The sequence below is a fragment of the Clostridium gallinarum genome (assembly GCF_014836325.1).
Taxonomy (GTDB): Bacteria; Bacillota; Clostridia; order Clostridiales; family Clostridiaceae; genus Clostridium; species Clostridium gallinarum.
Map to the genome: position 1 here is coordinate 1 of NZ_JACSQZ010000009.1, position 57,671 is coordinate 57,671.

Below are 57,671 nucleotides of genomic sequence, written 5' to 3' on the forward strand. Positions count from 1 at the left end.
TGTAAAAAATAATATATTTAAATTATATTAGATAATTATATAAAATTAAAGACTGCTGACACTTTGTCAGCAGTCTGAAAAAAGCCGCATTTATAGTATGCGGCTTTTTATATTTTAATTATTCTTGTTCTAATATTATTTTCTTAGCTGTTAATATTGATGTAGCACTCATTGAGAATTCATCTAAACCATATTCAACTAATGTTGGTATAGCAGCTTCATCTCCTGCCATTTCTCCACACATTCCAACCCACTTACCGTGCTTGTGAGCTCCATCTATAGTCATCTTTATTAATCTTAATACAGCTGGATGCATTGGGTTGTAAAGGTATGATACCTTTTCACTCATTCTATCTGCAGCTAATGTGTATTGAATTAAGTCGTTTGTTCCAATTGAGAAGAAGTCTACATGTTTAGCTAATTCATCAGCATATACAGCAGCTGCTGGTATTTCTACCATTATACCCCATTGGATTTTTTCTGAGTATTCTTTTCCTTCTGCTCTTAATTCTGCTTTACATTCTTCAACAAATTCTTTTGCAGCTTGGAATTCTTCTAAGCCTGAAATCATTGGGAACATAACTGCAAGATTTCCATATACAGAAGCTCTAAGTAATGCTCTTATTTGAACTCTAAATATATCTTTTCTATCTAAGCATAATCTGATTGCTCTGTATCCTAAGAAAGGATTCATTTCTTCTGGTAATGGTAAGTATGGAAGTGTTTTATCTCCACCGATATCTAGTGTTCTAATAACAACTTGTTTTCCATCCATTACTTCAAGAACTTTCTTATATGCTTCGAATTGTTCTTCTTCTGTTGGAGCTGAGTCTCTATCCATGTATAAGAATTCTGTTCTGAATAATCCAACACCATCTCCACCATTTGCAACTACTGCTTCAGCATCTGCAGGTGATCCTATGTTTCCACAAACTTCAACTCTTCTTCCTGATTTAGTAACTGTTTTTACAGTTATTAATTTCTTTAATTCTTCTTGCTCTGCTAAGAATTTTTCTCTCTTTGCAGTATATTCGTCTATAACTGATTGTTCTGGGTTTATTATACATATACCTTCGATACCATCAACTATAACCATATCTCCGTTTTTAACTGATGTAGTTATATCCTTTAATCCAACTATTGCAGGAATTTCTAAAGTTCTAGCCATAATAGCTGAGTGAGAAGTTCTTCCTCCAATGTTAGTTAAAAAACCAACTACTTTACTTCTATCTAATTGTGCTGTATCTGATGGAGTTAAATCATGAGCTACAACTATAGTGTTTGCTTCTGAAATTGCAAAAGCATCTCCACCTTTTCCTGCTAAGTTAGAAATAATTCTCTTTGAAACGTCTTTTATATCAGCTGCTCTTTCTTTCATATATTCATCTTCCATTGAATCGAAGATCATTACGAAAGTATTAGTAACATTTTCAACTGCTTTCATTGCATTTATGCTATTTGTTTCAATTTCTAATAACATTCCACCTGTGAATTCTGGGTCATCTAATAAGGTTAGGTGCGCTTCAAAAACTTGAGCTTCATGTTCTCCTATTTCCTTTAAAGCTTTATCTCTTATTGCAGATAATTGAACTTTTGATTGCTCTAAAGCTTTATTTAGAACTTCTTTTTCAGCTTCTACATCAGAAACCTTTGCATCTGTTATTACTACTTCTTCATGTTCTTGTAAAAATACTTTTCCTATTGCATATCCTTTAGATGCAGCTATACCTTTTTTCATTATTGAGATTCCTCCTTAAATAATAGCTATAAATTCAAATTATATATGAATTTTATAGATTGTACTAATCTATTAAATTAATTACAACTACATTTTATTATAACATATTTTTTATTTATGTTAATAATAATGTAAACATTTTTTGTTATTTTCCCTATTTAAGTTATCTGATAATATATTTTATTTACATATTTTCTATATAAGTATAATTTACGAAAAAATATTTCCTTAATTTTGAAATTAATATATTTATTATAAATCATCAATTAATGCTCCAGCTTTTGCATAAGCAGTAGATTTAGCTTCAAAGAAATCCGTTTTAACAGAATTTGCATCTGCAAGTATATCTACCCAAGCAGCTGGATTATTTTTATGTTCATCATATATTTCATCAAATCCAATAGCTCTCATTCTTATATTACCTAAATATTTAATATAATCATTAATTAAAGTTTTATTTATTCCTTGTATGTTATCTCCAATTACATAATGTCCCCATGAAATTTCATGATTAACTGCTGTTTTCATCATTTCTTTCAATTCATCTTTTAACTCTTTAGTAAATATTTCAGGTTCTTCTAATTGTAATTCTTTTAATATATTTCTAAATAACCATAAATGAGTATTTTCATCCCTATTTATATATCTAATTTCTTGAGCTGATCCTGGCATCTTACCATTTCTTTCAAGATTATAGAAAAACATAAATCCTGAATAAAAATAAATTCCTTCTAAAATATAATTAGCCATTACAGTTTTAACTAAGTTTTCTTGAGTTGGATTTTCTAAGAAGTTATTATATAAATCTCCTATAAATTTGTTTCTTTCTAATAATACTTTATCGTCTTTCCATTGATATAATATTTCATTTCTCTTTTCTGGAGAACAAATTGTATCTAGCATATAACTATAGCTTTGCGAATGAACTGCCTCTTGAAAAGCTTGAATAGTTAAGCATAGGTTTACTTCACTAGCAGTTATGTAGCTATTGATATTTGATAAATTTGCAGTTTGGATTGAATCTAAAAATATTAAAAACGAAAGTATTTTATCATAAGCTGTTCTTTCTTCTTTTGTTAGCTTATTATAATCTTTTAAGTCTTGAGAAAGATTTATTTCCTCTGGTATCCAGAAATTATTCATTGCTTGCCTATACCAATCTGAAACCCACTTATATTTCATATTATTAAAATCATTTAAATTAGTTGTATTTCCGTTTATCATCCTCTTTTTTGATGTTTCTATATCCCCGAGCTCATTAAAAAGAGGTTTTTTATTAATGAACATATCTTACCTCCCAAGTTTATTAAAATTATGCTGAACAGCTTTCACAATCTCCAACTGTTAGTGATTTTGATCTTACATAGTAAATTGATTTTACTCCAACTTTACATGCTTCAATATATAAATTCATAATTTGTCTCATAGTATAATCTGTTGTTATATATAAGTTAAATGATTGACCTTGATCAATATGTCTTTGTCTTATACCATTAATTTGTACACACCACTTTTGATCTATGTTATAAGCAGAATTATAATACCAATAATTTTCTTCACTTAAATTAGGCGCAGTCTTTGGTACAATACTACCTTTCTTCTCTTCAAGCCAGAATCTTGCCATTACAGGATCTACACCCTCTGAAGTTCCAGCAATAGTTGCTGTGGATCCATTTGGAGCTACTGCTATTAAGTAACCATTTCTCAGGCCATTAACTGCTACCTCTTCTCTTAGGTTATTCCATTTTTCTGAATTATATCCTCTAAGATTAAAGTAATCACCATTTTGCCAATCAGATCCTTCAAAACAAGAGTATCTTCCTTTTTCTTTAGCAATATTCATACTAGCTTTTATAGCATGATAATTTATTCTTTCATAAACATCATCAGCAAAATCCTTATGCTCATCAGCAGTCCAATGAACTAAATTATTTACAAGCATGTGATGATAACCACTAGTTCCAAGCCCTATAGCTCTATATTTTTTATTAGTTACTTCTGCAAATGGTACTGAATAGTAATTTAAATCTATTACATTATCCATAGCCCTTATTTGTGTTTCTACTACATATCCAAGCTCTTCATCATTTTTAACATCAACATTACCTAAAACCACTGAAGATAAATTACAAACTACAAAATCCCCTGCCTTAGTTTTCTCAACTATAATAGTATCTCCATTTTCATCAGTAATTTCTGATTTTTCTATTTCCATATAACTCATATTTTGCATTATTTCAGTACATAAATTAGATGAGTATATCATTCCTTCATGTTTATTTGGATTCATTTTATTTGCTGTATCTCTATAAAAAGCAAAAGGTGTACCTGTTTCTGCTGCACTTTTTATTATTAATCTAACTATATCCTTAACCGGCATAACTCTTTTGCTTATATTTTCATCTTCTACACATTCATAATATTTCTTTTCCCATTCTTCTCCATAGAAATCTTCTAATGAATATCCCTTTGCTAATCTTATTTCATGTGGACACATCATATACCAATTAGCATCTATATCATTTTCAGCAAGCTTCCAGAATAAATCTGGATAACATATCCCTGGGAATACATCATGTGCTTTCTTTCTATCATCCCCATTGTTAGTTCTTAGTTGTAGGAACTCTGGAATATCTTTATGCCATGCATCTAACCATATAGCAACTGATCCATTTCTTACTCCTAATTGATCTACTGCTATTGCGGTATCATTAAATAGCTTAATCCAAGGTATTACTCCTCCTGAAGCTCCTTTAAATCCTCTTATAGGTGATTCTAAGGCTCTTACTTTTCCAATATAAATACCCATTCCACCGCCAAACTTAGATACCTCTGCAAAATTATCTAAAGATTTATATATTCCTTTTAAGCTATCATCTACTGTGTCTATAAAACAAGAACTTAATTGATAAAACGGTTTTCTAGCATTAGACATAGTTGGAGTAGCCATAGTTGCCTTTAAGGAACTTAAAACATTATAAAATCTTTTTGCCCAAATTACTTTATTTTCTTTCTTTTCTGGTACTGCAAGATGCATAGCTATTCCCATAAACATTTGTTGGGGTAATTCTAATCTACTTCTATCATAGTCTTGAATTAAATATCTCTTTGCTAAAAGATTTATACCACTATATGTAAATAAGAAGTCTCTTTCAGGTTTAATTTCTTTTTCTAATTCCATTATTTCTTCTTTAGTATAATTCTCTAATATATATTTTCCATATAGACCCTTGTTAGTTAGCTCTTTAATAAAGTCATATAAATTTCCATATAAATTATCGTCTGTTTTTAAGTTTCTATTTTTTCTTACTTCATCATATAATTTATATACATATAATCTTTCAGAAGCTTTTTGCCATTCCGGCTCCATGTCTGTAGTAAGTTCTAATGATACTTGAATAAGCGAATCTCTTATTTCTTCATCACTCATATTAGGTCTTACTATATGGTTTAAAGCATCTAAAAGTCTCTCCCCTGTATAAATTCCCTTACATTTATCTATACCAATTAACGCACTTTCGCAAATATCTAATAAATTCATAACTTTCCCCTTCCACTACATATAGTATATATCCGCTATATCTATAGAGAAATATACAAGATATAGATACATTATAAATTCCTTTTTTGATAAAGTAAAACTTAGGATTTTAAAAATACTAATGAAAAAAGAAGATATCTCTTCTAATATCTCCTTTTTTCATCTTCTCACAATGATATTTATTATTTATTAGTATTAAGAATTTTAAAAGATTTATTATTTTAGATTTTCATTCCACTCTTCTTCTTTAAAACCTACTAAAACCGTGTTTTCCTTTATAACTATTGGTCTTTTAACTAACATCCCATTGCTAGCTAATATATCTAATAATTCATCTTCTGGTAATTCTTTAACCTTATCTTTTAATTGCATTTCTCTATAAAGAACTCCTGATGTATTAAAAAACTTCTTTATTGGTAAACCACTTTTATTTAACCATTCTTTTAATTCATCCTTACTTGGATTTTCTTCTACTATATGTCTGTCAACAAAATCAATTTTATTTTCTTCTAAATATTTTTTTGCTTTTCTACAGGTAGTACATCTTGGATATTCTATAAATAAAACTGACATAACACCACTCCTTAATTATAATTATTATTTAACTTTCTCTATTATAACATATTATTTCTTAGGTATAACTAGATAAATTTTAAACATATCTCCTTCTACCTCAATTTTTATCTTTCCATTATGAAGTTCTATTATACTTTTTGTTATTGCTAATCCCATTCCAGATCCCTCCACCGAGGAATTTCTAGATTTATCCGCTCTTGTAAATCTCTCAAAAATATCTTCTGTATTAAAATCCATTTCATAATTAGATATATTTTTAAATGAAATTTCAACATTATTTTCTTTAGATTGTATATCTATATAAACTCTTGTATTTTCTAAAGAATATTTCAAAGAATTAACTATTAAATTTTCAAAAACTCTAGACATTAGTTTTCCATCTAAATCTAAAATTATTTCATCTTCATTTGAACTTACTTTAAATTCTATATTTTTTTCTTCATAAAGATTAGAATACTCACCAACACCTTGATATACTAATGAAACTATATCTAGCTTTTGTTTCTCTATTTTCATTTTTCCACTATTTAATTTTGATGCTTCAAATAAATCCTCTATTAAAGTTTTGAGCCTTTTAGAATTTTTATCTAATATCATTAAATAATCTTTTCTTTCCTCTTCTGTTATACTTGGTTCATTTAGTATATTAACATAGTTAATTATAGAAGTTAGTGGAGTTTTTAAATCATGTGAAACATTAGATATTAATTCAGTTTTTAATTTTTCATTTCTTACTTGTTCATTTAATGCTATTTTATATCCTTCTTTAATTTGATTTATATTCTCAACTAATTCCTTTACTTCTCTCTCTCCTGTATTATTTAGTGTATATTCTAAATCTCCTGAATTGATTTTTCTTAATCCATCATTAATTATTGAAATATCTAAACTCTTCTTTAATGAATATAATACACAGACTAAAGGAATTAATACTAAAATTAATGTTCCTTTAAATGGATACCTCGTTAAAAATGTTACTAAAAGATTTTGATTTCTTATTCCTGCAACTAAATACAGATATATTAATATTACTCCAATAGCTCCACCAACTGAAAAAATTATCTTATTTCTTGTATTCCTATATTTATAACCATATCTTAATACAAAAATTAATCTTTTTAATACTTTTATTTCTAAATGTATATTATTTCTATTGAATATTGAATTAAAAATAATTTTAATAAACAAAATTGCTGCTATTACTGTCGTTACAATCATTGTTTTAGCAGATAAAGATTCTGTTTTTATTAAATATGAATATGCTATTGGATTTTTATAATATATTTCAATATACTTATCTATATTTTTCATATTAATCTTATCACTTAAGCTCATAACATAATAATTATATTTTTCTTTATTATCTAGCCTTATTGAATAAAATCCACTTTCCTTTAAATATGAATTTATATTATCTTCTAATAATGCTACATTATCTGAATAAGTTTCTACTGATCTATATAAATTAACATCATTAGTTGTAAAATCTCCTGTTTCTTTATTTATTAAAACATAAAAAATTTCGTCATAGTAATGTAAATTATCTGATAAATATTCATTTTCATATTTTATGGCACTTATATCTTCTAAATCATTACTATTTGAATATATATATTGTGAAATATCCTTACTTTCATAATATATCATAGATTGAATATATTTTTCTTTGTTAAATAGTGCATCAAAAGTAGCAGCTACTTGCTCTTCTGATCCAGCATTAAAAGCTTGATAATATCCTATAATTAAAGTTACTAATAATATAAATAAAGTTAATATTTCTATTCCCCATACACCTGTTACATAATTTTTAATTTTCTCTCTCAATTTTATATCCTACCCCCCATACTACTTTTATATATTCTGGGTCTTTTGTATTTAATTCGATTTTTTCTCTTATTCTTCTTATATGAACAGTTACAGTATTCTCACTTCTATAGAATGGCTCTTCCCATACTTTTTCATATATTTCTTTTATTGAAAAAACTTTTCCTAAATTTGAAGCCAAAAGTTGAAGTATTTTAAATTCTGTTGCTGTAACTTTTATTTCTTCACCTCTAAGATATATAGTTTTTTCTTTATTATTTATAACTAAATCTTTGACTTCTATTATATCTGGACTTTCTCCTTCAAGTTCTAATGGTTTTTGATATCTTCTTAACTGAGATTTTACTCTTGCAACTAATTCTAAATGATTAAATGGTTTTGCAATATAATCGTCAGCCCCTACATTCAAACCTAATATTTTATCACTATCCTCTCCCTTAGCTGATAACATTATTATAGGTAAATTTCTTTTTTCTCTAATTTTTAAACATGTTTTTATACCATCTAATCTTGGCATCATTATATCTAATACTATTAAATGTATTTTTTCTCTATCTAAAACTTCTAAAGCTTCTATTCCATCTTGAGCTTTAAATACTTTCATGCCTTCTCCTCTTAAATATATGTCAATGGCATCTCTAATTTCTTTCTCGTCGTCAACAACTAAAACATTAAACATCTTATAAAACACCCCTTGATTTATTGTATATTATAATTATAATATCTTATATTATCCTATTTTACTAATTATAAAAATTACATTTTTATTAAAATGACTATTATAAAAATTATATTTAACATATACTATCATTTGATATATAATCTATTTGTATATTTACTTATTTATTTTAAGGAGTTTAATAATGTTTCATAACGTTTCAATTAACAAGTACATGATCTTAGATTTTATTCTTATTTTTATTGGATGTATAATAGCATCCCTTGGTGTTAACTTATTCTTAGTTAATGCTCAATTACTAAGTGGAGGAGCAACTGGAGTTGCACTTATTCTTCAATATATGTATAATGTGCCTTCAGGAATTACTGTATTTTTAATTAATATTCCTTTATTCTTTATAAGCTATAAAATGTTAAATAAAAAATTCACCTTATATACTGCTGTTGGAATGGTTTCTTTATCAATTTCATTAATAATAACTAAGCCTTTATCAAGTTTAGTTAGAGTAGATGATTTATTACTTTACTGCATATATGGTGGAGTATTGTGTGGATTAGGCTACGGACTAGTCTTTTCTAGAAATGGATCCACAGGTGGAACTGATATTATAACAATGGTTCTTAGAAAAAAGTTTTCTAACTTAGAAATTGGTAAGCTTAGCTTTGGTATTAATTGTATCATAGTATTTATTGGAGCATTGATATTTGGACTTCCTAAAGCCCTATATACATTAATATCAATGTTTGTTCAAGGTGTTATAGTTGATAAAGTTATTAATGGTTTTAATAGTAAAAAGCTATTACTTATACTAACAGAAAAAGAGCAAGATATTATTCAATACGTAATTAAAGATATGAATAGAGGCGTTACTTCCCTTGTAGCTGAAGGAGAATATACACATGAGCTAAAGAAAATGTTATACATAGCAGTTACATCAGGGCAAATGATTAGATTAAAAAATAAAATTTTGAGAATAGATCCTAAAGCATTTATAACAATAATAGATGTTTCGGAAGTAAACGGAAAAGGTTTCTACAAAATTTAAATATAATATATTAAATTTATAACTTAATCTTATAATACTTCAAATAACTGTATATTAAATTAAAGGCTAGAATTATAAATTGTATAATTCTAGCCTTTAAAAATATTATTTGTTATATTTCCTCGGAAATTAAGCTTAATTTTTTTTTATTTCTTCAAAATATTTTTCTATTCCTATAAAAATACCATTAACCAATTCATTTTGATGTTCTTCAGTTTGTAATTTCTTTTCTTCTTCCATGTTAGACAAAAAACCACACTCTACTAAAACTGATGCACCTTTATAATCATCTCTTAAAATTAAATAAGCATCCCCTGCTGGCTTTGAAACTCTTTTATTATCATCATTTACGCTTTCTTTTATAGAATTTTGTATACTATCTGCTAATATCTTACTAACACTATTAGACCCATGCCATACTTGCGCTCCATAACATTTCTCTTGTGGAAACATATTTTGATGAATAGAAATAAAAACATCACAATTAGTTTCTTTTTTCATTTCTCTTCTTTTTTTCAAATCTATTCTTTTCTTTTCTTTAATAGTGCCTCCACTATTATCTAGAGCCTCATCGCTTTCTCTTGTTAAATATACCTTATATCCCTTTTCTTCTAAAACCGTCTTAAGCTTCATGCTTATTTTTAGATTTATATCTTTTTCTATTATACCATTTTTTGATTTTGCGCCTCCGTCAAAACCACCATGTCCTGGATCTATTAATATTACTTTTTCATTATCTGCAGCCATTACTTTTATTGGAATACATATAATCATAAATAAAAGTATTATTAGAGAAGTAATTTTAAGTTTTTTCATTTGTTTTCCTCCATATTAACTCTAATTATTTATAGAATTATTATGTCCAAAAACTATATTTACATCCTAATATATTAAAATTAAATTATATATTAGGATAAAAAAGTGTTAAAGTTATCCATAGATTTAACTTTGTTATAATTTGTGATAAAAAAGAGATAAACATATATTCATTGCTCCGTCGCATACGCTCCAAGTCGCCATCATACAATGTTTATCTCTTTAAAAACTGAAGGAAGGAAATTATAAAAGCTCTAATTCTTACACTACGAATTTTACTACTATCATAAAATTATCCTCAATTTGTCCATAAATATAATTTACTAAATAATAAAAAAATAAGAAACCACTTAAAGTAGCTTCTTATTTTAAATATAATTTATAAAATATTTATTATGTTTTAATTAAATATTTCAACTAACTATTTTCTATAATGCTTTCTGCAATATTTAATGAGTGATCACTAACTCTTTCTAAATTACTTAATAAATCTAGATATATTGCTCCTGCATAAGCATTACAAGTTCCATCATAAAGTCTTTTTATATGAAGATCTCTATATTTTCTTTGAAGTTTATCAACTTCAGCTTCAATATTATTAACTTGTTTTGCTTTATCTATATCTTTTCTAGCATAGCTATCAATTGCTGTTTCTAAAGCTTCTGTGGTCTTATTGTACATAACTTTAATTTGCTCTATAGCTTCTTCACTATATTCTAATTTTTTGTTTATTTTTTGTAGTGTTATATCTGCAATATTTTCAGCATGATCTCCAATTCTTTCTATATCATTTATAACATGGAATGTTGCTGCAACTATGCTTGATTCCTCATCTGATAATTCACGCTTTGAAAGCTTAACTAAATAATCGGTAATTGATTCATTTAAAATATTTATTATATTTTCGTTATCATAAACTTTTTGAATTAATTTCTCATCATTTTTTTCAAAAGCTTCTAAGGCTATTGATAAACCTTTTTTAGCTTTATTAGCCATTCTTAAGGTTTCTTTAGCTACTTGACCAGCTGCAATAACTGGTGTTTCTAATAATCTATCATCTATGTATTTTGGTCCTAATTTTTCTTCTTCATCATCACCAGGTATAATCATATTAACAATTTTAATTAATAGGCCTGTCAAAGGTAACATTATAGCAGTGTTTACAAGATTGAATACTGTATGTGCATTTGCTATTTGTCTACTTACATCATCAGGACTTAAATGTGATACTATATTTCCTAAAACTCCACTTATTAATACTGGAATAAATATTAGTGTACCACCTAAATTAAATATTAAGTGAAGTATAGCAGCTTTATGAGCTGTTTTTGTAGTTCCTACTGAAGCTAACATTGCTGTAATACAAGTACCTATATTACAACCAAACACTATTGGAAGAGCTTGTGTAATATCTATTGCACCTGCTGTTGCTAATGCTACTAATATACCTGTAGTTGCTGATGAGCTTTGAAGTACTGCTGTTATAATAGCTCCTGCTATTATTCCTAAATACCACTGTCCTCCTACTGTAGTTAAAATTTCATTAAATATAGGTAATGATGTCAATGGCTTCATAGCTGAACTCATTTGACCCATTCCAACAAATAATATACCAAAACCTAATACAATATTACCAATATCTTTTCTCTTTTTCTTTTTACAGAACATAACCATAAATGCTCCAAAAAACACAAAAAGAGGTGCTATATGATCTAATTTAAATGCAACAAGCTGAGCTGTTATAGTAGTTCCTATATTAGCTCCCATTATGATTCCAGCTGCTTGTGCTAAATTCATTAATCCAGCATTAACAAACCCTACTACCATTACTGTTGTAGCACTACTACTTTGAATTACTGCTGTAACTATAGCTCCAACTATTACTGCTATAATTGGATTTCTAGTAACTTTTTCAAGAATAGATTTTAATCCATCTCCTGCAGCATTTTCAAGACCATCACCCATGATCTTCATTCCATAAATAAATAGTCCTAAGCCACCAAGTAACTTTATAATAACCATTAATGATTCCAAAGTTATTCTCCTTTTCAACATTATTTTTACATACTTAGTTTACATTATTCTTTAACATTTGTTAAGTAACTAAATCTATTTTTAACACTATTTTAATATAGGAATATTTCTTTGTATTATTTTGTAAATATTTATAATTATTATATTGTAAATTTAAATCTTATTATAACTTTAAATTTACATTATAAAAATCAACAAAATTTACTCTCTTTTTGTTAATTTTTATTTCATTAATAAATCTTTATATAAATAAAATTATTTAATTCATTCCCTAATTTAATCTTTTGTCTCTAAAAAAGTATTAAAAGTGACTAATATAAATTATAAAAGTATATTTATTTTATAATTTTCTATAAAAAAATATTAAAATATTTAAGAATTTGACTTTATTATAATTTTCTAAATAAAATAAGAGATAAACATTATATTCCTTGCTCCGTCGCATGCGCTCTAAGGCAACCTCATACAATGTTTATCTCTTTGCAAACTGAAGGAAGGAAATTATAAAAGCTCTATTTCTTACACTACGAATTTTACTACTCTAATAAAATTATCCACAACTTGTCCATAGATATAATTTCCTAACTAATAAAAAAACCTCGAAACCATAAGTTTCGAGGTTTGTAAGTCTCCAAATACTATCTCTTTGAGAATTGTGGAGCTCTTCTTGCTTTCTTAAGACCGTATTTCTTTCTTTCTTTCATTCTTGGGTCTCTAGTTACAAATCCAGCTTTCTTTAATTCTGGCTTTAAGTTTTCGTCAGATTTAATTAAAGCTCTAGTTATTCCGTGTCTTATTGCTCCAGCTTGACCTGTGAATCCGCCACCGTGAACGTTAACTAAAACATCAAATCTATCTTTAGTTCCAGTTAAAACTAATGGTTGATTAACGATCATTCTTAAAGTTTCTAAACCGAAATAGTTTTCGATTTCTCTGTTATTTATAACAACTTTACCACTTCCAGGTACAAGTCTAACTCTTGCTATTGATTTTTTTCTTCTTCCAGTTCCCATGTATTGAACTTTTGCCATTTTTTATTCCTCCTCCCGAGCATGTATTAGTACTTTAATTCAAGTACTTCTGGCTTTTGAGCATCATGTCCGTGCTCAGCACCTCTGTATACTTTTAGCTTCTTAAGCATTTTTCTTCCTAAAACACCTGTTGGAAGCATTCTTCTAACAGCTTCTTCGAAAGCGAATTCAGGCTTCTTAGCTAATACTTCTCTGTATGGAGTTTCCTTTAATCCACCTGGATATAAGCTGTGCTTTCTCATTAATTTTTGATCTAACTTCTTACCAGTTAAAACAACTTTTTCAGCATTGATTACGATAACGAAATCTCCGCAGTCAACATTTGGTGTAAATGTTGGCTTATTTTTACCTCTTAAAATTGAAGCAACTTGGCTAGCAACTCTTCCTAGTGGCTTACCAGCAGCATCAACAACATACCATTTTCTTTCAACTTCTTGCGCCTTAGCGATGTATGATTTCATGTTTTTCCCTCCCTGAACTTACATTTGTGCTTTACTTTTTTTAAGTACTGCTTTTATGTCAAGACCCGGGGCTAGTGGATCTTATATACATAAATTATTCTAACAAACAAACTTATTATAATACACGCTTACGGGTGTGTCAATATATTTTATTCTATTATTTAAATTAATTTTTATTTTTAATAATAAACTTTTTCTAAGACTAATCCATTAGGAGGTACACATATACCTGCATTATCTCTATTTTTACTCTCTATTATGTTTTTTATTTCTTCTGGCTTAATTTTATTATTTCCAACCATTATTAATGTACCTACTATTATTCTAACCATATTATATAAAAATCCATCACCTGTAACAAAAATTTTTATAATATCATCATTTTTTTGTATATATAATTCACTTATAGTTCTAATACTGCTCTTAACTGAGCTTCCACTAGTTTTAAAAGCTGAGAAATCATAAGTACCTATAAAATACTTGCAAGCCTCTTCCATAGAATTTAAATCTAACTCTTTCTTTATATGATATACGTAATTTCTATCTATTGCTGATTTTACATCTCTATTTAATATAGAATAGGAATAAGTTTTCCCCTTTGCATTATATCTTGAATGAAAATCCTCTTCTACTTCTTCTGATTTTAATATCACTATATCATCTGGTAATTTATGATTTATAGCTTCTCTAAATTTATCTGCTGGTATTTTGCTATTAGTCTTAAAATTGGCTATAAATCCTTTTGCGTGTACTCCAGCATCCGTTCTAGAACTTCCAATACTATCTATCTCCTCATTAGTTAAGCTTCTTATAGCCTCTTCTAATGTCCCTTGTATAGTTTTTCCTATCCTTTGCTTTTGCCAACCTAAATAATTGGTTCCATCATATTCTAAAATAAGTTTAATATTTCTCATATTATACACCTTCATATCTTTACTACAACGAAAATCTAATTATAAAACTTCCTATAAATAATATTGAAAATATCGCAAAAGCTACTATATCTTTATTAGAAAATTTTAATTCTTTCATTCTAGTTCTACCATTTCCCCCTCTATACGCTCTAGATTCCATTGCCATAGCAAGTTCATCTGCTCTTCTAAAAGAACTTATAAATAAAGGAATTAATAATGGGATTAAGCTTTTTGCCTTTTGAACTAATCCACCACTTTCAAAATCAGCTCCTCTTGCTTTTTGAGCCATCATAATTTTATCAGTTTCATCCATAAGTGTTGGTATAAATCTTAAAGCTATTGTCATCATCATAGCAAGCTCATGAGCCATCTCTTTTCCTATTAGTCTAAGTAGTCTTTCTATTCCATCCGTTAACTCTATTGGAGATGTTGTTAATGTAAGAACTGATGTACCCATTATTAAAAATATAAGTCTTAAAGCCATAAATGCTGCTGTTCTTACACCTTCGCTATATACTTTAATAAATCCAAATTCAAAGATTAAAGTATCATATGTTCCCTTTATCATAAATATGTTTAAAATTGCAGTGAAAATTATAAGAAAAAATACCGGTTTTAGTCCCTTGTATAAATATCTTGGTGGTAATTTAGCTACATATACTGTTAACCCTAAAAATCCAACTATTAATATATAGCCAATAAACTTATCTACAATAAATAAAGAAACAATAAATAAGATTGATAGTATTATTTTTGTTCTAGGATCTAATTTATGAACAAAGGTTTCGCCTGGTATATATTGACCTATAGTTATATCTTTTATCATTTTGGATCCCCCTATTTTTTTATTTCCTTTAATATTCTTAGTAATTCTTCTTTACCTTGAGTAATTGTATAAATCTCATCAGAAACATTAAAGCCCTTTTCTTTTAATGCCCTCATAAGATATGTTATTTGAGGTACTGCTAGCCCCATCTCTTCTAATTTATCAACTTCTCTAAAAACTTTAGCTGGTTCTCCTTCTAAAGCAACTTCTCCTCTATTCATAACTATAATTTTTTCAGCAAGTTTACCTACATCCTCCATACTATGACTAACCAATATTATCGTCATCTTATATTCTTGATGCAGTACCTTTATTTGTTCTAAAATATCATCTCTACCCTTTGGATCTAAACCTGCTGTTGGTTCATCTAGTATAAGTATCTTTGGTTCCATAGCTATAACTCCAGCTATAGCTACTCTTCTTTTCTGTCCACCACTTAAATCAAATGGTGATTTATTTCTATATTCATCATAATCTAAGCCAACCATTTTCATGGATTTTTTAACTCTTCTTGTAATTTCTTCTTGATCAAGGCCTAAATTTCTTGGTCCATATTCAATATCTTTTTCTATAGTTTCTTCAAATAATTGATACTCAGGATATTGAAAAACTAATCCTACTTTTTTTCTTATATCAGTTAGTTTTATATTGCTTTTAGTAATATCTTCTCCATCTACTATTATTTTTCCTGATGTTGGCTTAAGCAATCCATTCATATGTTGAATTAAAGTTGATTTACCTGAGCCAGTATGACCTATTAAAGCAACAAATTCTCCCTCATTTATTTCTAAGTTAACATTATTTAATGCTACTTTTTCAAAAGGAGATTTAGGCATATAAACGTGTTTTAATTTTTCTATCTTAATTGACATATCGCATTCACCATCTCATCTACATTTAAAATATTTGTATCTATATCTATGCCACTATTCTTTAATTCATAGCATAGCTCCGTTACTTGTGGAACATCTAACCCAATTTCTTTCATTTTTCTTACATTAGAAAATACATCTCTTGGTTTTCCTTCTAATATTATTTTACCATTATCCATAACTATTACTCTGTCTGCTTGAGCTGCTTCATCCATATAATGAGTTATAAGAACTATAGTTATTCCATACTTTTTATTAATCTCTTTTATATTGTTTAAAACTTCTTTTCTACCCGATGGATCTAACATTGCAGTAGGTTCATCAAATATAATACATTCTGGCTTCATTGCTAAGATTCCAGCAATAGCAATTCTTTGTTTTTGTCCTCCTGAAAGCAAGTGTGGTGCATGCCTTTTATACTCATACATACCTACTTTCTTTAAGCTTTCATCAACTCTTTTTCTTATCTCTTCCGGTGGTACTCCTAAGTTTTCTGGTCCAAAAGCTACATCTTCTTCTACTATGGTAGCGACTAGTTGATTATCTGGATTTTGAAAAACCATACCTGCTTTAGCTCTTATATCCCATAAATTATTAGGATCAGATGTATCTAACTTATCTACTATTACAGTTCCATCTGTTGGTAGTAAAAGAGCATTCATATGTTTAGCAATAGTTGATTTTCCAGATCCATTATGGCCTAAAACAACTAGAAATTCTCCTTTTTCAACTTGAAAGCTTACACCATTAACTGCATATCTTTCTTCTTCGCCCTCATTTACTCTATATTTAAAAGATACATTATCACATTTAATCATTGCTTCTTTCATAATATAGCCCTCCTTAAATTGCTTAACTCGAATTAAGTATTATATAAAAACTTAATAAGTGTATATACATTAACATAAGAATATTATAATATACATTATCTTATTTACAATTACTTTAATTATAAATTTTAAATTCTTATATAATATTTAATAAAAAAATAAATTTATTTTTTTATATGCAAAAATGGGGACTAAGTTATATCACTTAATCCCCTATATGTTATACTAATTCAAGTATAACAACTTCAGCTCCGTCCCCTCTTCTTGGGCCTTTTTTGTACATTCTAGTGTATCCACCATTTCTTTCAGCGTACTTTGGAGCAATACTGTCAAATAGGTTTTGAACTACTTCTTCTTCGTGAACAAAAGCTAAAACTTGTCTTCTAGCGTGAAGGTCACCTCTTTTTGCTAAAGTGATCATCTTTTCAGCTAATTTTCTAGTTTCTTTTGCTCTAGTTTCAGTTGTTTCTATTTTACCATGCTTTAAAAAGCTTGTAACAAGGCTTCTTAACATAGCTCTTCTTTGGTCAGTAGGACGACCTAATTTACGATAACCTGCCATATGGATTTACCTCCTTACTCATCGTTTAGTCTTAATCCTAAGCCTAATTCCTTAAGCTTTCTTTCGACTTCCTCTAAAGATTTCTTTCCTAGATTTCTTACCTTCATCATATCATCCATTGATTTTCCAGCAAGTTCTTGAACTGTATTTATACCAGCTCTCTTTAAACAGTTATATGATCTAACTGATAAATCTAGCTCTTCTACAGTCATTTCTAGTACTTTTTCTTTTTTATCTTCTTCTTTTTCTATCATAATTTCTACATCATTAGTGCTATCTCCTAATGACATAAATAATTTAAAATGCTCTATAAGTATTTTTGCAGATAAGCTTATTGCTTCATCTATTTTAATAGTTCCATTAGTCCAGATTTCCAATGTTAACTTATCATAGTCAGTAATTTGACCTACTCTTGTATTATCAACAGTAAAGTTAACTCTCTTAACTGGAGTATAGATTGAATCTACAGCAATAGCTGATAATGGAAGATCTTCACTCTTATTTTTATTTTGAGTAACATATCCTCTACCTCTATTAACTGTAATCTCCATGTATAACTTACCATTATCATCTAATGTAGCTATATGAAGATCTTTACTTACAACTTCTATATCTCCATCAGTTTTAATATCTGCACCTGTAACTACTCCAGGTCCTTGAGCATCTATATATATAGTCTTTGGACCTTCACCATTCATTATTAAAGCTAAGGATTTAATGTTTAATATTATTTCTGTAACATCTTCCTTAACTCCTTGTACAGTTGAAAATTCATGTAGTACTCCATCAATTTTTACTGATGTTGGAGCTGCACCTGGAAGTGATGATAAAAGTATTCTTCTTAGAGCATTTCCAAGAGTTATACCATATCCTCTTTCTAATGGTTCAACTACATATTTACCATAAGTACCATTTTCATTTGCTTCTATACATTCAATAATTGGCTTTTCTATTTCTAACATGTACAAACCCTCCTTATATTTTAAATGGCAACTTTATTCTGAGGGCAACTGTTTATATATTTGTATTGTAAGATAAATCTTAACAATACAAATATTAAACTATTACTTACTGTATAACTCAACGATAAGAGTTTCATTAACTGGAACGTCAATATCTTCTCTTGCTGGCTCAGCTATAACTTTTCCTGAATAATTTTCAACATTTGCTTCTAACCATTTTGGTAAAGTTTTTGGATTTTCAATAAATGTCTTGAATTTTTCAGTTCCTCTGCTCTTTTCTGCTACTGTTATTTCATCATTCACAGAAACTTTGTATGAAGGAATATCTACTTTCTTACCATTTACTAAGAAATGTCCATGATTAACTAATTGTCTAGCTTCAGCTCTTGAAGCACCATAACCTAATCTGTAAACAACGTTATCTAATCTCATTTCTAATAATTTAAGTAAGTTTTCACCAGTGATACCTCTCATATTATCAGCCTTTTCATAGTAAGTTCTGAATTGGCCTTCTAATACTCCGTATATTCTTCTAGCTTTTTGTTTTTCTCTTAATTGTACGCCATAGTTAGATAATTTCTTCTTAGCTGCTCCATGTTGTCCTGGTGCATAACTTCTTCTAACAAAAGCACATTTATCTGTATAACATCTATCCCCTTTAAGGAATAATTTCATACCTTCTCTTCTACATAATCTACATGTAGCTCCAGTATATCTTGCCATTAATTACACCTCCTATATGAATACTAGACTCTTCTTCTCTTTGGTGGTCTACATCCGTTGTGTGGAATTGGAGTAACATCTTTAATTAGAGTTACTTCTAATCCAGCTGCTTGTAAAGATCTGATAGCTGCTTCTCTACCAGCTCCAGGTCCCTTTACATATACTTCTATACTTTTTAATCCATGTTCCATAGCTGCTTTAGCTGCTGTTTCAGCTGCCATTTGAGCTGCGAATGGAGTACTCTTTCTTGATCCTCTGAAGCCTAAAGCTCCTGCACTTGACCATGATAAAGCATTTCCTACTGCATCAGTTAAAGTAACTATTGAGTTATTGAAAGTTGACTTGATGTGTGCAGCACCATGCTCAACGTTCTTTCTTTCTTTTCTTCTTCTAGTCTTTTTAACTTTTTGAGCCATCGAATTCCCTCCTCACTACTTCTTCTTATTTGCGATAGTTTTCTTTGGACCTTTTCTAGTTCTAGCGTTAGTCTTAGTTTTTTGTCCTCTAACTGGAAGACCTTTTCTATGTCTAATTCCTCTATAACATCCAATTTCTACTAATCTCTTGATATTTAAAGCAACTTCTCTTCTTAAGTCACCTTCAATTGTTAAAGTTTTTACATACTCTCTTATCTTTGTTACTTCTTCTTCAGTAAGATCCTTAACTCTTGTATCAGGATTAACTCCTGTTTCTGCTAAAATCTTGTGTGAAGTAGAAAGTCCTATTCCGTATATATATGTTAGACCTATCTCAACTCTTTTTTCTCTTGGTAGATCTACGCCTGAAATTCTTGCCATTAAAACTTACACCTCCTGATATTGAAATGCATACAATTTTGATTATATGTGTGTATTTATATAATAAAATCCTAGGTCAATAGATGCATTTTCTACTGTCAGCCGCACCTAAAATTTATATGCTTATTTGAACGCCTATATAATCATATTTGACTTTAACTGAAAAGTCAATATGATATACATAGTAAAATTATACTTTTTCTGCCTATACTTTGATTGTATTAGCCTTGTTTTTGCTTGTGCTTAGGATTTTCACAGATAACCATTACTTTTCCTTTTCTTCTTATAATCTTGCACTTTTCGCAAATAGGCTTAACTGATGGTCTTACTTTCATCGCTAACCCTCCTTGTAATACTTAGTGGTTTTACCACTTTTTATTTTGCTCTCCATGTAATTCTACCTCTTGTTAGATCATATGGAGAAAGTTCTATTGTAACCTTATCTCCTGGTAGAATTCTTATGAAGTTCATTCTTAATTTTCCTGAAATATGTGCTAGAATCTTGTGACCACTCTCTAGTTCAACTTGGAACATAGCATTTGGTAAAGCTTCTAGTACAGTACCTTGCATTTCTATTACATCATCTTTTGACATAAGGTAATCAACCCTCCTTAACAATGCCTTTAAGTTTTAGAAATCTTTTTATTTTTAAATCAGTACCTCTATCTTTTGACATGATAGATTCTTTAATCTCATCATCTACATCATCTAAAACATTTATATGCTTTAAATTCTTCTGTTTAGGCATCTGAACTGTTTTAGTGCTCCCATTACTAAGAATTACATAACCATCACTTAAATGCCCTATTACAACATATAAATGATTTTTATCTCTTCCTTTTTTTGAAAGAACCACTTTCCCAATTAAGTCATTGTCTTGCAAACTTTTCACCTCAATGATTACCTTAGCCATAAATCTACAAGCCACCTTTTGGTATCATGCGAATTTATAACTAAGCAACACTTATTTAATCAGTGTTAATATTTCGGGTCCATCTGGTAAAATTACAATTGTGTTTTCGTAGTGTGCAGATAGACTTCCATCACTAGTTACTACAGTCCAGTTATCTTTTAATGTTTTAACTTTATAGCTGCCTACATTAACCATAGGTTCAATGGCTAAAGCCATTCCCTCTACCAATTTGGGTCCTCTTCCAGGTTGCCCATAATTCGGTACTTCTGGATCTTCGTGTACAACTCTACCTATACCGTGTCCTACGAAATCTCTTACTACAGAAAAGCCTGAAGCTTCAACGTAGCTTTGTATTCCATGTGATATATCAGTAAGTCTGTTTCCAACCTTAGCATATTCAATACCCTTAAAGAAACTTTCCTTAGTTACATTAATTAACTGTTTAGCTTCATCAGTTATATTTCCTACACCAAAGGTTCTTGCAGCATCTCCGTGAAATCCATTCATATGTACTCCACAGTCCACACTAATTATATCGCCATCTTTTAATACATAACCTCCTGGGATCCCATGAACTACTTGCTCGTTAACAGATATACATAGTGAAGCTGGAAAACCATATAGCCCTTTAAATGAAGGCTTTGCTCCATGCTTAGTTATAAATTCTTCTGCTATCCTGTCTAATTCAGCAGTAGTTATTCCTGGTCTTACTTTTTCTTCAACTAGTAGTAATGTTTCTGCTACTATTTTACCTGCTGATCTCATTCGGGCTATTTCCTTGTTGTTTTTAATGATTATCATTATTTCAACGCTCCCAAGATATTACAGATACCTTCGAATACTTCATTAATAGCTTTTGTTCCATCTACAATTGAAAGTAAGTTTCTTTCCTTATAAAAATCAATCAGTGGTTGTGTTTGTCTCTCATACACATCAAGTCTTTCAGATACAGTTTCTTCTGTATCATCTTTTCTTTGGATTATATCACTTCCACAAACATCGCATTTTCCTGCTGTTGTTGGTGGGTTAAATTTTATATGATAGCTAGCTCCACATGATGGACATACTCTTCTACCTGTCATTCTTTCCAAAATGAATTCAGTTGGTACTTCAATTAATAGAGCAGTGTCAAGAGATTCATTTCTTTCTTTAAGAAAATCTTGAAGAGCTTCTGCTTGATTAACAGTCCTCGGAAAACCATCTAATAAATATCCATTTTTACAGTCATCTTCTTGTAACCTATCTTTTACCATATTAATAGTAACTTCATCTGGTACTAACTGTCCTTTATCGATGTGCTTCTTAGCTTCTATTCCTAAAGGAGTATTTTCTGAAATATTCTTTCTAAATATATCTCCTGTTGAAATATGTGGTATCGAGTATCTATTACTAATTGATTTTGCCTGTGTTCCCTTACCTGCTCCAGGAGGACCTAATAATACTATCTTCACGGGCATCATCTCCATTATTAATCTATTTTAAGAATCCTTGATAATGTCTCATTACTAATTGTGAATCTAATTGTCTTGAAAAATCAAGTCCAACTCCAACCATAATTAATAATGATGTTCCACCAAATTGAATTCCTTGTAACTGTGTATTTGAAATTAATATTGGTAGTATTGCTAGTAAAGCAGCAAATACTCCTCCAATTAAAGATACTTTTGTAAGTACCTTTTCAAAATATTTTTCTGTTGCTTCTCCTGGTCTTACTCCCGGCACAAATCCAGCTGATTTATGTAGATTTTCTGACATTTCATCTGGCTTAAATGTGATTTGTGTATAGAACCAAGTAAAGAATATAGTTAATATTGCATAAACTACTGGATACATCCATGTTGATTCATTAAATATACTATACGGATTACTTGTTATCCATATTGCCCAGTCATAATTTGGGAAGAATTCTGCAATTGTCTTTGGAAACATCATAACTGACATAGCAAATATTATTGCTATAACAGCTGATCCTATAATACTTAAAGGAATATGAGTACTTTGACCTCTCATAACCTTTCCTCCAATAGCCTTACCAGCATATTGAACAGGTATTCTTCTCTCTGCTAATGAGAAAAATATTACTATTCCTAATAATATAATTGCAGCAGCAACAAATAATAAAATTTCTATTATAGAAATTTCACCTTTATCCTTTAATGTAAATAATGACATTAAAGTTATAGGTAACTGAGATACTATATTTATAAATATCAATATCGATATCCCATTTCCAAATCCTTTAGCTGTAATCTGATCTCCTAACCACATACAGAAAGTTGAACCTGCTACTAAAGCTATTAATACAACAATAATTTCTGTCCATGGCATTACACCTGTTGCTCCTTTAGCTGCAACCATACTATAAGTTCCAAAAGCAAGAATGAATCCTATAACAATAGATAATATTCTCGTTATCTTTTGAATTTTCTTCCTTCCATCTTCACCTTCTTTTGAAAGTTGCTCTAATGAAGGAATTGCTATAGTTAATAATTGAACTATAATAGAAGCATTAATATATGGTGTTACACTTAAAGCAAATATACTAAACTGTCTAAATGCTCCTCCTGATATAAGATCATAGAAACCAAAAATAGTTCCACTAGTTGCTAAATTCTTTAAAACATCTGTGCTAATTCCAGGAACAGGAATATGTGTTCCTATCCTGAAAATTGCAACTAAAAATATAGTCCATAAAAATCTCTTTTTTAATTCGGGAACCTTCCAGGCATTACGTAGGGTTGATAGCATACTAAATCACCTCAACTTTTCCTCCAGCTGCTTCTATCTTTTCAGCCGCTGATTTTGAGAACTTACATCCTTTAACAGTTAGGCTCTTCTCTAATGTTCCGTTTCCTAAAATCTTAACGCCATCTTTTACTTTACTTATAACTCTTCTTTCAAGTAAAACTTCTGGTGTTATTTCAGTTCCATTTTCAAATATATTTAATCTATCAACGTTAATGCTAACGTATTGTTTAGCAAATATGTTTGTGAATCCTCTCTTAGGAAGTCTTCTATATAATGGCATTTGACCACCTTCAAAACCTGGTCTTACTCCGCCACCTGATCTAGCCTTTTGGCCTTTTTCACCTTTTCCAGCATTTCTACCTAAACCTGAACCAGTACCTCTACCAACTCTTTTAGGAGCTTTTCTACTTCCAACTGCTGGTTTTAATTCATGAAGTTTCATTACTCAATGCACCTCCTCTTATTAAACTTCTTCTACTTTTAGTAGATAGTCAACTTTGTTAATCATTCCTCTGATTTGAGGAGTTTCTTCATGTTCTACTGTCTTACCAATCTTTTTTAGTCCAAGGGCATGTGCAGTAGCAATGTGGTCTTTTTTTCTTCCAATTAAACTCTTAACTAGAGTAACTTTAATCTTTGCCATTGCTTTCCCTCCTAACCTAAAATTTCTTCAACAGTTTTGCCTCTTAATTTAGCTATATCTTCAGCTGTTCTTAAGTTTGCTAAACCGTTAATTGTAGCATTTACCATGTTTTTAGGATTGTTTGAACCTAATGACTTAGCTCTAACATCCTTTAATCCTGCTAATTCTAATACAGATCTTGCTGGACCTCCAGCGATAACTCCTGTACCTTCTTTAGCTGGCATTATAAGAACTTTACCAGTTCCAAATTTTCCATATATTTCGTGAGGAACAGTAGTTCCAACTATCGCAACACTTACTAAGTGTTTCTTAGCGTCTTCTATTCCTTTTTTAATTGCTTCTGGGATTTCTATTGACTTACCCATTCCAACGCCTACGTGTCCGTTTTCGTCACCTACAACTACTAAAGCGCTGAATCTGAAGTTTCTACCACCCTTAACAACCTTAGTTACTCTGTTTATGTTAACAACCTTTTCCTTAAGGTCTAGTGTGCTAGGATCGATTCTCATGTATTTCCCTCCTTGTTTATTAGAATTTTAAGCCTGCTTCTCTTGCTGCTTCAGCTAAAGTTTGAACTCTTCCGTGATATACGTATCCACCTCTATCGAATACAACTTCTGAAATTCCTTTTTCTAAAGCTTTTTTAGCTATTAATTCACCAACTAATTTAGCTGCTTCTTTATTTCCGCCTACTTTAACATCTACTGCTTTATCTAAGCTTGAAGCTGAAACTAATGTTACTGCATTAACATCATCTATAATTTGAGCATATATATTCTTTTCACTTCTATATACTGAAAGTCTTGGTCTTTCAGGAGTACCAGAAATTTTCTTACGTACTCTTAGGTGACGTCTTTCTCTACTAGCTTTTCTGTCTACCTTCTTAAACATAAAGGTTTCACTCCTTTCTATTATTTCTTACCAGTCTTACCTTCTTTACGTCTGATTACTTCGTTATCGTACTTAATTCCTTTACCCTTGTATGGTTCAGGTTTTCTCCATGATCTGATATCAGCCGCTGCAGCTCCAACTTTTTCCTTGTCTATTCCTTTAACAACTACTTTTGTTGCAGCTGGAGTTTCGAAAGTAATACCGTCCATAGGTTCTATTTCAACTGGATGTGAATATCCTAAGTTCATTACAAGTTTCTTTCCTTGTAATTGAGCTCTGTAACCAACACCGATTAATTCTAAATTCTTTTCGAATCCTTTTTCTACTCCGATTATCATGTTGTTGATTAATGCTCTAGTTAATCCGTGAAGAGCTCTGTGCTCTTTTTGATCACTAGGTCTAGTAACAACAACTTGGTTATTTTCAACTGCTATATTCATGTCTTTGTCCATAGCTTTAACAAGTTCGCCCTTTGGACCCTTAACTGAAACAACGTTATCTGCTGAAACAGCTACAGTTACGCCTGCAGGTATAGTTATAGGTAATCTACCTACTCTTGACATAATCGCACCTCCTGTTTTACTTGTTCTTATATATGTTAATCTAGTTACTTTCTAATTTGTAATTACCAAACGTAGCAAAGTACTTCTCCGCCTAATCCAGCTTTTCTTGCTTCTCTATCAACTAATAATCCAGTTGATGTTGAGATTATAGCAATACCAAGTCCGCTTAGTACCTTTGGAATTTCATCTTTCTTGCAGTAAACTCTAAGTCCTGGTTTAGAGATTCTCTTTATACCAGTTATAACTCTTTCTTTATCTGCACCATACTTAAGAGATATTCTTAACATTGGAACAACACCATCGTTATATTCCTCTAATTCTTTTATATATCCCTCTTGTAATAATATATTTGCAATAGCCTTCTTCACGTTTGATGAAGGAACTTCTACTACTTCATGTTTAACAGCATTTGCGTTTCTTATACGAGTTAGCAAATCTGCGATAGGATCTGTCATAACCATTTAATGTGCCTCCTTTCACTATATCAGTTTTTTACCAACTTGCTTTCTTACAACCAGGGATTTGGCCCTTGTAAGCAAGTTCTCTAAAACATATACGGCATATACCAAACTTCTTTAATACTGAATGTGGTCTTCCACATATTCTGCATCTTGTATAAGCTCTTGTTTTATATTTTGGTTCTTTTTTCCATTTTTCTATAATAGCTTTACGTGCCACGGTTTCCCCTCCTTATTATTGAGCGAATGGCATTCCAAGGAATCTTAGTAATTCTCTTGCTTCTTCGTCAGTGTTAGCTGTTGTTACGAAGATGATATCCATTCCTCTCACCTTGTCTATTTTATCATACTCGATTTCTGGGAATATTAATTGCTCTTTAACTCCTAATGAGTAGTTTCCTCTACCATCAAAAGCTTTGCTTGAAACTCCTCTGAAGTCTCTAACTCTTGGAAGAGCAATTGTCATTAACTTATCAGCAAATTCGTACATCTTTGCTTTTCTTAATGTAACCTTACATCCTAAAGCCATATTTTCTCTAATCTTAAAGTTAGCAACTGATTTCTTAGCTCTTGTTAAGATTGGCTTTTGACCTGCAATTATGCTTAAATCATTAACTGCTGCTTCTAATATTTTTTGATTATCCTTAGCTTCTCCAACACCCATGTTGATAACTATCTTTTCAAGCTTTGGAACTTCCATTATATTTTTATATCCGAACTTTTCAATCATAGCTGGAATTACTTCTTTTTGATATTTTTCTTGAAGTCTTGTTGTCATAATTTAGTACCTCCTTTCAGATTTTAGAATGTTTCTCCGCACTTCTTACAAACTCTAACTTTAGTACCATCTTCTAATATTTTGTTACTAATTCTTGTAGCATTTTTGCACTTTGTGCAGTATAACATAACTTTTGAGCTGTATATAGCTCCTTCTCTTTCAACTATTCCGCCTTGCATATTAGTTCTGCTTGGCTTTTGGTGCTTTTTAACTATATTAACTCCTTGAACAATAACTTTACCTGTCTTAGGATATACTTTTAAAACTTCACCAGTTTTTCCTTTATCTTTACCAGAAACAACTACAACTGTGTCGTTTTTTCTAACATGTACCTTCAAATAAGACACCTCCTCCATTATAGAACTTCAGGTGCTAATGATAAAATCTTGTTAAATTCGTTATCTCTTAGCTCCCTAGCAACTGGTCCGAAGATACGAGTTCCTCTTGGTTGCTTATCATCCTTTATAATAACAGCTGCATTTTCATCAAATTTAATATATGAACCATCAGCTCTTCTTAATCCTCTTACTGATCTAACTATAACAGCCTTTACAACGTCTCCCTTTTTAACAACTCCGCCTGGTGTTGCACTTTTAACGCTAGCAACTATTACATCTCCAATGTTACCGAACTTTCTCTTAGATCCGCCTAAAACTCTTATGCACATGATTTCCTTTGCACCTGAGTTATCTGCTACTTTTAGTAAGGTTTGTTGTTGTATCATTGAATTACCCTCCTTTCAGACTTAAAGCCTATTTAGCTTTTTCAACTATTTCAACAAGTCTCCATCTCTTATCTTTAGATAATGGTCTAGTTTCCATAATTAAAACTCTATCATTAATTTTAGCTTCATTGTTTTCATCATGAGCCTTAAACTTAGTTGTTCTATTAACTGTCTTACCATATAATGGGTGTCTAACCTTAGTTTCAACAGCAACAACTATTGTTTTATCCATTTTATCTGAAACAACTCTACCTATTCTTTTCTTTCTTAGTCCTCTTTCCATTAAGAGTTACCTCCTTTCAGATTTACTGCTCGAAAGCCCTGATCTCTTCTTCTCTAATGATGGTTTTGATTTGGGCTATAGATTTTTTTACTTCTCTTATTCTCATAGGATTTTCTAATTGACCTGTAGCTAATTGGAATCTTAAGTTGAATAATTCAGCTTTAAGGTCATTTAATTTAACCTTTAAATCTTGAGGATTATTTGCTCTTAATTCTTTTAATTCTCTAGCCTTCATTATTCTTCACCACCCATTTCCTCAAAATCTCTTCTTGTAACGAACTTACACTTTACAGGAAGTTTGTGTGATGCAAGTCTCATTGCTTCTCTTGCAACTTCTTCATTAACTCCTGATAATTCAAATAAAACTCTACCAGGTTTAACTACTGCTACCCAGTATTCTGGTGAACCCTTACCTGAACCCATTCTTGTTTCAGCTGGCTTTTCAGTTACTGGCTTATCTGGGAAAATCTTTATCCAAAGTTTTCCTCCTCTTCTTATATATCTGTTTATAGCAATTCTGGCAGATTCAATTTGATTACTAGTTATCCAACCACATGTTGTAGCTTGAATACCAAAATCTCCGTATGCAAGGAAATTCCCTCTTGTAGCTTTTCCTTTCATTCTACCACGTTGTACCTTACGATGCTTAACTCTTTTAGGCATTAACATGACTAATTCCTCCTTTCTTATGCGTTAACTTCTTCCTTCTTTTCAACTTTTTTAGTTGGAAGAACTTCTCCATTATAAACCCAAACTTTTACGCCAATTTTTCCATATGTTGTATCAGCTTCTGCAAATCCATAATCGATGTCTGCTCTTAAAGTTTGTAGTGGAATTGTTCCTTCATGATATTGTTCTGTTCTAGCTATTTCAGCTCCGCCTAATCTACCTGAACAAGCTGTCTTAACACCTTTAGCTCCAAGTTTCATAGCTCTTTGGATGCTTTGTTTCATAGCTCTTCTGAATGATACTCTTTTTTCTAATTGAGCAGCTATATTTTCTGCCATTAATTGAGCATTTGCTTCAGCGTTCTTAACTTCAACTATGTTGATTAATAAGTTTTTGTTGTCAGCAACTTTAGCTAACTTAGCTTTTAAAGCTTCAATTCCTGCTCCACCTTTTCCAATTATAACACCTGGTTTAGCAGTATATATATTTAACTTAACTCTCTTAGCTGCTCTTTCAATTTCAATCTTTGAAATACCAGCTGAGAAAAGTTCCTTCTTTACGAATTCTCTTATTTTGTTATCTTCTATTAGATTGTCTGCAAAGTTCTTCTTTGAAGCATACCACTTAGCATCCCAATCTTTGATAACTCCTACTCTAAGTCCATGAGGATGTACTTTTTGACCCACTTGATTTCCCTCCTTCTTTCTAAGCTCTTTCTTTAACTACAAGTGTAATGTTACTTGTTCTTTTGTTAATTCTAAATGCTTTACCGTGATCCATTGGTCTGAATCTCTTAAGTGTTGGACCTGCACCAACGAACGCTTCTGCTACATATAATCTTTCTACATCCATTTCGTGATTATTTTCTGCATTAGCAACAGCTGATTTTAAAACTTTGTTTATAACAACAGCTGCATCTTTTGGAGTATATTGTAAAATAGCGAAAGCCTCTTGAATATTTTTTCCTCTTATTAAATCAAGAACTACTCCTACTTTTGTTGGAGACATTCTAACATATTTAGCTATAGCTCTAGCTTCCATTTATGTTCCTCCTTTCCGGGATTACTTTCTTTTTCTTGCTGCTTTTTCGTCATAATCGTGTCCTCTGTAAGTTCTAGTTAATGCGAACTCACCAAGCTTGTGTCCAACCATATCTTCGCTTACGAAAACTGGAACATGCTTTCTTCCATCGTGAACAGCTATTGTATGACCGATCATTTGTGGGAATATTGTAGAACTTCTTGACCAAGTTTTAACAACCTTCTTATCTCCACTAGCATTCATTTCTTCAATTTTCTTTAAAAGTCCTTCATGTACAAAAGGTCCTTTTTTTGTTGATCTACTCACTATAATTTGCCTCCCTTCATAATCTCTAGGCTGACAAGCCATGAAGAGAATTTTCATTTCTCTTCATACTACTTATCGTTTCTTCTCTTTATTATGAATTTGTCAGAATACTTCTTATTCTTTCTTGTCTTGTATCCAAGTGCTGGTTTACCCCATGGAGTAACTGGACTTGGTCTACCGATAGGTGATCTACCTTCACCACCACCGTGAGGGTGATCGCAAGGGTTCATTACAGAACCTCTAACTGTAGGTCTCCATCCCATATGTCTCTTTCTACCTGCTTTACCAATATTAATTATATCATTAGTAGTATTTGAAACAGTTCCGATTGTAGCTCTACATTCGATTCTAACATATCTCATTTCACCTGAAGGTAATCTTAGTGTAGCATAGTTACCTTCTTTAGCCATTAATTGAGCTGAAGTACCAGCTGATCTTACCATTTGGCCACCTTTACCAATTTGTAATTCAATATTGTGTACAAAAGTACCTACTGGTATATTCTTTAATGGAAGAGCGTTACCAACTTTGATATCAGCATCTGCTCCTGAAACTATAACATCTCCAACTTTTAATCCAACTGGAGCAATTATATATCTCTTTTCACCATCAGCATATACAACTAAAGCTATGTATGCTGTTCTGTTTGGATCGTATTCTATTGTTGCAACCTTTGCTGGAATACCATCCTTATTTCTTTTGAAATCAATTATTCTATATTTTCTCTTAGCTCCACCACCGTGGTGTCTAACAGTTATTTTACCTTGTGCATTTCTACCGCCAGTTTTGTTTAATGAAACAAGAAGTGATTTTTCTGGTGTACTTGTTGTAATTTCTTCAAAAGTAGCCATTGTCATTTGTCTTCTTGATGGGGTAGTTGGTCTAAACTTCTTAACTGCCATGTAAATTCCCTCCTTACTTTAAGCTTCTCTGGTATTAAAATACCAATAATACGCTTTATTCGCGTTATTGCATTCCTTCGAAGAATTCAATGCTCTTACTATCTTCTGTTAAAGTAACAACAGCTTTCTTGAAGTCTGCTCTCTTTCCTACATGTACGCCCATTCTCTTTGTTTTTCCCATAGTTCTTAAAGTTTGAACTTTTTCAACCTTAACGCCGAAGATTTCTTCTACAGCCTTCTTGATTTGAACTTTGTTTGCATTTATTTGAACTATGAAAGTGTACTTCTTTTCTGCCATAGCATTCATGCTTTTTTCAGTGATAACAGGCTTTCTTATGATATCATAGCTTGTCATTATGCGTACACCTCCTCAATTTTTGATACAGCATCCTTAGTTATGATTAATTTTTCAAATTTTAATAAATCATAAACATTGATGTTGTTAACTGGCATAATTTGTACATCAGCAATATTTCTAGCTGATTTGTAAAGTACTTCATTAGATTCTCCAGTTACTATTAAAGTTTTCTTAGCATCAAATGCTTTTAAAACTTCAACCATTTGCTTAGTCTTTGGTGCTTCTAAAGCTAATGCTTCAAGTACTACCATTTGGTTTTCTTGAACCTTAGTAGTTAAAGCAGACTTCATAGCTACTCTTCTCATGCTCTTTGGAACTGAAACTCTGTAGTCTCTTGGTTTTGGTGCAAAAACAATACCACCTTTTATCCATTGTGGTGCTCTTATAGAACCTTGTCTTGCTCTACCAGTTCCTTTTTGTCTCCAAGGCTTAATTCCGCCTCCTCTAACCTCAGCTCTTGTCTTAGCTGATTGAGTTCCTTGTCTTTTGTTTGCTAATAAAGCAACAACAACTTGATGCATAGCATCAGTGTTAACTTCAACTCCGAACACATTTTCATTTAATTGGATATCTCCAACTTGTTTTCCTTCTTGATTAAATAATCCTACTGTAGGCATCCTGTTTCCTCCTTTCTACAGAAATTAAGCTTTAACTGCGTTTCTTATTACTACTGTACCTTTGTTAGGTCCTGGGATACCACCCTTGATTAGTATTAAGTTCTTTTCAGCTATTACCTTAACTACTTCTAAGTTTAATACTGTTGTATTAACAGCTCCCATATGCCCTGGCATATTCTTGTTTTTGAAAGTTCTTGATGGATCTGATGAAGCTCCCATAGAACCTACTGCTCTGTGGAATTTAGAACCGTGACTCATTGGTCCTCTATTAGCATTCCATCTCTTGATAACCCCTTGGAATCCCTTACCTTTAGAAACTCCTGATACATCAACTTTTTCTCCAACTTCAAATAAATCAGCCTTTATTTCTTGGCCAACTTCATAAGCTGAACAATCTTCTAATCTAAATTCTTTTAATCTTCTTTTTAATGAAACTCCTGCTTTAGCATAGTGTCCCTTCTTTGGTTTGTTAACTAGTTTTTCTCTTATGTCTCCAAAACCTACTTGTATTGCTTCATAACCATCCTTTTCGATAGTTTTCTTTTGAACAACAACACATGGGCCAGCTTCTACTACTGTTACAGGAACAACTTTTCCGTTAGCATCAAAGATTTGAGTCATTCCAACTTTTCTTCCTAATATAGCTTTTTTCATGTATCTACACCTCCTAAACATATTAGCGGATTGCTTTACAATCATAATAGTTCAAACTGTTTATTTAATAAGTATTGACTATAGCTTTATTTCGATATCTACACCAGCTGGTAAGTTTAATCTCATTAACGCATCAACTGTCTTTGGTGATGGATTAACTATATCGATTAATCTTTTGTGTGTTCTGATTTCGAATTGCTCTCTTGAATCTTTGTATTTGTGAACAGCTCTTAATATAGTAACAACATCTTTTTCAGTAGGTAGTGGTACTGGACCTGCAACCTTAGCTCCTGTTGACTTTGCTGTTTCAACAATTTTTTCAGCTGATTGATCTAAAATATTGTGATCAAATGCTTTTAATCTGATTCTTATTTTTTGTTTTGACATCTTGGTTTCCCTCCTTTTCATGTACGCTTTACTTCTAACGCACAACAGCCAATGTTCTATAAACTGTTCCACGTGTTTCATACTTTAACACATAGAATTATAAAACCCCTGTCGTCGGATTCTAGATCCTAACATACTCATCAGGAATTAACCCGGAAGTCCGGCAACCTCCTGATTCATCGCTGTTTGCTATACAACTCCTATATTATACTATGATTAAATAGGCTTTTCAAGAGTTTTTTAGCGTTTTTTATTAAATTTTAAAACTATATAATATCTATAATTACTTCGGCAAATATATTTTATATTCTATCCTTTCATTTAGCAACATATTTTTTAATGTAATTTTTATCCACATATATATTCTCTTTATTATTTTTTACTATTTATAATATATTAATCATTTACATATAAATATTTTTTTCATTTTCTTTTTTGTGAGCTTCTTTATTTAAAATCTCAAAATAAAAGAGAGTAAAGGCGTCCCCTTACTCTCTGAATGTGATCACAATTTTATATTAAACTATATATATCACTAATAATCAAATTTAATATTAGTCGATTATGCTTGTAACAACTCCTGAACCTACAGTTCTTCCACCTTCTCTGATCGCGAATCTTAATCCTTCGTCCATTGCTACTCTAGTGATTAATTCAACGTTCATATCGATGTGGTCTCCTGGCATAACCATTTCCATTCCTTCTGGTAATTTGATTGATCCAGTAACGTCTGTTGTTCTGAAGTAGAATTGTGGTCTATATCCATCAAAGAATGGAGTATGTCTTCCACCTTCTTCTTTCTTAAGAACGTAAACTTGACCTACGAATTTTTGGTGTGGCTTAACTGAACCAACTTTTGATAATACTTGACCTCTTTCGATATCTGTTCTTTGAACACCTCTTAATAAAGCTCCGATATTATCTCCAGCTTGCGCTTCGTCTAGTAACTTTCTGAACATTTCTATTCCTGTTACTACTACTTTTCTGCTTTCTTCTTGTAATCCAACGATTTCTACTTCGTCTCCTACGTGAAGAACTCCTCTTTCAACTCTTCCTGTTGCAACTGTTCCTCTACCAGTGATTGTGAATACATCTTCTACTGGCATTAAGAATGGCTTATCTGTTGCTCTTTCTGGAGTTGGAATGTAGCTATCTACTGCTTCCATTAACTCAAGGATTGGAGCGATTGATTTTTCATCTGTTGGGTTTTCTAATGCTACTAAAGCTGAACCCTTAACTATTGGAATATCATCACCTGGGAAGTTGTATTCTGATAATAATTCTCTAACTTCCATTTCTACTAATTCTAATAATTCTTCATCATCTACCATATCTGCTTTGTTTAAGAATACTACTATGTAGTCAACTCCAACTCTTGATGCTAGTAGGATGTGCTCTCTTGTTTGAGGCATTGGACCATCTGCTGCTGAAACAACTAGTATTGCTCCATCCATTTGTGCTGCTCCTGTGATCATGTTCTTAACGTAGTCAGCATGTCCTGGACAGTCAACGTGTGCATAGTGTCTGTTTTCTGTTTCGTATTCAACGTGTGATGTATTGATTGTGATTCCTCTTTCTTTTTCTTCTGGAGCCTTATCAATTTCATCATATTTGAATGATTCTGCTAATCCTCTGTTTGCTAAAACTGTTGTGATTGCAGCTGTTAATGTTGTCTTACCGTGGTCTACGTGACCAATTGTTCCAATGTTTACGTGTGGTTTACTTCTTTCGAATTTTTGCTTTGCCATTGTAAAATCCTCCTTTATGGAAATTAAATAATATGAACCTTCTTAGTTATTATATCTAATTTAGTTCTAATTTTCTATACTTATATCAATTTTAGTATTAATATACTAATTTTATATTTAGTAATGTTACTCATAATTACATTATAAGCAACATTACTTATTTTTATAACTAAAGTGAATTAGTTTCTTTCACTTTTTATCTTTTCTTGAATGCTCTTTGGCACTTCTTCAAAGTGGTCAAATACCATTGAATAAGTTCCTCTACCTTGAGTTCTTGATCTTAAAGTAGTAGCATAACCAAACATTTCTGAAAGTGGAACGAATGCTCTTATTATTTGAGCTCCGTTTATAGCTTCCATACCTTCAATTCTTCCTCTTCTTGAGTTAAGATCTCCCATTACATCTCCCATGTATTCTTCTGGAACTGTAACTTCAACCTTTTCTACAGGCTCAAGTAATACTGGATCTGCTTTTGCCATAGCATTTTTAAATGCCATAGATCCTGCAATCTTAAATGCCATTTCAGATGAGTCAACTTCGTGGTATGATCCATGAACTAATTTAACTTTGAAGTTAATAGTTTCATATCCTGCTATAACCCCATTCTTAGCTGCTTCTTGAATACCATTATCTATAGCTGGTATATATTCCTTAGGAATAGCTCCACCAACGATAGCATTTTCAAATGTATATTCTCCTTCAGTTGGTTCCATTTCAATAACAGCATGACCGTATTGTCCTTTACCACCTGATTGTTTAGCATATTTCGCTTCAGCCTTAACAGCTTTTCTAATTGTTTCTTTATAAGCAACTTGAGGAGCACCAACATTACATTCAACTTTGAACTCTCTAGTTAATCTATCAACTATGATTTCTAAGTGAAGTTCTCCCATACCAGCTATGATTGTTTGACCAGTTTCTTGATCTGTATGAGTTCTGAACGTTGGATCTTCTTCAGCTAATTTAGCTAACGCTAATCCCATCTTTTCTTGACCAGCTTTTGTCTTTGGCTCTATAGCTACAGATATAACTGGTTCTGGGAATTCCATTGATTCTAATATGATTGGATTATTTTCTGCACAAAGAGTATCCCCTGTAGTAGTATTCTTTAATCCAATTATAGCTCCTAATTCACCTGCTTCTAATGATTCAACCTCTTCTCTGTGGTTAGCATGCATCTTAACAAGTCTTCCTATTCTTTCCTTCTTACCTTTAGTAGAGTTTAATACATATGTTCCACTTTGCATAGTACCTGAATAAACTCTTGTAAACGCAAGTTTTCCTACGAATGGGTCAGTAGCTATTTTAAATGCTAAAGCTGACATTGGAGCATCATCTGAAGCTTCTCTTGTATCTTCTTCACCTTCTAAAGTTGTTCCTTTAACAGCTGGAATATCTAATGGTGATGGTAAGAAAGCAACAACTCCATCAATCATTTGTTGAACACCTTTATTCTTGTATGATGATCCACAAATACATGGAACTACTTCATTAGCTATAGTAGCTTTTCTTAAAGCTGTCATAATTTCTTCTTCTGTTAATTCTTCACCTTCAAGATACTTTTCCATTAAAGCTTCATCTGTTTCAGCTATAGCTTCAATCATAGCCATTCTATATTCTTCAGCTTGATCAGCTAAATCTGCTGGAATTTCTTCATATCTAACATCTTTTCCAAGATCATCGTAGAATAAAATAGCTTTATTAGTTATTAAATCTACCATTCCCTTGAATTGATCTTCTGCTCCAATTGGAATTTGTATTGGAACAGCATTAGCTTTTAATCTATCTCTTACAGTGTTGATACATCTAAAGAAGTCTGCACCTGTAGCATCCATCTTATTTACATATATCATTCTTGGTACACCGTATTTATCTGCCTGTCTCCATACAGTTTCAGTTTGTGGTTCAACACCACTCTTTGCATCTAGAACTGTAACAGCTCCATCAAGTACTCTTAGAGATCTTTCAACTTCTACTGTGAAGTCTACGTGACCTGGAGTATCTATTATATTTAATTCATGGTCTTTCCAGAAACACATTGTTGCAGCAGAAGTAATTGTTATACCTCTTTCTTTTTCTTGTTCCATCCAGTCCATTTGTGAAGCACCTTCGTGAGTTTCACCTATTTTATGAGTTCTACCTGCATAAAATAATATACGCTCAGTAGTTGTTGTTTTACCAGCATCTATATGAGCCATTATTCCAAAGTTACGGAATTTTTCTAACGGATAATTTCTTGCCATCTGTATTTCCTCCTCTCAACGAGTAATTTTAAATTCGACAAAACTGTTTTGGCAATATCCAAAACAGTTTGTTTATTAGTATCTGTAATGAGCAAATGCTTTGTTTGCTTCAGCCATCTTGTGAGTATCTTCTCTCTTCTTAACAGCTGCTCCAGTATTGTTAGCTGCATCCATTAATTCTCCAGCTAATCTTTGAGCCATTACCTTTTCGCCTCTTTTTCTAGAAGCATCTAAGATCCATCTTAATCCTAAAGTCTGTCTTCTTTCAGGTCTAACTTCGATTGGAACTTGGTAGTTAGCACCACCTATTCTTCTAGCTTTAACTTCTAATAAAGGCATTACATTATTCATTGCTTCTTCAAATACTTCTAAAGCATCTTTGCCTGTTTTTTGCGCCACTATTTCAAACGCTTCGTAGCATATTTTTTGTGCTACTCCTTTTTTACCATCTTCCATAACGTTATTTACTAACTTAGTAACAACTTTTGAATTGTATATTGGATCTGGTAATACATCTCTTTTTGCGATATGTCCTTTTCTTGGCACTTTTCTTCCCTCCTTAACATAATAAATTTAAGTTCATTGGTACTCTGCAATAAATATTGCCGTAAAGTGCTTCGCCCCTTCATCTATATAAACTTAATTTATAAATCTATGTAAATGCTGAAGATAAGCACTACTGTAGCTTATAATTTAAACTACTTCTTTGCTTTCGGCTTCTTAGCACCGTACTTTGATCTTCCTTGCATTCTGTTAGCTACTCCAGCACAGTCAAGTGCTCCTCTTACGATATGGTATCTAACACCAGGAAGGTCCTTAACTCTACCACCTCTTATAAGAACAACACTATGTTCTTGTAAGTTGTGTCCTACACCACCAATGTATGCAGTTACTTCGAATCCATTTGTAAGTCTTACTCTCGCGATTTTTCTTAACGCTGAGTTAGGCTTCTTAGGAGTTGTTGTTTTAACAACTGTACAAACCCCTCTTCTTTGTGGACACTCATTAAGTGCTGGTGCTGTTGACTTGTTGATAACAGTTTTTCTGCCTTTTCTTACTAATTGGCTAATAGTTGGCATTTTTTCACCTCCTGAAATTTTTCTATCTATCTAATATTAAGATAAAAGCTAAGTTAATATTGATTTAAATGTAATTACATTGTAATTTATCATTTATAATCTCTATTTCATTCAATTTTTTTACATTTAAATGTATTATTAGTTATAATCTATTGACAAATAAGTATATACCTACTTCTATAAAATTCATAGAGGCACAGTATATAACTTTGCCTCCATGAAATCCATGCAGACAATTATATTGTAGTGTATCTCAAAATCACACAATTGGTATTTTATCATTTAAGCATACACATGTCAATAAAATTGCATATATTATTCAATTGATTCTAATACTTCATCTTCAACTGGAATATCCTCTACATCTAGCTTTACATTTCTATATCTCATCATTCCAGTACCTGCTGGTATTAACTTACCAATAATAACATTTTCTTTTAATCCAAGTAATGGATCTATTTTTCCTTTGATTGCTGCTTCAGTAAGAACTCTTGTAGTTTCTTGGAATGATGCTGCTGATAAGAAACTATCAGTTGCTAAAGCTGCTTTAGTTATACCAAGTAAAGCTTGCTCTCCCTTCGCTTCTTCTCCACCAAATTCTCTTACTCTAGCATTTTCTTCTTCAAAGTCAAACATATCTATCATAGTTCCTGGTAATAACTCTGTATCCCCTGAATCTAATACTTTAACTTTTCTAGTCATTTGTCTAACAACTACCTCTAAGTGTTTATCATTAATATCAACACCTTGTAGTCTATAAACTTTTTGAACTTCTGATAATAAGTATTTTCTCGCTCCATCTATACCTTTTATAGCCGCTATATCATGAGGATTTACTGATCCTTCAGTAATTTCATCCCCTGCTTCTATAACTTCATCATCAGATACTTTTAATCTTGATCCGAAAGGTATTTCATAGCTACGCTCTTCCCCATCCTCAGAAGTTACAAATACAGTTCTCTTCTTCTTAGTTTCTTCAACTCTAACTGTACCTGAAATTTCACTTACTATTGCTAAACCTTTTGGTTTTCTAGCTTCAAATAACTCTTCTACTCTTGGAAGACCTTGAGTTATATCAGCTCCAACAACTCCACCTGTATGGAATGTTCTCATTGTAAGCTGAGTACCAGGTTCTCCTATAGATTGAGCTGCTATGATACCAACAGCTTCACCAATATTTATTTTTTGTGCAGTTGCCATGTTCATACCATAACATTTTGAACATACACCAATCTTACATTTACATGTAAATACTGATCTTATTTTAACTTTCTTTATTCCAGTTGCTGCAACTCTTTCTGCAGTTTCTAAATCCATATATTCATCTGCTTCTACCATAATTTCTCCTGTTTCCGGATGAACTATAGCTTCAGCAGTATATCTACCATGTAATCTTTCAGCTAATCCTTCGATTGCTTCATTACCTTCCTTAATTTCTGAAACATATATACCTTCTGTTGTTCCACAGTCAACTTCTCTTACTATTACATCTTGAGATACATCAACAAGTCTTCTTGTTAAATATCCAGAGTCAGCTGTCTTAAGAGCTGTATCGGCATTACCCTTTCTAGCTCCATGTGTAGAAATAAAGTACTCTAAAACTTCTAGACCTTCTCTAAATGAAGCTCTAATTGGTAATTCTATAATCTTACCAGTAGGACTCGCCATAAGTCCTCTCATACCAGCTAATTGCTTAATTTGAGACTTAGAACCTCTGGCTCCTGAATCTGCCATCATAAATATTGGATTAAACTTATCCATACTATCCATAAGTGCATCTGCAACATCTTCTGTAGTCTTAGTCCATTTTTCTATAACTCTTTCATATCTTTCTTCTTCAGAAATAAATCCTCTTTTATACATCTTCTCAATTTTATCAACTGTTTCATCAGCTTCCTTAAGAAGTCTATATTTAGCTTCTGGTACTATCATATCAGATGCTGCAACTGTTATTGCTCCGATTGATGAATAGTGATATCCTAAAGCTTTAATCTTATCTAGCATTATAGACGTATTAGTTGGACCATGAACTGCATAACATTTATCTATTAATTTTCCTAAAGATTTTTTAGTTATTAGGAAATCAACTTCTAAATTAAACTCTTCATCTTTATTATTTCTATCAACGAATCCTAAATCTTGAGGAATTGACTCATTAAATATTAATTTACCAACTGTTGTAGTAATAATACCTGATCTTACTTCTCCGTTCACTTCTCTAAATAATCTTACTTTTATTTGAGCATGAACTGCTATTTCTCCTACTTCGTAAGCCATAATTGCTTCATTTTTTGAAGCAAATACTTTTCCTTCGCCTTTAGCGCCTTCTTTACTCATAGTTAAATAATAAGAACCTAAAACCATATCTTGTGTAGGAACACAAACTGGTTTACCATCTGAAGGCTTCATTATGTTTCCTGCTGCTAACATTAAGAATCTAGCTTCTGCTTGTGCTTCAACTGATAACGGAACGTGAACAGCCATTTGGTCACCATCAAAGTCAGCATTATACGCTGTACATACTAATGGATGTAGTTTAATAGCTCTACCTTCTACTAAAACTGGTTGGAAAGCCTGAATTCCTAATCTATGTAGAGTAGGAGCACGGTTTAACAATACTGGATGATCAGTTATAACTTCTTCAAGCACATCCCATACTTGATTATTTACTCTTTCAACCATTCTTTTAGCACTCTTAATGTTATGAGCTACACCATCTTCTACTAACTTTTTCATAACAAATGGTTTAAATAATTCTAAAGCCATTTCTTTAGGAAGTCCACATTGGTACATTTTTAATTCTGGACCAACAACGATAACCGATCTACCAGAATAGTCAACTCTCTTACCAAGTAAGTTTTGTCTAAATCTACCTTGCTTACCTTTTAACATATCTGATAATGATTTAAGCGGTCTATTTCCTGGTCCTGTTACAGGTCTACCTCTTCTACCATTATCTATAAGTGCATCCACTGCTTCTTGAAGCATTCTTTTTTCATTTCTAACAATAATGTCAGGAGCACCTAAGTCTAATAATTTCTTTAATCTGTTATTTCTATTAATAACTCTTCTGTATAAATCATTTAAATCTGAAGTTGCAAATCTTCCACCATCTAATTGAACCATTGGTCTTAAATCTGGAGGAATAACAGGAATAACATTTATAACCATCCATCTTGGATCGTTCCCTGATTTTCTAAAAGATTCTACTACTTCTAATCTTCTTATTATTCTAACTTTCTTTTGTCCTGTACTTACTTTTAACTCTTCTTTAAGATCTCTTGCTTGAGCTTCTAAATCAATCTCACCAAGTAAATCTTGAACTGCTTCAGCTCCCATTCCAGCTATAAAGCTTTCATCACCATATTTATCAACAGCTTCTCTATATTCCTTTTCATTAAGAAGTTGCTTCTTCAATAATGGTGTCTCTTTAGGATCTATTACTACATATGAAGCAAAGTATAATATCTTTTCTAAAGCTCTTGGTGACATATCTAAAAGCAATCCCATTCTTGATGGAATGCCTTTGAAATACCAAATGTGAGAAACTGGGGCAGCCAGTTCAATATGCCCCATTCTTTCTCTTCTTACCTTAGCCTTAGTAACCTCAACTCCACATCTATCACAAACTATTCCCTTATATCTCACTCTCTTATATTTACCGCAGTGACATTCCCAATCTTTTATAGGTCCAAATATTCTTTCACAGAATAAACCATCTCTTTCTGGTTTAAGGGTTCTATAGTTTATTGTTTCAGGTTTTTTAACTTCGCCTCTTGACCATTCTCTTATTTGATCTGGTGAAGCTAACCCTATTTGTATAGCATCAAAATTATTTAATTCAAACAAGGGTATATCCTCCCTTCAAAATTAGTGTTCATCATTTACAAAATCATCTAGTTCTAAGTCTTCTTCATGAAAGCCTTCTAATGCAAAGTTATCAAACTCAACATCTTCTTCAACTTCATCTTCTGGCATTGTATAACTATCATCTATATTAACATCTTCTACAACAACATCTTCTGTTCCTTCAATGTTAACTTCTAGATCTTCCATATCTTCTTCAGCAAACTCTTTAAGTCTAACTTCTTGATTGTCTTCATTTAAAACTTTAACATCTAAGCATAAAGCTTGAAGTTCTTTAATAAGAACCTTAAAGGATTCCGGGATTCCAGGTTCTGGAATGTTTTCTCCTTTAACTATAGCTTCATATGTTTTAACTCTACCTACAACATCATCTGATTTAACAGTTAATATTTCTTGTAATGTATGTGCAGCACCATATGCTTCTAATGCCCAAACTTCCATTTCTCCGAATCTTTGACCACCAAATTGTGCCTTACCACCAAGTGGTTGTTGAGTTACTAATGAGTATGGTCCTGTTGATCTAGCATGAATTTTATCATCAACTAAGTGAGCTAGTTTTAATATATACATTATACCAACAGTAACTTCATTATCAAATGGTTCCCCTGTTCTACCATCATATAGTACAGTTTTACCATTTGCATTATAACCTGCTTTTTCTAAGCAAGCTTCTATATCTTCTTCTGTTGCACCATCAAATACAGGCGTAGCTATATGCCATCCTAATTGACTTGCAGCCCATCCTAAATGAACTTCTAATACCTGACCGATATTCATACGTGATGGAACCCCTAATGGATTTAAGCATATTTGTAATGGTCTTCCATCTGGTAAGAACGGCATATCTTCTTCTGGAAGAACTCTTGATATAACCCCTTTGTTACCATGACGTCCAGCCATCTTATCTCCAACAGATATCTTTCTCTTTTGAGCTATATAACATCTTACTAATTCATTTACTCCTGGGTTTAATTCATCCCCATTTTCTCTAGTAAACACCTTAACATCAACAATTATACCTGCTTCTCCATGAGGAACTCTTAAAGAAGTATCTCTTACTTCTCTAGCTTTTTCACCAAATATTGCTCTTAGAAGTCTTTCTTCTGCTGTTAGTTCTGTTTCTCCCTTAGGTGTAACTTTACCTACAAGTATATCTCCAGATCTAACTTCTGCACCTATTCTAATAATACCTCTATCATCTATATCTTTTAATGAATCTTCACTTACGTTCGGAATATCTCTAGTTATTTCTTCAGGTCCTAATTTAGTATCTCTAGCTTCACATTCATACTCTTCAATATGTATAGATGTGAATACATCTTCTCTAACTAATTCTTCAGAAATAAGCATAGCATCTTCGTAGTTATATCCTTCCCACGTAATGAATCCCATTCTTATATTCTTACCTAATGCAATTTCACCTAAATCCGTTGATGGACCATCAGCTAGCACTTGGTTCTTAAATACTATTTCACCTTTATCTACTAAAGGTCTTTGGTTTATACACATACCTTGGTTACTTCTTTTAAATTTAAGAAGTTTATAAGTATCTATTCCGCCATCTACGTCTCTCTTAATTCTTATTTCATTAGAGCTTACATAAACAACTTTACCTGCATTTTTAGCTTTAGGAAGCACACCTGAATCTACTGCTGCTTTAAATTCTATACCAGTACCAACTATTGGTGCTTGTGGCTTTAATAGTGGAACTGCTTGACGTTGCATGTTTGATCCCATCAGTGCTCTTGATGCATCATCATTTTCAAGGAATGGTATCATAGCTGTAGCTACAGATACTATTTGTCTTGGTGATACATCTATTAAGTCTACTTCTTCAGCATTAACTACTAAGATATCATGCTTGCTTCTAACAGTAACTCTACTGTCAACAAATTTCCTATCTTCACCGATAGGTTCTTTAGCTTGTGCTACAAGATATAAATCTTCTTCGTCTGCTGTAAAGTATCTTATTTCATCAGTTACTATTCCTTTTTCCTTATCAACAACTCTATATGGAGTTTCTATAAATCCATATTCATTAACTTTAGCATAAGTAGCTAATGAGTTAATAAGTCCTATATTTGGTCCTTCTGGAGTTTCTATAGGACACATTCTACCATAATGTGAGTGGTGAACGTCTCTTACTTCGAAGCCAGCTCTTTCTCTTGAAAGACCTCCTGGTCCTAAAGCAGATAATCTTCTCTTATGTGTTAATTCAGATAATGGATTTATCTGATCCATAAATTGTGATAATTGTGAACTACCGAAGAATTCTTTTATTGCAGCTGCAACTGGTCTAATGTTAATTAACATTTGAGGAGTTATAGCTTCTTGGTCTTGAATAGTCATTCTTTCCTTAACTACTCTTTCCATTCTTGATAAACCAATTCTAAATTGATTTTGTAATAGCTCACCTACTGATCTTATTCTTCTATTTCCTAAATGATCTATATCATCAACATATCCTAGGTCATAAGGTAATCCTAATTCATAGCTTATAGTTGCAAATATATCATCTTTTATTATATGTTTAGGAATAAGTCTATTTATATTCTTTTTAATTTCTTCCTTTATGCTTTCTTCATCATCATAGTTATCTAAAATTTCTTTTAAAGTTGGATAATGAACATTTTCCTTGATATTTAAGTCTTCTATATCAAACGATACAAACTTATTTATATCAACAAAATGGTTACCAATTACTCTAATTATTCTATCCTCAACTAAAATATCAACTGAGTTAATACCTACGTTTTGAATTTCTTCAGCAACTTTTCTACTAATTTTCTTTCCTTGCTCTACCATAATTTCTCCTGTTTGAGGATTAACTATATCTGTAGCAGCAATTTGATTTACTAATCTTAAGTTTAATGCTAATTTCTTATTAAACTTATATCTTCCAACTCTAGATAAATCATATCTCTTAGCGTCAAAGAATAATGAGTCTATAAGAGATATTGCACTATCAACTGTAGGAGGTTCGCCCGGTCTTAATCTTTTATAGATTTCTAACAAAGCTTCTTCCTTTGTTTTAGTATTATCTTTCTCTATTGTCGCTTTAAATCTTTCATCTTCTCCAAAATACTCTAGAAGTTCTGCGTCACTTCCAAATCCCATAGCTCTAGCTAATATTGAAATAGGAAGTTTTCTTGTTTTATCTATTCTTACATAGATAATATCATTAGAATCCGTTTCGTATTCTAACCACGCTCCCCTATTTGGAATAACTGTAGATGAATATAGTTTTTTACCAGTTTTATCTACGTTAAAACTGTAATAAACTCCTGGTGACCTTACTAATTGACTTACAATAACTCTTTCAGCACCATTTATGATGAAAGTTCCTTGTTCAGTCATTAATGGAAAGTCGCCCATAAATACTTCTTGTTCTTTAATTTCTCCGGTTTCATTATTTTGTAATCTTACAGAAACCTTTAGTGGTGCAGCATAAGTAGAATCTCTTTCTTTACACTCCTCCACTGAATACTTAATATTATCCATATCAAGCTTATAATCAACAAATTCTAAAACAAGATTTCCAGTAAAGTTTGTTATCGGATTAATATCCTCAAATACTTCATGAAGCCCTTCCTTTAAAAACCACTGATATGAATCTAATTGTACCTCAATAAGATTTGGCATTTCTGTTACATCTTTAACTTTACCAAAACTCATTCTAGTTCTTTTTCCGACTTGGACAGGATGTACCATGAATTTTCACCCCTTGTATAAAACTAAAATAACCAAAAACACACTTTCCCTAAGGACTTTGTGTTTTCGGACAACATTACTAATTAGTATAACCATCTTTTATACGATTATACATTTTTTTCATATGAATATATACCATCCCATAATGAATAGTACATTTAATGATACTATCATAATCTTCTTTCAAAGTCAATTATTTTATTATATAACTTATGTTAATCTAAAATAATTAAAGTTTCAATATTATTATATAAAACTATATAAAGTATCCCAGGAATTTGATATTTTATATAGTTTTATTTATGCAATTAAAAAGGTGCCATTACAGCACCTTTTATATTTTAAAGTTAATTACTTAACTTCTACTTCAGCTCCAACTTCAGCTAATTTAGCTTTCATGTCTTCAGCTTCTTCTTTTGAAACGCCTTCTTTAAGTGTTTTAGGAGCTCCGTCAACTATTTCTTTAGCTTCCTTTAATCCTAATCCAGTTAATTCTCTAACTACTTTGATTACTTTGATTTTGTTAGCACCAGCGTTAGCTAATACTACATCAAATTCAGTTTTTTCTTCTGCAGCAGCAGCACCTGCAACCGCACCAGCAACTGCTACTGGAGCAGCAGCACTTACACCAAATTCTTCTTCACAAGCTGTAACTAGCTCGTTTAATTCTAAAACAGTCATTTCTTTTATAGCTTGAATTATATCTTCTCTTGTCATTTTAATTGCACCTCCAAAATTTTTATCAGTTATTATTCAGCTGATTCTGATTCTTTTTTCTCTTTAATTGCATTTAATAAATATGCAAGGTTTGATAATGGAGCTTTGAAGCTTCCAAGAAGTTTTGCAATAAGAACTTCTTTTGATGGTATTGTAGCAAGCTTTTCAACTTGATCTTTATCATATATAACCTTATCTACCATACCAGCTTTTAATTCTAGTTTCTTGTGATCCTTAGCGAAAGTATGTAATACTCTTGCTGGAGCAGTAGCATCTTCATAACCAAATGCTATAGAAACTGGTCCTTCTAAATACTTATCAAGACCTTCAATTCCTAATTCATTAGCAGCTAAAACTACTAGGTTGTTTTTATAAACCTTGTATTCAACACCTGCTTCTCTTAGGCTTTTTCTTAAAGCTGTATCTTCTTCAACTGTTAAACCTTGATAGTTTGCTAGAACAACTCCTTGAGCTTTTTCTAACTTTTCTTTAATTTCCGCTACCTTAGCTTCTTTGATTTGTCTATTCTTATTCATTACTGTGTGTCCACCTCCTCACAGCTTTCAACTGCAATTTTATATTAAGAAAGGCCTTCCCATAGACATAGGAAGACCAATAAATAATTACTTACCTTGGTATTCCTCGGTAGGCAATTATTTAAACCTTTCGGCACCTACTGTCTTTGGAATTAGTATTCTTTTTTTCAACATTAAAGATTATATTATACGATCTTTAATTTGTCAATACTAATCTAAAACTTTTGTTGGGTTAACTTTAGCTCCAGGTCCCATTGTGCTTGAAACAGATACAGATTTAACGTATTGTCCCTTAGCAGCTGCTGGTTTTGCTTTTATTAAAGCATCCATTAAAGCGTGGAAGTTTTGTTGTAGTTTTTCTACTCCAAAAGATTTCTTTCCGATTGGGCAGTGAACTATAGCAGTTTTATCAACTCTATATTCAACTTTACCTGCTTTGATATCAGCTATTGCTTTAGCAACATCAAATGTTACAGTTCCTGATTTTGGGTTTGGCATTAATCCCTTAGGTCCTAAAACTCTACCAATTCTACCAACAACACCCATCATGTCTGGTGTAGCTACAACTACATCATAGTCAAACCAGTTTTCACTTTGGATCTTTTGAACTAATTCTTCAGCTCCAACGAAATCTGCACCTGCTTCTTGAGCTTCTTTAGCTTTTTCACCCTTAGCAAATACTAAAACTCTAACTGTTCTACCAGTTCCATTTGGAAGAACAACAGCTCCTCTAACTTGTTGGTCAGCATGTCTTGGGTCTACCCCTAATCTAACGTGTAGTTCTATAGTTTCATCAAACTTTGCTTTAGCAGTTTTAACAGCTAAATCTAAAGCTTCAGAAGGAGTGTATAATGCACTCTTATCTATTAATTTTGCACTTTCAATATAATTCTTTCCCATAATTTGCCTCCTTTGTGGTATTAGCGGTTTTTACCTCCCACTTTTTTACGAATTACTCTTCTACAGTTACTCCCATACTTCTTGCAGTACCTTCGATCATGCTCATAGCTGTTTCGATAGTAGCTGCATTTAAGTCAGGCATCTTTAACTCAGCAATTTTTCTTACTTGATCCTTTGTTAACTTACCAACTTTAGTTCTGTTTGGAACTCCTGAACCACTTTCGATTCCTAATTCCTTCTTAATAAGAACTGCTGCTGGTGGAGTTTTTAGTATAAAACTAAAAGATCTATCTTGGTAAACTGTTATAACTACTGGTATTATTAATCCAGCTTGATTAGCAGTCTTTGCATTGAACTCCTTACAGAATCCCATAATATTAACACCATGTTGACCTAATGCTGGTCCTACTGGTGGTGCTGGTGTTGCCTTACCTGCAGGAAGTTGAAGTTTAATCATCCCTGTTACTTTCTTAGCCATGTTAATATTCCTCCTATACTGTGGTAATACGGACTTCTGTCCTCCCACTTAATTAAAACATTAGCTTATATTAAACTAATTTTTCAACTTGTGTAAATTCTAGTTCAGCTAGAGTTTCTCTACCGAACATATCAATTAACGCTTTAATTTTACGTTTTTCTAAGTTTATCTCTTGTATTATAGCCACAAATTCTCTTAGTGGTCCTGAGATAACTCTTACGCTTTCCCCTACTTCTAAATCAATTTCTACTGGAGCTTCTTTAACTCCCATAGACTCAATTTCTTCATCCGTTAGGGGTACTGGTTTAGAAGCTGGGCCAACAAAACCTGTTACACCCCTTGTGTTTCTAACCACATACCATGACTCATCAGTCATTAGCATTTTTACTAACACATATCCAGGAAACTTCTTTTTAAGAGAAATCTTTTGTTTCCCATCTTTTTCTTCTACAACTTCTTCCATAGGCACTTGAATGTCTTGTAATAAGTTTTGAAGATTTCTATTTTCAATGGTCTTTTCAAGATTTGCTTTAACTTTGTTTTCGTAGCCTGAGTATGTGTGTACAACATACCATCTTGCTTTTTCGCTCATATTTTCTTATAGGCTTAAAGCCTAAACCTCCTTTTATTTAAGTTTTAAAAAGAATTTAAAGAGGTTTTGAAAAATATAATCTAACCCACCTACTAATACAATATATATTAGTACAACTACGCCAACTGCAATTAACGCCTTTTTAGTTTCATTTTTAGAAGGCCAAGTTATTCTTTTAACCTCTGCCTTAACCCCTCTAAAAAAATTGAATAATCCACCATTATCTGATGTTTTTTTAGTTAAATTTACATTTTCCTTAACAGCCATTACTTCACATCCTTATTTTTTGTGAGTATATGTCAACACTATATCGGCTAATTATTTAGTTTCTTTATGAAGTGTATGTTTCTTACAGAATTTGCAGTATTTATGCATTTCTAATCTGTCTGGGTTATTCTTCTTGTTTTTCATTGAATTGTAATTTCTTTGCTTACACTCTGTGCATGCTAAAGTTACCTTTACTCTCACAGTCTGCACCTCCAGTTTACCGTAAATAATATAAAACTATGCTACTTTATGTTAATTTGTTATCGTTAATTACTTAAACACATTATCATAAAACAGTTATTATGTCAATATATAAGCCTTGTAAAGGACTAGGTAATGAAACCCAGTCCAATACAAGTGTTTTATTGCTTAATATTAGTCGATTATGCTTGTAACAACTCCTGAACCTACAGTTCTTCCACCTTCTCTGATCGCGAATCTTAATCCTTCGTCCATTGCTACTCTAGTGATTAATTCAACGTTCATATCGATGTGGTCTCCTGGCATAACCATTTCCATTCCTTCTGGTAATTTGATTGATCCAGTAACGTCTGTTGTTCTGAAGTAGAATTGTGGTCTATATCCATCAAAGAATGGAGTATGTCTTCCACCTTCTTCTTTCTTAAGAACGTAAACTTGACCTACGAATTTTTGGTGTGGCTTAACTGAACCAACTTTTGATAATACTTGACCTCTTTCGATATCTGTTCTTTGAACACCTCTTAATAAAGCTCCGATATTATCTCCAGCTTGCGCTTCGTCTAGTAACTTTCTGAACATTTCTATTCCTGTTACTACTACTTTTCTGCTTTCTTCTTGTAATCCAACGATTTCTACTTCGTCTCCTACGTGAAGAACTCCTCTTTCAACTCTTCCTGTTGCAACTGTTCCTCTACCAGTGATTGTGAATACATCTTCTACTGGCATTAAGAATGGCTTATCTGTTGCTCTTTCTGGAGTTGGAATGTAGCTATCTACTGCTTCCATTAACTCAAGGATTGGAGCGATTGATTTTTCATCTGTTGGGTTTTCTAATGCTACTAAAGCTGAACCCTTAACTATTGGAATATCATCACCTGGGAAGTTGTATTCTGATAATAATTCTCTAACTTCCATTTCTACTAATTCTAATAATTCTTCATCATCTACCATATCTGCTTTGTTTAAGAATACTACTATGTAGTCAACTCCAACTCTTGATGCTAGTAGGATGTGCTCTCTTGTTTGAGGCATTGGACCATCTGCTGCTGAAACAACTAGTATTGCTCCATCCATTTGTGCTGCTCCTGTGATCATGTTCTTAACGTAGTCAGCATGTCCTGGACAGTCAACGTGTGCATAGTGTCTGTTTTCTGTTTCGTATTCAACGTGTGATGTATTGATTGTGATTCCTCTTTCTTTTTCTTCTGGAGCCTTATCAATTTCATCATATTTGAATGATTCTGCTAATCCTCTGTTTGCTAAAACTGTTGTGATTGCAGCTGTTAATGTTGTCTTACCGTGGTCTACGTGACCAATTGTTCCAATGTTTACGTGTGGTTTACTTCTTTCGAATTTTTGCTTTGCCATTGTAAAATCCTCCTTTAATCTTTGTGATAAACTTTGCCTAGCGTTTTCTAGCTTTTTGGTTAATATATTGAGCCCACTACAAAGATTAAAGTAATTTGAAATCACAAAAATCACAATTAGTGAGCGCTCAACTATATTGGAGCTCACGATCGGGATTGAACCGACGACCTCCGCCTTACCAAGGCGACGCTCTGCCTACTGAGCTACGTGAGCATTTCCATCTCATTTTTGTTTATAGTTTAATATACCAATTATAAAGTTTACTATTGTTCAAAAAATTTGTCAATAAAAATTTACTGACTTATTTTTCTGTCCAAAGACATTTTTCAAGCTTCCTCTTAACCCTTTGCAGAGCATTGTCTATAGACTTTGCTTGCCTATCTAAATCACAAGCAATTTCTTGATAGGATTTACCATCTAAATATGATTGTAAAACCTCCATTTCAAGATCAGATAAAACCTTAGCCATTTCGCCTTCTATATGTTTTATTTGTTCTTTCCCTATAAGAAGTTCTTCTGGATCTGTAATTTTTAATTCCGACAATACATCTATTAAAGTTCTATCAGATTCTTCTTCATATATTGGCTTGTTTAAAGATATATAAGTATTTAGGGGGATATGCTTTTGTCTAGTTGCTGTCTTAATAGCAGTTATAATTTGTCTTGTAACACACAATTCTGCAAAAGCTTTAAAACTAGTTAGCTTATCTGCCTTAAAATCTCTAATAGCTTTATATAATCCTATCATTCCTTCTTGGTAAATATCCTCTTTATCTGCACCAATAAGAAAATATGATTTAGCCTTAGCTTTCACAAAATTTTCATACTTTGAAATTAAATATTCTTGAGCTCTACTATTTCCTTTTTTGGCTTCATCTACAATTTCCTCATCTATTTTATTATGAAATTCTATAAATAAGGATTCTTCTATTCTAGTACTTCCCACTATATATCACCCCTTTTAGACTTATATTTTATTTACTTCGCCTTATAGCCTCTAATTTTTTTAAAATATCATCATTAACATTATCTAGTAAGTTATTTTTATGTAACAAATGAGTATTTTTATTAGCTTTTCTTTTTATTCTATTTTCAGTATCAATAACATCATTATAAAATTCAATTGATGATACTCTAACAGCTCCTCTTTGAAAAATAGTTTGTTGCTCAAGCCAATCTGAAGTAACAACATATACTTCAAATCTTCTTCCTAAATTATGAACTTCTTTTTCTATATAAGAATCTGCAGTTTCTCCATCCTTAGTAAAAACTATGCTTATATTATTATTTATATCTTCTTTCTTTTCAATGCTTCTATTTACTTTATGGGCATCAAATACTATTATAACTTTACATCCCTCATAAACGGAATAATTATGTAGACTATCTATCAAACTTTGTCTAGCTCCATCAAAGCTATAATCTTTTTGTTGTTTTAAATTAGGCCAACTATTTATAACATTATACCCATCAACAAATATTATTTTCACATGATACCTCTTACAGCTTAGTTATTTTACTAGCCTTCCTTTTAATATTTCATACATCATTATACCACCTGCAACTGAAGCATTTAAAGAATTTATTCTTCCTACCATAGGTATTTTTACCAGTTTATCGCATTTTTTTAACGTAAGCTTAGATATTCCTCTTCCTTCACTACCTATAACTATAGCACAAGGCCCACTAAAGTTAACTTCATAACTATATTCATCTCCAGCTATATCTGCGCCATATATCCAAAGCCCTTCTTTTTTTAATTCATCTATAGCTGCATTTATATTAGTTACTTTAGCTATTTTCATATGCTCAATTGCACCTACAGAACATTTATAAACAGTTGATGTTATACCAACATTTCTCCTCTTTGGTATTATAATTCCATGAACGCCACATAACTCAGCAGTTCTTATTATAGACCCTAGGTTATGCGGATCTTCAATTTCATCTAATATTACTATAAATGGATCTTCCCCTCTTTTCTTAGCTAAATCTAGCATATGAGGTATCTCGCAGTACTTATATGGAGTAACTTGAGCTATTACTCCTTGATGGTTCACTCCACCACTCATTCCATCTAGTTTTTTTCTGTCTACATCTTTTAAAACTATACCCTTTTCTCTTGCTATATTTATTATAGCTTTTATAGAACCTTCCATATTACCATTTGCAATATATAATGATTCTATTGTTCTATCACTCTTCAAAACTTCCATTACAGCATTTCTACCAACAATTAAATCTTCTCTAATTTCAGTTTCTACTATATCAACATTATTATCCTTATTATCTACACTTCTTCTATTATCTCTTGTAAATTGTTTTTTAGGTCTATTTTGACTATTTTCAAGCATTTGTCTTTCCATTCTTGCTCTCATTCTAGCTTCTCTTGTTCCTTTAGTCATTTTTATCACTCCTTAAATCTATTATATACTTTTATAGGGTTATGTTAAGTATATTTCTGTGGATTTTTCTAATATACTAAACAGTCTTTCCTTATTTCCTATTAAGTATAAATATCCAATTAAAGCTTCAAATCCTGTAGCATTTCTATAATCTACAACACTTGAGTTCTTTGGTACAGTTGCTGATTTTGCATTTCTACCTCTTTTATATATATACATTTCATCTTCTGTTAAATCTTCCTCTATACTATGCATTATAGCAGATTGACTCTTAGCTTTTACATAGCTAATAGCTTTTACATGCATTTTATGAGCAGATAATTGCGTATTATTAGAAAGAATATAGTTTCTTATATATATTTCAAAAACCCCATCGCCTATTAATGCTAACTGCAAAGGATTTAACTGCCTAGCTTCTTCTTTACTAAATTCTCTAATTCTTAAATCCTCTAACATATCCTATCTCCTTTAAATAAAGGCTGCAAACTGCAGCCTTTATATTAATTTATTTTTTTCCATCTAACTCCTTGAGGTGTATCTTCTAAAACAATATTTCTAGCTTTAAGATCATCTCTTATTTTATCAGCTAAAGCAAAATTTCTATCTTTCCTTGCTTGTTGTCTTTCTTCAATTAATCTTTCTATTTCTTCTTCCAAACTACCCTTTGTAGATTTTTGAAGAATTCCTAATGGATTTCCAAGTTCTCTAATTAACTCTAAAGCTTTCTCACAAAGTTCTTTAGATGACTCTATAGATACATTAGTATTAATATCTTTTATTAAATCAAAGATAGCCGTAATAGCATCTGCTGTGTTAAAATCATCATCCATCTTAGCAATATACTTCTCTCTATATTTATCTAAAGATTTTAGATACTCTTCTTCTTGTTCATCCATTTTTTCTTTCTTAACTTCACTTATTAAGTTTTCAAGATTTGAAACTGCATTATACAACCTTTCAACTGATGCTTTCGCAGATTCTAATAAATCATCACTAAAATTTAATTGAACTCTATAATGAGCAGATAGCATTAAAAACCTTATTATATCTGCATCATATTTTTCTAATGCATCTCTAGCAGTTAAGAAATTATTTAAAGACTTAGACATCTTTTGATTATTAACATTTAAATATGCTGAATGCATCCAGTAATTTGCAAAAGGCTTTCCTGTTAATGCTTCACTTTGAGCTATTTCATTTTCATGATGTGGAAAAGCTAAATCCATTCCGCCTGCATGAATATCTATAGTTTCACCTAATAACTTTTTAGCCATACATGAACATTCTATATGCCATCCTGGTCTTCCTAAGCCCCATGGACTTTCCCATGCTGGTTCACCTGGTTTTTGAGATTTCCATAAAGCAAAATCCATTGGATCTTCTTTTCTTTCATCAACATTTATTCTTGCACCAGATTGAAGATCTTCCAAACTTTGCTTAATAAGCTTTCCATACCCATTAAACTTCTTAGTTCTAAAATATACATCTCCATCTACTTCATAAGCATATCCCTTTTCTATTAATCCAGAGACAAATTCTATAATATCTTCTATATATTCAGTTGCTCTAGGATTAGTTGATGCTCTTTTAATGTTTAATCCATCAGCATCCTTATAATATTCATTTATATATCTATCGCCAATATCTGCAACTGTAGTGCCTTCTTCATTAGCTTTTTTAATCATTTTATCATCTATATCAGTAAAATTTTGAATAAATTCAACTTTATACCCCTTATATTCTAAATACCTTCTGATAGTATCAAAAACTATGAAAGTTCTCCCATTCCCTATATGAAAATAATTATAAACTGTAGGTCCACAAACATACATCTTAACTTCTCCTGGAGTAATTGATTTAAATTCCTCCTTTTGTCTTGTTAAGCTATTATAAATTTTCATTTAATTACCTCCTATCTAACAGATAATTTATTTTTATTAAACTCTTCTCTTACTCTATTAACTACTTCTTCTATATTTATATTTTCCATTTCAGCAGTTCTAAGTTTAAATTCTACTTGCCCTTCTGAGATTTTCTTTCCAACTGTAATTCTCATTGGAATACCCATAAGATCTGAATCTTTAAATTTAACTCCTGCTCTTTCATTTCTATCATCTAAAACTACATCTACTCCGATTTCTTTTAATTCTTCATAAATGTTATTAGCAATTCTCATTTGTTCTTCATCTTTTATGTTTACTGGTATAATATTAACATGATATGGTGCTACAGATAAAGGCCAAACTATTCCATTTTCATCATTATGCTGTTCTATAATAGATGCCATAGTTCTAGTTACACCTATTCCATAACATCCCATAACAAAAGGTTGCTCTTTACCATTTTCATCAATGAAATTTGCATTCATCGCTTTAGAATATTTAGTTCCAAGCTTAAATATATGGCCAACTTCAGTTCCTCTTGATATAGTTACTTTTTCTCCACAAACTGGGCACTTTTCACCTTCAGTTATATTTCTATAATCACCAACTACACCTTCGAAATCTCTCCCATAATTTACATTTTCAATATGATATCCTGTTTCATTTGCTCCTACTATAAAATTGTACATATTTACTACTTCTTCATCAACTAATAATGTTTCTACATTTATATTTATAGGGCCTGCAAATCCAACTTGTGCATTAGTAGCCTTTAAAACTTCTTCTGGTGTCGCCATATTTAAATTAACTACTCCACCTAAAGCATTAGATATCTTAACCTCATTTACCTCTCTATCTCCTCTAATCATTACAGCTACAATTTTACCATCTGCATTATAGATTAAAGTTTTAGCAAATTTCTTTTCATCTGTATTAAAGAATTTCACTAACTCTTCAATAGTTCTTATATTTGGAGTTTCAGTCTTAACTAAATCTTTTAATTCTTCTTTTTCAGCTTTTTCAACAGTTGAAGGAGCTTTTTCTATATTAGCTGCATAATCACAAGCTGTACAGAAAACTACATCATCTTCTCCTACTTCTGATTTAACCATAAATTCAGCTGAATTTGAACCTCCAATTGCTCCTGAATCTGCTTCTACACATTTTGCATCTATTCCACATCTATTAAATATCTTTATATAAGCTTCATACATCTTATTATATGATATATCTAATCCATTTTGATCCTTATCAAAGCTATAAGCATCTTTCATTACAAACTCTCTTGATCTCATAACTCCAAATCTTGGTCTTCTTTCGTCTCTGTACTTAGTTTGAATTTGATAAAGATTTACAGGTAATTGTTTATATGACTTAATTTCATTTCTAGCTATATCTGTAAATACTTCTTCGTGAGTAGGTCCTAAACAGAAATCTCTATTATTTCTATCCTTAAGTCTAAACATTTCTTCTCCATAGACATCCCATCTACCTGACTCTTGCCATAGTTCTGCTGGTAAAACTGCTGAAGCTAAAAACTCTTGAGCTCCTGCATTATTCATTTCTTCTCTTACTATATCTTCTACCTTTTTTAAGACTCTTAATCCTAATGGCATATAATTATATATTCCTGATGCCATCTTTCTAATCATTCCAGCTCTTAACATTAATTTATGACTATTAATTTCAGCTTCTGCTGGAACCTCTCTTAATGTTGATATTAACATATTAGACATTTTCATTTTTGCTTCCTCCTATTATTTTATATTTTATTAGAGATACTCTAAAACTTCCTTTTAAATATCTACTTATTTAACAATTTTATTACATATCTTAACTCTTATTAATTATTCCACAAATTTTAAAGTAATATAATTTAATAAAAAATAAAAAAAGCCCGCCCTATTATAATTAGGGCGAACTTATATCGCGGTACCACCTAAATTTGTGCTCTAATAATTTTAACGATATTAAACCGATAGTTTTTACCTACAACTCCAAAGCTGGTTCAAATCCTATTGAAAATCTTACAGCCTATGAATTTTCTCTCTGAAAAGCGGATTCTACTATTCTTCTTCACTGCTTTAAAACTTATTTAATTATAACTTAATTTATTATATATTCTAAAAAATTTTATGTCAATATAATAAGAGCCTTATTAAATAAGTCTTTCTGCAATTAGTAAATCCTCAGGAGTAGTTACTTTAATATTAGTGTAGTCACCTTCATATAAAAACACTTTATTGTTATATGATTCAACAACCATAGTATCATCTGTAACTATTAGCTTATCGTTCTTTACTTTTCTATGACATTCCTTAATTAAACTAAATTTGAAAACTTGTGGAGTTTGAATTGCTATCAAATCCTGTCTATTTGGAGTATCAATAGAAAATCCATTTTTATCTTTTATTTTTATAGTATCCTTAGGTGTTACCCCTGGAGCTGCTGCTCCATAAAGAGAGGCATATTTTATACCTTCATTTATTATTTTTTCAGAAACAAAAGGT

68 protein-coding genes, 1 tRNA gene and 1 other annotated feature (1 of these 70 running past the window's edge) are annotated in these 57,671 nt (G+C 31.5%); of the genes, 1 reads left to right on the forward strand and 68 read right to left on the reverse strand.

The genetic code is table 11. The features are described 5' to 3' along the window. Positions 1–118: 118 nt before the first annotated feature. The 6 genes from ptsP to H9660_RS03780 form a co-directional block, all read right to left on the reverse strand. Positions 119–1,738: a phosphoenolpyruvate--protein phosphotransferase gene (gene ptsP, locus H9660_RS03755; RefSeq protein WP_191748717.1), complete on the reverse strand. Its 1,620-nt coding sequence runs from the start codon at positions 1,736–1,738 to the stop codon at positions 119–121. Between the two features lie 252 nt (positions 1,739–1,990). Beyond that, the gene (locus tag H9660_RS03760; protein ID WP_191748719.1) at positions 1,991–3,025 is read right to left on the reverse strand and encodes a ribonucleotide-diphosphate reductase subunit beta; all 1,035 of its coding nucleotides are present in this window, start codon (positions 3,023–3,025) and stop codon (positions 1,991–1,993) included. Positions 3,026–3,050: 25 nt separating this feature from the next. Further along, positions 3,051–5,279, reverse strand: a complete 2,229-nt coding sequence (locus H9660_RS03765) for a ribonucleoside-diphosphate reductase subunit alpha (RefSeq protein WP_191748721.1) — start codon at positions 5,277–5,279, stop codon at positions 3,051–3,053. A gap of 216 nt (positions 5,280–5,495) precedes the next feature. Next, entirely contained in the window at positions 5,496–5,852 is a 357-nt protein-coding gene (locus H9660_RS03770; protein WP_191748723.1) for an arsenate reductase family protein, read from the reverse strand. A gap of 51 nt (positions 5,853–5,903) precedes the next feature. Next, positions 5,904–7,679, reverse strand: coding sequence for a sensor histidine kinase (locus H9660_RS03775; protein WP_191748725.1), 1,776 nt, complete (start codon positions 7,677–7,679; stop codon positions 5,904–5,906). Next, positions 7,663–8,358 (reverse strand): response regulator transcription factor, encoded by a 696-nt coding sequence (locus H9660_RS03780; RefSeq protein WP_191748727.1) that lies wholly within the window; start codon positions 8,356–8,358, stop codon positions 7,663–7,665. The genes H9660_RS03775 and H9660_RS03780 overlap by 17 nt, the downstream gene beginning before the upstream one ends. Positions 8,359–8,542: 184 nt before the next feature. Between H9660_RS03780 and H9660_RS03785 the strand changes: the two genes are divergently transcribed. Then, positions 8,543–9,403, forward strand: a complete 861-nt coding sequence (locus tag H9660_RS03785; RefSeq protein ID WP_191748729.1) for a YitT family protein — start codon at positions 8,543–8,545, stop codon at positions 9,401–9,403. Positions 9,404–9,538: 135 nt separating this feature from the next. Here H9660_RS03785 and cwlD read toward each other — a convergent pair whose 3' ends face one another. The 62 genes from cwlD to ispD all read right to left on the reverse strand — a co-directional run. Continuing rightward, positions 9,539–10,219 (reverse strand): N-acetylmuramoyl-L-alanine amidase CwlD, encoded by a 681-nt coding sequence (gene cwlD, locus H9660_RS03790; RefSeq protein ID WP_191748731.1) that lies wholly within the window; start codon positions 10,217–10,219, stop codon positions 9,539–9,541. A gap of 417 nt (positions 10,220–10,636) precedes the next feature. Next, complete coding sequence (locus H9660_RS03795; protein WP_191748733.1) at positions 10,637–12,253, reverse strand: Na/Pi cotransporter family protein; 1,617 nt, start codon at positions 12,251–12,253, stop codon at positions 10,637–10,639. A 638-nt stretch (positions 12,254–12,891) separates the two neighbouring features. Next, positions 12,892–13,284, reverse strand: coding sequence for a 30S ribosomal protein S9 (gene rpsI / locus H9660_RS03800; RefSeq protein WP_191748735.1), 393 nt, complete (start codon positions 13,282–13,284; stop codon positions 12,892–12,894). A gap of 26 nt (positions 13,285–13,310) precedes the next feature. Next, positions 13,311–13,745, reverse strand: coding sequence for a 50S ribosomal protein L13 (rplM, locus tag H9660_RS03805; RefSeq protein WP_191748737.1), 435 nt, complete (start codon positions 13,743–13,745; stop codon positions 13,311–13,313). Positions 13,746–13,924: 179 nt separating this feature from the next. Beyond that, complete coding sequence (truA, locus tag H9660_RS03810; protein WP_191748739.1) at positions 13,925–14,659, reverse strand: tRNA pseudouridine(38-40) synthase TruA; 735 nt, start codon at positions 14,657–14,659, stop codon at positions 13,925–13,927. Between the two features lie 22 nt (positions 14,660–14,681). Beyond that, positions 14,682–15,485, reverse strand: a complete 804-nt coding sequence (locus H9660_RS03815) for an energy-coupling factor transporter transmembrane component T family protein (protein ID WP_191748741.1) — start codon at positions 15,483–15,485, stop codon at positions 14,682–14,684. A gap of 11 nt (positions 15,486–15,496) precedes the next feature. Further along, entirely contained in the window at positions 15,497–16,357 is an 861-nt protein-coding gene (locus H9660_RS03820) for an energy-coupling factor transporter ATPase (protein ID WP_191748744.1), read from the reverse strand. Beyond that, the gene (locus H9660_RS03825) at positions 16,342–17,187 is read right to left on the reverse strand and encodes an energy-coupling factor transporter ATPase (RefSeq protein ID WP_191748746.1); all 846 of its coding nucleotides are present in this window, start codon (positions 17,185–17,187) and stop codon (positions 16,342–16,344) included. The genes H9660_RS03820 and H9660_RS03825 overlap by 16 nt, the downstream gene beginning before the upstream one ends. Before the next feature lie 220 nt (positions 17,188–17,407). Continuing rightward, positions 17,408–17,749: a 50S ribosomal protein L17 gene (gene rplQ / locus H9660_RS03830; protein WP_191748748.1), complete on the reverse strand. Its 342-nt coding sequence runs from the start codon at positions 17,747–17,749 to the stop codon at positions 17,408–17,410. 14 nt (positions 17,750–17,763) lie between these two features. Next, positions 17,764–18,711: a DNA-directed RNA polymerase subunit alpha gene (locus H9660_RS03835; RefSeq protein WP_191748750.1), complete on the reverse strand. Its 948-nt coding sequence runs from the start codon at positions 18,709–18,711 to the stop codon at positions 17,764–17,766. A 102-nt stretch (positions 18,712–18,813) separates the two neighbouring features. Continuing rightward, positions 18,814–19,434, reverse strand: a complete 621-nt coding sequence (rpsD, locus tag H9660_RS03840; RefSeq protein WP_191748758.1) for a 30S ribosomal protein S4 — start codon at positions 19,432–19,434, stop codon at positions 18,814–18,816. Positions 19,435–19,457: 23 nt separating this feature from the next. Beyond that, positions 19,458–19,850, reverse strand: coding sequence for a 30S ribosomal protein S11 (rpsK, locus tag H9660_RS03845; protein WP_016205877.1), 393 nt, complete (start codon positions 19,848–19,850; stop codon positions 19,458–19,460). Between the two features lie 15 nt (positions 19,851–19,865). After that, complete coding sequence (rpsM, locus tag H9660_RS03850) at positions 19,866–20,231, reverse strand: 30S ribosomal protein S13 (protein ID WP_016205878.1); 366 nt, start codon at positions 20,229–20,231, stop codon at positions 19,866–19,868. Between the two features lie 221 nt (positions 20,232–20,452). After that, positions 20,453–20,566: a 50S ribosomal protein L36 gene (gene rpmJ, locus H9660_RS03855; RefSeq protein WP_016205879.1), complete on the reverse strand. Its 114-nt coding sequence runs from the start codon at positions 20,564–20,566 to the stop codon at positions 20,453–20,455. Between the two features lie 40 nt (positions 20,567–20,606). Beyond that, positions 20,607–20,825, reverse strand: coding sequence for a translation initiation factor IF-1 (infA, locus tag H9660_RS03860; protein WP_066889870.1), 219 nt, complete (start codon positions 20,823–20,825; stop codon positions 20,607–20,609). A gap of 7 nt (positions 20,826–20,832) precedes the next feature. Then, positions 20,833–21,144 (reverse strand): KOW domain-containing RNA-binding protein, encoded by a 312-nt coding sequence (locus H9660_RS03865; RefSeq protein ID WP_191748760.1) that lies wholly within the window; start codon positions 21,142–21,144, stop codon positions 20,833–20,835. 51 nt (positions 21,145–21,195) lie between these two features. After that, a complete protein-coding gene (map, locus tag H9660_RS03870; RefSeq protein WP_191748762.1) occupies positions 21,196–21,945 on the reverse strand; it encodes a type I methionyl aminopeptidase in 750 nt (249 codons plus the stop codon). Beyond that, positions 21,945–22,595, reverse strand: a complete 651-nt coding sequence (locus H9660_RS03875) for an adenylate kinase (protein WP_191748764.1) — start codon at positions 22,593–22,595, stop codon at positions 21,945–21,947. Before H9660_RS03875 ends, map begins: the two co-directional genes overlap by 1 nt. 22 nt (positions 22,596–22,617) lie before the next feature. Then, on the reverse strand, positions 22,618–23,892 hold the full coding sequence (secY, locus tag H9660_RS03880) for a preprotein translocase subunit SecY (protein WP_191748766.1): 1,275 nt from the start codon (positions 23,890–23,892) through the stop codon (positions 22,618–22,620). 1 nt (position 23,893) lies between these two features. After that, complete coding sequence (gene rplO / locus H9660_RS03885) at positions 23,894–24,334, reverse strand: 50S ribosomal protein L15 (RefSeq protein WP_191748768.1); 441 nt, start codon at positions 24,332–24,334, stop codon at positions 23,894–23,896. 21 nt (positions 24,335–24,355) lie between these two features. Next, on the reverse strand, positions 24,356–24,535 hold the full coding sequence (gene rpmD / locus H9660_RS03890; protein ID WP_008681171.1) for a 50S ribosomal protein L30: 180 nt from the start codon (positions 24,533–24,535) through the stop codon (positions 24,356–24,358). 11 nt (positions 24,536–24,546) lie between these two features. Then, positions 24,547–25,044 (reverse strand): 30S ribosomal protein S5, encoded by a 498-nt coding sequence (gene rpsE / locus H9660_RS03895; protein WP_066889860.1) that lies wholly within the window; start codon positions 25,042–25,044, stop codon positions 24,547–24,549. Positions 25,045–25,063: 19 nt separating this feature from the next. Beyond that, entirely contained in the window at positions 25,064–25,426 is a 363-nt protein-coding gene (rplR, locus tag H9660_RS03900; protein ID WP_191748770.1) for a 50S ribosomal protein L18, read from the reverse strand. Positions 25,427–25,446: 20 nt separating this feature from the next. Next, positions 25,447–25,989, reverse strand: coding sequence for a 50S ribosomal protein L6 (rplF, locus tag H9660_RS03905; RefSeq protein WP_191748772.1), 543 nt, complete (start codon positions 25,987–25,989; stop codon positions 25,447–25,449). 62 nt (positions 25,990–26,051) lie between these two features. Further along, positions 26,052–26,450: a 30S ribosomal protein S8 gene (gene rpsH / locus H9660_RS03910; protein ID WP_191748774.1), complete on the reverse strand. Its 399-nt coding sequence runs from the start codon at positions 26,448–26,450 to the stop codon at positions 26,052–26,054. A 31-nt stretch (positions 26,451–26,481) separates the two neighbouring features. After that, entirely contained in the window at positions 26,482–26,667 is a 186-nt protein-coding gene (locus H9660_RS03915; RefSeq protein ID WP_008681179.1) for a type Z 30S ribosomal protein S14, read from the reverse strand. 15 nt (positions 26,668–26,682) lie between these two features. Further along, complete coding sequence (gene rplE, locus H9660_RS03920; RefSeq protein ID WP_066889853.1) at positions 26,683–27,225, reverse strand: 50S ribosomal protein L5; 543 nt, start codon at positions 27,223–27,225, stop codon at positions 26,683–26,685. A gap of 23 nt (positions 27,226–27,248) precedes the next feature. Then, entirely contained in the window at positions 27,249–27,563 is a 315-nt protein-coding gene (gene rplX, locus H9660_RS03925) for a 50S ribosomal protein L24 (protein ID WP_191748776.1), read from the reverse strand. A gap of 17 nt (positions 27,564–27,580) precedes the next feature. Beyond that, positions 27,581–27,949 (reverse strand): 50S ribosomal protein L14, encoded by a 369-nt coding sequence (rplN, locus tag H9660_RS03930; protein ID WP_008681183.1) that lies wholly within the window; start codon positions 27,947–27,949, stop codon positions 27,581–27,583. A 28-nt stretch (positions 27,950–27,977) separates the two neighbouring features. Then, a complete protein-coding gene (rpsQ, locus tag H9660_RS03935; RefSeq protein WP_066889849.1) occupies positions 27,978–28,232 on the reverse strand; it encodes a 30S ribosomal protein S17 in 255 nt (84 codons plus the stop codon). 22 nt (positions 28,233–28,254) lie between these two features. Then, complete coding sequence (gene rpmC, locus H9660_RS03940; protein WP_008681185.1) at positions 28,255–28,467, reverse strand: 50S ribosomal protein L29; 213 nt, start codon at positions 28,465–28,467, stop codon at positions 28,255–28,257. Further along, complete coding sequence (gene rplP / locus H9660_RS03945; RefSeq protein WP_008681186.1) at positions 28,467–28,901, reverse strand: 50S ribosomal protein L16; 435 nt, start codon at positions 28,899–28,901, stop codon at positions 28,467–28,469. The genes rpmC and rplP overlap by 1 nt, the downstream gene beginning before the upstream one ends. Before the next feature lie 17 nt (positions 28,902–28,918). After that, positions 28,919–29,587, reverse strand: coding sequence for a 30S ribosomal protein S3 (gene rpsC, locus H9660_RS03950; RefSeq protein ID WP_066889847.1), 669 nt, complete (start codon positions 29,585–29,587; stop codon positions 28,919–28,921). A 19-nt stretch (positions 29,588–29,606) separates the two neighbouring features. Next, positions 29,607–29,942 carry a 50S ribosomal protein L22 gene (gene rplV, locus H9660_RS03955; protein ID WP_008681188.1) on the reverse strand — a complete coding sequence of 112 codons (336 nt, stop codon included), beginning with the start codon at positions 29,940–29,942 and terminating at the stop codon, positions 29,607–29,609. A gap of 21 nt (positions 29,943–29,963) precedes the next feature. Next, positions 29,964–30,248: a 30S ribosomal protein S19 gene (gene rpsS, locus H9660_RS03960; RefSeq protein ID WP_136006846.1), complete on the reverse strand. Its 285-nt coding sequence runs from the start codon at positions 30,246–30,248 to the stop codon at positions 29,964–29,966. Between the two features lie 68 nt (positions 30,249–30,316). Continuing rightward, positions 30,317–31,150 (reverse strand): 50S ribosomal protein L2, encoded by an 834-nt coding sequence (rplB, locus tag H9660_RS03965; RefSeq protein ID WP_066889843.1) that lies wholly within the window; start codon positions 31,148–31,150, stop codon positions 30,317–30,319. 64 nt (positions 31,151–31,214) lie between these two features. Continuing rightward, positions 31,215–31,505, reverse strand: a complete 291-nt coding sequence (gene rplW, locus H9660_RS03970; RefSeq protein ID WP_191748778.1) for a 50S ribosomal protein L23 — start codon at positions 31,503–31,505, stop codon at positions 31,215–31,217. Beyond that, positions 31,505–32,125: a 50S ribosomal protein L4 gene (gene rplD, locus H9660_RS03975; protein ID WP_191748780.1), complete on the reverse strand. Its 621-nt coding sequence runs from the start codon at positions 32,123–32,125 to the stop codon at positions 31,505–31,507. The genes rplW and rplD overlap by 1 nt, the downstream gene beginning before the upstream one ends. 24 nt (positions 32,126–32,149) lie before the next feature. Continuing rightward, positions 32,150–32,779: a 50S ribosomal protein L3 gene (rplC, locus tag H9660_RS03980; RefSeq protein WP_191748782.1), complete on the reverse strand. Its 630-nt coding sequence runs from the start codon at positions 32,777–32,779 to the stop codon at positions 32,150–32,152. Between the two features lie 78 nt (positions 32,780–32,857). Beyond that, positions 32,858–33,166 carry a 30S ribosomal protein S10 gene (rpsJ, locus tag H9660_RS03985; RefSeq protein ID WP_008681195.1) on the reverse strand — a complete coding sequence of 103 codons (309 nt, stop codon included), beginning with the start codon at positions 33,164–33,166 and terminating at the stop codon, positions 32,858–32,860. A 554-nt stretch (positions 33,167–33,720) separates the two neighbouring features. Next, a complete protein-coding gene (tuf, locus tag H9660_RS03990) occupies positions 33,721–34,914 on the reverse strand; it encodes an elongation factor Tu (protein WP_191748784.1) in 1,194 nt (397 codons plus the stop codon). A 179-nt stretch (positions 34,915–35,093) separates the two neighbouring features. Further along, positions 35,094–37,157: an elongation factor G gene (fusA, locus tag H9660_RS03995; RefSeq protein WP_191748786.1), complete on the reverse strand. Its 2,064-nt coding sequence runs from the start codon at positions 37,155–37,157 to the stop codon at positions 35,094–35,096. Between the two features lie 75 nt (positions 37,158–37,232). Further along, positions 37,233–37,703, reverse strand: coding sequence for a 30S ribosomal protein S7 (gene rpsG / locus H9660_RS04000; protein WP_191748788.1), 471 nt, complete (start codon positions 37,701–37,703; stop codon positions 37,233–37,235). A gap of 152 nt (positions 37,704–37,855) precedes the next feature. Next, positions 37,856–38,236 carry a 30S ribosomal protein S12 gene (gene rpsL / locus H9660_RS04005; protein WP_008681201.1) on the reverse strand — a complete coding sequence of 127 codons (381 nt, stop codon included), beginning with the start codon at positions 38,234–38,236 and terminating at the stop codon, positions 37,856–37,858. 315 nt (positions 38,237–38,551) lie between these two features. Continuing rightward, on the reverse strand, positions 38,552–42,085 hold the full coding sequence (gene rpoC / locus H9660_RS04010) for a DNA-directed RNA polymerase subunit beta' (RefSeq protein WP_191748790.1): 3,534 nt from the start codon (positions 42,083–42,085) through the stop codon (positions 38,552–38,554). Between the two features lie 21 nt (positions 42,086–42,106). Further along, positions 42,107–45,814 (reverse strand): DNA-directed RNA polymerase subunit beta, encoded by a 3,708-nt coding sequence (gene rpoB / locus H9660_RS04015; RefSeq protein WP_191748792.1) that lies wholly within the window; start codon positions 45,812–45,814, stop codon positions 42,107–42,109. A 351-nt stretch (positions 45,815–46,165) separates the two neighbouring features. After that, positions 46,166–46,531 carry a 50S ribosomal protein L7/L12 gene (gene rplL / locus H9660_RS04020; protein WP_191748794.1) on the reverse strand — a complete coding sequence of 122 codons (366 nt, stop codon included), beginning with the start codon at positions 46,529–46,531 and terminating at the stop codon, positions 46,166–46,168. Between the two features lie 32 nt (positions 46,532–46,563). Further along, positions 46,564–47,067, reverse strand: a complete 504-nt coding sequence (rplJ, locus tag H9660_RS04025; protein ID WP_191748796.1) for a 50S ribosomal protein L10 — start codon at positions 47,065–47,067, stop codon at positions 46,564–46,566. A 37-nt stretch (positions 47,068–47,104) separates the two neighbouring features. Further along, positions 47,105–47,235, reverse strand: a sequence feature (ribosomal protein L10 leader region). Between the two features lie 42 nt (positions 47,236–47,277). Continuing rightward, the gene (gene rplA / locus H9660_RS04030) at positions 47,278–47,967 is read right to left on the reverse strand and encodes a 50S ribosomal protein L1 (protein ID WP_191748798.1); all 690 of its coding nucleotides are present in this window, start codon (positions 47,965–47,967) and stop codon (positions 47,278–47,280) included. Positions 47,968–48,019: 52 nt separating this feature from the next. Beyond that, a complete protein-coding gene (rplK, locus tag H9660_RS04035; protein WP_066889822.1) occupies positions 48,020–48,445 on the reverse strand; it encodes a 50S ribosomal protein L11 in 426 nt (141 codons plus the stop codon). Positions 48,446–48,515: 70 nt separating this feature from the next. Beyond that, complete coding sequence (gene nusG / locus H9660_RS04040) at positions 48,516–49,037, reverse strand: transcription termination/antitermination protein NusG (RefSeq protein WP_191748800.1); 522 nt, start codon at positions 49,035–49,037, stop codon at positions 48,516–48,518. Positions 49,038–49,070: 33 nt separating this feature from the next. Then, on the reverse strand, positions 49,071–49,304 hold the full coding sequence (gene secE, locus H9660_RS04045; RefSeq protein WP_191748802.1) for a preprotein translocase subunit SecE: 234 nt from the start codon (positions 49,302–49,304) through the stop codon (positions 49,071–49,073). Positions 49,305–49,355: 51 nt separating this feature from the next. After that, positions 49,356–49,505 carry a 50S ribosomal protein L33 gene (gene rpmG / locus H9660_RS04050; RefSeq protein ID WP_066889817.1) on the reverse strand — a complete coding sequence of 50 codons (150 nt, stop codon included), beginning with the start codon at positions 49,503–49,505 and terminating at the stop codon, positions 49,356–49,358. A 174-nt stretch (positions 49,506–49,679) separates the two neighbouring features. Beyond that, entirely contained in the window at positions 49,680–50,873 is a 1,194-nt protein-coding gene (gene tuf, locus H9660_RS04055; protein WP_191748784.1) for an elongation factor Tu, read from the reverse strand. Between the two features lie 137 nt (positions 50,874–51,010). Then, a tRNA-Thr gene (locus H9660_RS04060) sits at positions 51,011–51,086 on the reverse strand. Positions 51,087–51,174: 88 nt separating this feature from the next. Next, entirely contained in the window at positions 51,175–51,819 is a 645-nt protein-coding gene (sigH, locus tag H9660_RS04065) for an RNA polymerase sporulation sigma factor SigH (RefSeq protein ID WP_191748804.1), read from the reverse strand. A gap of 28 nt (positions 51,820–51,847) precedes the next feature. Continuing rightward, on the reverse strand, positions 51,848–52,363 hold the full coding sequence (locus H9660_RS04070; RefSeq protein WP_191748806.1) for an NYN domain-containing protein: 516 nt from the start codon (positions 52,361–52,363) through the stop codon (positions 51,848–51,850). A gap of 21 nt (positions 52,364–52,384) precedes the next feature. Further along, positions 52,385–53,278, reverse strand: coding sequence for a 23S rRNA (guanosine(2251)-2'-O)-methyltransferase RlmB (gene rlmB, locus H9660_RS04075; RefSeq protein ID WP_243190593.1), 894 nt, complete (start codon positions 53,276–53,278; stop codon positions 52,385–52,387). 39 nt (positions 53,279–53,317) lie between these two features. Beyond that, positions 53,318–53,734 carry a Mini-ribonuclease 3 gene (locus tag H9660_RS04080; RefSeq protein ID WP_191748808.1) on the reverse strand — a complete coding sequence of 139 codons (417 nt, stop codon included), beginning with the start codon at positions 53,732–53,734 and terminating at the stop codon, positions 53,318–53,320. Positions 53,735–53,778: 44 nt separating this feature from the next. Continuing rightward, positions 53,779–55,179, reverse strand: a complete 1,401-nt coding sequence (gene cysS / locus H9660_RS04085; RefSeq protein WP_191748810.1) for a cysteine--tRNA ligase — start codon at positions 55,177–55,179, stop codon at positions 53,779–53,781. Between the two features lie 11 nt (positions 55,180–55,190). Next, positions 55,191–56,903 carry a proline--tRNA ligase gene (locus tag H9660_RS04090; RefSeq protein WP_191748812.1) on the reverse strand — a complete coding sequence of 571 codons (1,713 nt, stop codon included), beginning with the start codon at positions 56,901–56,903 and terminating at the stop codon, positions 55,191–55,193. A gap of 416 nt (positions 56,904–57,319) precedes the next feature. Continuing rightward, positions 57,320–57,671 carry the 3' portion of a 2-C-methyl-D-erythritol 4-phosphate cytidylyltransferase gene (gene ispD / locus H9660_RS04095; RefSeq protein WP_191748814.1) on the reverse strand. Its footprint extends 317 nt past the window's final position, so only the last 352 of its 669 coding nucleotides appear in the window; its start codon lies beyond the right edge, outside the window — the gene reads right to left on this strand; the stop codon is at positions 57,320–57,322.

Bases quoted from the DNA above. Each gene is read 5' to 3' on its own strand.
- truA (WP_191748739.1), bottom strand. From the start codon at position 14,659: ATGAGAAATATTAAACTTATTTTAGAATATGATGGAACCAATTATTTA.
- rplA (WP_191748798.1), bottom strand. From the start codon at position 47,967: ATGGGAAAGAATTATATTGAAAGTGCAAAATTAATAGATAAGAGTGCA.
- H9660_RS03835 (WP_191748750.1), bottom strand. From the start codon at position 18,711: ATGTTAGAAATAGAAAAGCCAATTATTGAATGTATAGAAGCAAATGAA.
- rplN (WP_008681183.1), bottom strand. From the start codon at position 27,949: ATGATACAACAACAAACCTTACTAAAAGTAGCAGATAACTCAGGTGCA.
- rpsM (WP_016205878.1), bottom strand. From the start codon at position 20,231: ATGGCAAGAATTTCAGGCGTAGATCTACCAAGAGAAAAAAGAGTTGAG.
- H9660_RS04080 (WP_191748808.1), bottom strand. From the start codon at position 53,734: ATGTTAGAGGATTTAAGAATTAGAGAATTTAGTAAAGAAGAAGCTAGG.
- rplJ (WP_191748796.1), bottom strand. From the start codon at position 47,067: ATGAATAAGAATAGACAAATCAAAGAAGCTAAGGTAGCGGAAATTAAA.
- rpoB (WP_191748792.1), bottom strand. From the start codon at position 45,814: ATGGTACATCCTGTCCAAGTCGGAAAAAGAACTAGAATGAGTTTTGGT.
- rpsQ (WP_066889849.1), bottom strand. From the start codon at position 28,232: ATGGAAAGAGGACTAAGAAAGAAAAGAATAGGTAGAGTTGTTTCAGAT.
- rplV (WP_008681188.1), bottom strand. From the start codon at position 29,942: ATGGAAGCTAGAGCTATAGCTAAATATGTTAGAATGTCTCCAACAAAA.
- rplK (WP_066889822.1), bottom strand. From the start codon at position 48,445: ATGGCTAAGAAAGTAACAGGGATGATTAAACTTCAACTTCCTGCAGGT.
- rplR (WP_191748770.1), bottom strand. From the start codon at position 25,426: ATGTTTAAGAAGGTAGACAGAAAAGCTAGTAGAGAAAGACGTCACCTA.
- H9660_RS03865 (WP_191748760.1), bottom strand. From the start codon at position 21,144: ATGGCTAAGGTAATCATTGAGGTGAAAAGTTTGCAAGACAATGACTTA.
- rplF (WP_191748772.1), bottom strand. From the start codon at position 25,989: ATGTCAAGAGTAGGTAGATTACCTATAACTATACCTGCAGGCGTAACT.
- rplW (WP_191748778.1), bottom strand. From the start codon at position 31,505: ATGACAAGCTATGATATCATAAGAAAGCCTGTTATCACTGAAAAAAGC.
- rpsD (WP_191748758.1), bottom strand. From the start codon at position 19,434: ATGGCAAGATATACTGGAGCTACATGTAGATTATGTAGAAGAGAAGGT.
- rplE (WP_066889853.1), bottom strand. From the start codon at position 27,225: ATGACAACAAGACTTCAAGAAAAATATCAAAAAGAAGTAATTCCAGCT.
- H9660_RS03760 (WP_191748719.1), bottom strand. From the start codon at position 3,025: ATGTTCATTAATAAAAAACCTCTTTTTAATGAGCTCGGGGATATAGAA.
- rplP (WP_008681186.1), bottom strand. From the start codon at position 28,901: ATGTTAATGCCTAAAAGAGTTAAGCATCGTAAGGTACAACGTGGTAGA.
- infA (WP_066889870.1), bottom strand. From the start codon at position 20,825: ATGTCAAAAGATGATGTAATAGAAATGCAAGGTACTGTACTAGAAGCT.
- fusA (WP_191748786.1), bottom strand. From the start codon at position 37,157: ATGGCAAGAAATTATCCGTTAGAAAAATTCCGTAACTTTGGAATAATG.
- H9660_RS03770 (WP_191748723.1), bottom strand. From the start codon at position 5,852: ATGTCAGTTTTATTTATAGAATATCCAAGATGTACTACCTGTAGAAAA.
- tuf (WP_191748784.1), bottom strand. From the start codon at position 34,914: ATGGCAAAGCAAAAATTCGAAAGAAGTAAACCACACGTAAACATTGGA.
- map (WP_191748762.1), bottom strand. From the start codon at position 21,945: ATGATAATCATTAAAAACAACAAGGAAATAGCCCGAATGAGATCAGCA.
- nusG (WP_191748800.1), bottom strand. From the start codon at position 49,037: ATGAGCGAAAAAGCAAGATGGTATGTTGTACACACATACTCAGGCTAC.
- rplL (WP_191748794.1), bottom strand. From the start codon at position 46,531: ATGACAAGAGAAGATATAATTCAAGCTATAAAAGAAATGACTGTTTTA.
- rpsJ (WP_008681195.1), bottom strand. From the start codon at position 33,166: ATGTCAAAACAAAAAATAAGAATCAGATTAAAAGCATTTGATCACAAT.
- H9660_RS03765 (WP_191748721.1), bottom strand. From the start codon at position 5,279: ATGAATTTATTAGATATTTGCGAAAGTGCGTTAATTGGTATAGATAAA.
- cwlD (WP_191748731.1), bottom strand. From the start codon at position 10,219: ATGAAAAAACTTAAAATTACTTCTCTAATAATACTTTTATTTATGATT.
- rplD (WP_191748780.1), bottom strand. From the start codon at position 32,125: ATGCCTACAGTAGGATTATTTAATCAAGAAGGAAAACAAGTTGGAGAT.
- rpmC (WP_008681185.1), bottom strand. From the start codon at position 28,467: ATGAAGGCTAGAGAATTAAAAGAATTAAGAGCAAATAATCCTCAAGAT.
- H9660_RS03785 (WP_191748729.1), top strand. From the start codon at position 8,543: ATGTTTCATAACGTTTCAATTAACAAGTACATGATCTTAGATTTTATT.
- secY (WP_191748766.1), bottom strand. From the start codon at position 23,892: ATGCTATCAACCCTACGTAATGCCTGGAAGGTTCCCGAATTAAAAAAG.
- ptsP (WP_191748717.1), bottom strand. From the start codon at position 1,738: ATGAAAAAAGGTATAGCTGCATCTAAAGGATATGCAATAGGAAAAGTA.
- cysS (WP_191748810.1), bottom strand. From the start codon at position 55,179: ATGAAAATTTATAATAGCTTAACAAGACAAAAGGAGGAATTTAAATCA.
- rpsL (WP_008681201.1), bottom strand. From the start codon at position 38,236: ATGCCAACTATTAGCCAATTAGTAAGAAAAGGCAGAAAAACTGTTATC.
- secE (WP_191748802.1), bottom strand. From the start codon at position 49,304: ATGGCTGTTAAGGAAAATGTAAATTTAACTAAAAAAACATCAGATAAT.
- rpsI (WP_191748735.1), bottom strand. From the start codon at position 13,284: ATGGCAAAAGTTCAATACATGGGAACTGGAAGAAGAAAAAAATCAATA.
- H9660_RS04090 (WP_191748812.1), bottom strand. From the start codon at position 56,903: ATGAAAATGTCTAATATGTTAATATCAACATTAAGAGAGGTTCCAGCA.
- rplQ (WP_191748748.1), bottom strand. From the start codon at position 17,749: ATGGCAGGTTATCGTAAATTAGGTCGTCCTACTGACCAAAGAAGAGCT.
- H9660_RS03815 (WP_191748741.1), bottom strand. From the start codon at position 15,485: ATGATAAAAGATATAACTATAGGTCAATATATACCAGGCGAAACCTTT.
- H9660_RS03780 (WP_191748727.1), bottom strand. From the start codon at position 8,358: ATGTTTAATGTTTTAGTTGTTGACGACGAGAAAGAAATTAGAGATGCC.
- rplB (WP_066889843.1), bottom strand. From the start codon at position 31,150: ATGGCAGTTAAGAAGTTTAGACCAACTACCCCATCAAGAAGACAAATG.
- rpsH (WP_191748774.1), bottom strand. From the start codon at position 26,450: ATGGTTATGACAGATCCTATCGCAGATTTGCTAACTCGTATAAGAAAC.
- tuf (WP_191748784.1), bottom strand. From the start codon at position 50,873: ATGGCAAAGCAAAAATTCGAAAGAAGTAAACCACACGTAAACATTGGA.
- rpmD (WP_008681171.1), bottom strand. From the start codon at position 24,535: ATGGCAAAGATTAAAGTTACTCTAGTTAAGAGTTTAATTGGAAGAAAA.
- H9660_RS03825 (WP_191748746.1), bottom strand. From the start codon at position 17,187: ATGAAAGAAGCAATGATTAAATGTGATAATGTATCTTTTAAATATAGA.
- rplC (WP_191748782.1), bottom strand. From the start codon at position 32,779: ATGAAAAAAGCTATATTAGGAAGAAAAGTTGGAATGACTCAAATCTTT.
- rpsK (WP_016205877.1), bottom strand. From the start codon at position 19,850: ATGGCTCAAAAAGTTAAAAAGACTAGAAGAAGAAAAGAAAGAAAGAAC.
- rplO (WP_191748768.1), bottom strand. From the start codon at position 24,334: ATGAAACTTCATGAATTAAAACCAGCAGTTGGAAGTAGAAAAGCTCCT.
- rpmJ (WP_016205879.1), bottom strand. From the start codon at position 20,566: ATGAAAGTAAGACCATCAGTTAAGCCTATTTGCGAAAAGTGCAAGATT.
- rplM (WP_191748737.1), bottom strand. From the start codon at position 13,745: ATGAAATCATACATCGCTAAGGCGCAAGAAGTTGAAAGAAAATGGTAT.
- rpsE (WP_066889860.1), bottom strand. From the start codon at position 25,044: ATGAGAATCGATCCTAGCACACTAGACCTTAAGGAAAAGGTTGTTAAC.
- H9660_RS03820 (WP_191748744.1), bottom strand. From the start codon at position 16,357: ATGTCAATTAAGATAGAAAAATTAAAACACGTTTATATGCCTAAATCT.
- rlmB (WP_243190593.1), bottom strand. From the start codon at position 53,278: ATGACTAAAGGAACAAGAGAAGCTAGAATGAGAGCAAGAATGGAAAGA.